Raw genomic sequence first — 57,192 nt, 5'->3', positions numbered from 1 at the left:
TCGCCATCCTGGCCCCACGATGCCAGGCCCGCACGCCACTTCTCCGCCTCACCTTCGGCCGCCTCCTCGACCGAGAGGTTCCGTCTCTCCGCATCGGCCTCGTCGACCCAGGGCCGGAAGTCCTTCGGCGAGAGGTCGGGAAAGGTGAGGAGGAGGTTCCCGAGGTCGCCCTTGGGGTCGATGGCGATCGCCGGAATGCCGTCGATCGCCGCCTCCTCCAACAACGAGAGGCAGAGGCCGGTCTTTCCGCTTCCCGTCATCCCGACGGCGACCGCATGCGTCGTGAGATCACGCGAGTCGTACAGGATGGGCGGACCGGCGGCTTCCGGGGCGGAAGGGTCGACCTCGCGTCCGAGATAGAAGACCCCCAGCTTTTCGAACTTCGAGGCATCGATCGGCACGGCGTCGGCGGACACGGGCGATCCTCCAGTTGATTCCACGGTGAGCGTCCGGCGGAATCCTGCGTTTGCAGGGCGCCCCGGGCAAGCGGAATGGATGCGGCCGGCCGTCGCGGATCGGGTCGTGTTTGAGGATGGGTTGAGGCCCGGGGCGTCTCTTCGTGACGGTGGATGGATCCTCAAAAACCGAAGAAATTGCGAAAGTCACACGGCCCCCGTATACTGGGATCCACCGACATTCGTATCCCCGAACCGAGCGACGAGGCGGCGATGGCACTGGAACTGAATGACGAGCGCAGGAAGGCCCTGTCCGTGGCGATCAACCAGATCGAACGGCAGCACGGGAAGGGCGCGATCATGCGCCTCGGATCGGACAGGGCCCGCGTGAAGACGGAGTCGATCTCCACGGGCGCCCTGTCGCTGGATCATGCGTCGGGCATCGGCGGGATTCCGCGTGGCCGGGTCACCGAGATCTTCGGGCCCGAGTCCTCGGGGAAGACCACACTCACCCTGCACGTCATCGCCAACGCACAGAAGGACGGAGGGGTGGCCGCCTTCGTGGACGCGGAGCACGCCCTGGATGTGGGGTACGCGGCGAAGCTCGGGGTGGATGTCGAGAACCTGCTCGTCTCGCAACCGGACACGGGAGAGCAGGCGCTCGAGATCGCCGAGGTCCTGGTCCGATCCGGTGCCCTGGACGTGGTCGTCGTGGATTCGGTGGCCGCACTCGTTCCGCGGGCCGAGATCGAGGGCGAGATGGGAGACTCCCACGTGGGGCTCCAGGCCCGGCTGATGTCGCAGGCGCTCAGGAAGCTCACCGGGGCGATCGGCCGCTCGAACACGGCCGTGATCTTCACCAACCAGATTCGGGAGAAGATCGGCGTGATGTTCGGCAATCCCGAGACGACATCGGGCGGGCGCGCTCTCAAGTTCTATGCTTCGATGCGTCTCGACATCCGGCGGATCGCGTCGATCAAGGACGGCGCCGAGCAGGTCGGAAACCGGACCCGGGTCAAGGTGGTCAAGAACAAGTGCGCTCCGCCGTTCCGGCAGGCCGAGTTCGACATCATGTTCAACGAGGGGATCAGTCGGAACGGCATCCTCGTGGATATCGGCGAGGAGCAGGGCATCGTGAAGCGCTCCGGGGCCTGGTACTCGTACGGTGAAGACGTGCGCCTGGGCCAGGGACGCGAGAACGCGAAGATCTTTCTTGCCGAGAACCCGGACATCGCGGAGGAACTGGAGACACGACTCCGGGTCGCGCTGGGAATGGTGGCTCCGGCGGACGCGGAGGCGGCCGGAGACGAGGAGCCGGCCGAGTCCGAGGTCGCTTCGGCGGACTGACCGACGGAATGACCGCTGGACCGGGGCAGGATCCGGGAGGGGCGTCCTCCCGAGACCCCGGCGGGCACGTGATCGAGGCCCTCGAGCCGGTGGGTGACCGGCTCGGGGGCTTTCGTATCTGCGTGCAGGGGGCCGAGCCCTTTCGCGTCCCGGAGGAGGTTCGCCGGCGCCGCGGGCTCGAGCCCGGCGGGCGCCTGACGCCGGCCCAGCTCGCAGCTCTCCGGGTCGAATCGGGGGACCGCCTGGCCCTGGACCGGGCCGTGCTCTACCTGTCCTACCGCCCTCGCACCTGTCGTGAGGTGAGGCGTCACCTGTCGAAGCACGATCTCTCCGAGCACGCCGGGGCGGCGATCGCGAGGTGCCGCGAGCTCGGGTATCTCGACGATGAGAGCTACGCACGGGCGTTCGTACGGGAGCGCCTGCGGCTCAAACCGCGAGGGAGCTTCCGGCTGGTATCCGAGCTCCTCGAGCGTGGGGTCGACCGGGACCTCGCGGAGCAAGCCGTGCGGCAGGTGCTGGAGGAGGATGAACGCACCGAGACCGCGATTCTGGAGGAGGTGGCGGCGGCTCGGGTCTCCCGGTTGCGGACGGTCGATCCACCGGTCGCGAGGAGGCGGCTCGCGGCCTTTCTGGGACGGCGGGGTTTTCGCGCCGGAGACATCCGCGAGGTGGTGCACCGGCTGTTGCCGGACGAGCCCGACCTCTGAAGGCGGACGGACCGTCCCGGCGCGGACCGGCGGCGCTCATCCAGGGGCGATTGTAACGCGGTCGGCCGTGCGGCATATTACCGAGATATTCTCGATTCCGAGTGGACCTCGGATCACGCTTGCACCGAACACACGACGACCGGTACGGCATGACGGCCAGCGACATTCGCTCCAGCTTCATTCAATACTTCCAGCGGCACGGACACCTTCACCTGCCCAGCAGCCCGCTGGTGCCGGACGATGATCCCACGCTCCTGTTCGCGAACGCGGGGATGGTTCAGTTCAAGCGCGTGTTCATCGGAGAGTCGGAACGCCCGGCGCCCCGGGCGGTCACCTCGCAGAAGTGCCTGCGGGTGAGCGGCAAGCACAACGATCTCGAGGAGGTCGGGCGAACGGCGAGGCATCACACGTTCTTCGAGATGCTGGGGAACTTCTCCTTCGGCGACTACTTCAAGCGGGATGCGATCGCGTTCGCTTGGGAGTTCGTGACCTCGGAGCTCGGTCTTGAGCCGTCGCGCCTGTGGGCGACCGTCCATCACACGGACGAAGAGGCGGCCGCGCTGTGGCCGAAGTTGACCGACATCCCGCCCGAGCGCGTCCTGCGCCTCGGAGACAAGGACAACTTCTGGCAGATGGGGGAGACCGGTCCGTGCGGCCCGTGCTCGGAGATCCACTACGACCTGCGGCCGTCCGGCGCCTCGCGGGATCTGAGCCCCGAGGCCTTCAACGCCCTCGGCGAAGCCGACGAATTCATGGAGATCTGGAACCTCGTCTTCATGCAGTTCGAACGGTCCGAGGAGGGGGACGTGCCGCTACCCGCCCCATCGATCGACACGGGGGCGGGACTGGAGCGGATCGCCGCCATCATGCAGGGGACGAGAACGAACTATCACACGGACCTCTTCCTCCCGATCATCGAGACGGCGGAGCAGATCGTCGGACGCCCGTATTCTCTCGATCCGGAGGATTGGGAGGCGGGCCTGCCCTTCCGTGTCCTGGCCGACCACGCCCGGGCGGTAGCGTTCATGCTGGCGGACGGCGTGTTTCCCTCCAACGAGGGGCGCGGATACGTCCTTCGGCGGATCCTTCGGAGGGCCGGCCGATACGCCTGGCTCCTCGGACGTCGCGAGCCGACGCTGGACCAGCTGGTGACCGTGGTGGCGGACCTGATGTCCGACGCCTATCCGGAGCTCGATCATCGCCGGGACCACCTGGTACGAACGACCCGGGCCGAGGAGGAGCGCTTCCTGGCCACCATCGACGCCGGCATGGGTCGCTTCGATGAGGTGGCGCCCCCGGGGGGCGCCGGAAGGATCGCCGGTGAGGAGGCATTCCGCCTGTACGACACGTACGGCTTCCCCCTCGACCTGACGGAGCTCATGGCGTCGGAGAGGGGCTACGATGTGGACGTGAAAGGCTTCGAGGAGGCTCTCGAGGAGCAGCGACGCCGGTCGCGCGAGGACCGGGCGGCGGGAGAGGACGAGGAGCTGAGCCAGGAACTGGTCGAGGCCGCCCGATCTCTGACGGTCGACGCCGGCCAGACGTTCACCGGGTACGAACGGCTCTCCGTCGAGAGTCGTGTTCTGGCTGCCGAGTCGGTCGGCACGGCCGTGGCGATGATCCTCGAGAACAACCCGTTCTATGCCGAAGCCGGCGGACAGGTCAGCGACCACGGGACGCTGAGCCGAAACGGCTGGGAAATGAAGGTCGAATCGGTCGTCAAGAACGACCGGGGCCAGACGGTGGTGATCGGGGAGGTGGGCCGAGGGGCCGATGAAGGGACGCCCGATGCCGTGACGGCGTCCGTGGACGCGCTGGCCCGCCGAGACACCGAGCGAAACCACACGGCCACCCACCTGCTCCACGCGGCTCTCCGGCAGACGCTCGGGGACCACGTTCAGCAGGCGGGTTCCCTGGTGGCCCCGGACCGGCTTCGTTTCGACTTCAGCCACACGGGCCCGGTGTCGGCCGACGAGCGCCGGGTGATCGAGGAGGCGGTCAACCGGGCGATCTGGGACAACACCCCGCTCGAGATCGGCGAAAGGGACTACCGGGAGGCGCTCGAAGAGGGGGCCATGGCCCTGTTCGGGGAGAAGTACGGGGACCGGGTGCGCGTGGTGAGCGTTCCGGGCGTCAGCCTCGAGCTGTGCGGAGGGTGCCACGTCCGCAGCACGGGCCAGATCGGTCTGTTCCTGATCACCTCCGAGACCGGCGTGGCGGCCGGCATACGACGCATCGAGGCCGTCACCGGACCGAAGGCGTACGCCAGGGTCCGTGACATCGAGGATCGGCTCGAGGGTCTGGCGACGCAGCTGAGGGTGCCGACGTCCGAACTGTCCCGGCGTGTAGACACGCTGCTGACCGAGAAGGCAGTCCTCGAGGAGCGGTTGGCCGCCCAGCACGGGCGAGACGCACAGGAGATCATCGACGGGGTGGTCGACGAGGCCGACGAACTTCCGGGCGGGGGTCGCCTCGCCAGCGGATCGGTCGGCCTTCCGGCTGGATCCGACGTCGCCGCGTTCGGTGATCTCCTGAGGGACCGCATCGAGTCGGGCGCCGCGATCGTTCACGTGACGACCGGGGAGGAAGACCGAGGCGCGTTCATCGCCGTGGTCACCGACGACTGGATCCGCAGGGGTCTCAAGGCCGGCGACCTGGTCGGGGTGGCCAGCCGGGCGACCGGGTCCGGGGGTGGAGGCCGTCCGCACCTCGCGCGGGGCGGGGTCGGGGACGGGGACCAGGTCGCGAAGGCGATCGCGGCCGCGGTGCGAACGGCGATGGAGATCGCGGCGCCGGCGGAGACCTCGTGATGGGCAACCCGACGGTGGATTGGCTGAGTCCGCGTCTCGCCACGGCCCCGTCTGAGCTGGCAGCGGACATTCTGGAGCTCCTCTCGTCGACGCCCGGCCTGGATCTCGAGGATCCGCCCCGCGCCCTCGCGGATGCGGCGCTGGCGGGACTCGGGCAGGTCGCGGATGGCCACGGCGAGCGCAGCGAAGCCCTCCGGCTGCTGGCGGCGGATGCGGCCCTCACCTACGCATTCGAAGCGGCGGCAGAGCGATCTCGATCGGAAGAGCTCGTGGCCTACGTCGGTCTCGAGGGAGAACTCGGTCGCCGTATCGCGGATCGCGCGCCGCCGATGCCGGGTCCCGGCTCCGGGGAGGATACTTGACCGTTCCACCCCTCGTCGATCTTCACTGTCACTTCGTTCCCGGCGTGGACGACGGGGCCCGAGATCTGGACGAGGCCGTCGACCAGCTCCGGGACTACGAGACGCAGGGAATCCTGACCGTGGTGACGACGCCGCACCTGGCGGCCAGCGCCGCGCGCGGGGCCTGGCGGGAGGAGATCGAGCAGGGCTTTTCCGAGCTCGTCGACGTCGCCGGACGAACGTGCCCGGCCATCGATCTCGGTCTCTCCTTCGAGTTCCGGCTGGACGACCCGGATGCCGATCTGTCGGACCGCGAGATCGGTCTCGGTCGCGGAGGGGGCCTGCTGGTGGAGTTTCCGATGCTCGCGATGCCGGCCTACCCGGACCGGATGCTCGAGATCGTACTCTCGGCTGACTGGAGACCCGTGCTGGCCCATCCCGAGAGGTACTCGGGAGTGGAACGATCGTACGGCTGGATCGCTCGCTGGCGGGAGATGGGCGCGCTGATGTGCCTGAACGCCGGGAGCCTGTGGGGAGAGCATGGCGGAGAGGCCCAGCGCGTGTCGCGGCGAATGCTCGCCGATGGCTCCGCCGACCTGATCGCTTCGGACAACCACGCCCGCCCGCACCGATCCGCTACCGTTCGGCAGGCGTGGGACTATCTCGTCGAGGCCGGCTGCGAGGAGCAGGCCGACCTCCTCGTGTCCACGAATCCCGCGGCCGTGTTGAACGGTGAGCCGCTGGTTCCGGTTCCGCCCTGCGAGCCACGATCAGGGTGGATGGACCGGCTGCGACGTTTCGTCTCAGGGGGTTGACGTGACCATCGAGCCGACCGAGTCCATACGCCGGCACCTGCGCGGGCTGGCCGAGGCCGCGACCGAGGCGTCCGAGACGCTTCCCGATCTCGCGGCCCGCTACGCGAACTGGGTGCGCGAGGCGCTGAGCGGCGGCGGCAAGCTGCTGTACGCCGGCAATGGAGGCAGCGCGGCCGCGGCCGAGCACATGGCGACGGAGTACGTGGTTCGCCTCCGGCGGAAGAGGCGCGCGCTTCCGGCGATGGCACTGACCGGAGGCGCACCCGGTCTGACCGCCGCCGCGAACGACTTCGGTTTCGATCAGGTCTTCGCCCGGCTGGTGGAAGCGCACGCGAGGCCTGGAGATCTGCTCGTCCTCCATTCCACCAGCGGCCGTTCGCCCAACCTGATCGAGGCGGCCCGGGCCGCCTCGCGAATTCCGATCCGCACGGTCGCGCTGCTGGACCGGGACGGAGGAGAGCTGGCCTCCCTGGTCGATTTGGCGATCCGGGTTCCGGCGGACGGGTCCGCCGCCGTCCAGGAGCTGCAGCTGTCGGTCGAGCACGCCGTGGCGGATCTGGTGGATGGCTGGTTCGCCGGGGAGGAGGTCGAGGGATGAGCCACCTGCTCGACCTGTCCGGACGCAGGGCCCTGGTGACCGGCGGCTCGAGAGGCATCGGTCGTGCCGTCGCCCTGATGCTCTCCGAGGCGGGTGCGCACGTCGGAATCGGATACCGGACCGACCGGGAGGCAGCCGAGCGAACGCTGCGAGATGCGGCCCTCGCCGCGGGCGGAGCGACGGACAGGGAGCTCTGGGCGCATGCGGCGGACCTCTCCTCGGAGAGCGGGGTGAACTCGCTGTTCGGCAGGGCGGACGAGGCATTCGGTGGGCCGCTGGACATCTTCGTGGGCAACGCCGGCATCTGGAACGAGGAGGCCCGTCCGGTCCGGGACCTCGAGCCGGACGAGTGGCGGGCGATGATGGATGCGAACCTGACCTCCGCGTATCTGACCACCCGGGCGGCGATCCGGCGCATGGGACCGGGCGGACGCATCGTGCTGGTCACCTCCACGGCGGCGCAGAGGGGAGAAGCTGGTCACTCGCACTACGCCGCGTCCAAGGGTGCCCTGCAGTCGTTCGTGAAGTCCATCGCGGTGGAGGCCGGGCCAGAAGGCATCACGGTCAATGCGGTGGCGCCCGGCTGGGTCGACACGGACATGAGCGCCGGCACCCTGCGCGGCGAGTACCGGAAGGAGGTCGTGTCCGGGATCCCGGTGGGCCGCATCGCGTCCGCGGCTGACGTCGCCGGCCCGGTGATCTTCCTGGCCAGCCCGCTGGCGAGGCACGTGACCGGCGAAATCCTCAACGTGAATGGCGGTGGGGTCCTGTGCGGATGATACCGTCCACCGTTTCATCGTGACGGGCCCGCCGGTCTTTCACCCCCCGGCCGCCTTTCTGCGGATCGCCGAACGCCTCGAGGAAGCCGGGTGCGAGGCGTGGGCCGTCGGCGGTGCGATCCGTGACGAGCTGGCGAGCCGGCCAGGTGGGGATTGGGACCTCGCGACCGATGCCCGACCGGAGGAGGTGCTTCACCGATTCGACAGGACCGTGCCGCTCGGGGTGGAGCATGGTACGGTGGGCGTGATCGGTCAGGATGGCGCCCTCTACGAGGTGACCACCTTCCGCCTCGATGTCGAGACCGATGGCCGGCATGCCGTGGTGGAATTCGCGGATCAGGTCGAAGATGATCTGGCTCGCCGCGACTTCACGATCAATGCGATCGCCTGGCGTCCCACCACGGGCGAGGTGAAGGATCCGTATGAGGGGGCGGCGGATCTCCGGGCGGGCGTCCTCCGTGCGGTCGGTGACCCGGCACTCCGTTTTGCCGAAGACTACCTGCGCGTCCTCCGGGGTCTCCGGTTCTCCGGGGAGTTCGACCTCACCATCGAGCCGGCGACCCTGGCGGCTCTTCGCAGGGCAACCGGCGGTCTCGACCGCCTGTCGGCGGAGAGAGTGCGCGAGGAGTGGCTCAAGGTTCTGTCCGGCGAGGTCCCCTCGCGCGCCCTCCGCCTGTACCGCGAGCACGGAGCGCTCGAAGCGTGGTATCCGGAGCTCCAGGCCGTTCCGGAGCCGGCCTGGGAGGAGGCGCTCCGGACGATCGACGAGCTCTCTACCCGCAGGCCGTTCCTTCGCGCGGTCGCTCTCCTTCTGCGCGCCAGCGACGGGGAGGCGCCGGGAGGGGCGGCCGCCGAAGCGGTTCTCCGCAGGCTCAAGTTTTCGAACGCGGAGATCCGGCGCGGCACGCACCTGGTGGCGCACCATACACCCTTCGTGGGCCCGATGGACTCATCCGCGACGCTCCGCGAATGGCTGCGGGAGGTGGGAATCGAGCACGTCCGTGACCTTTTCCGGCTGCACATCGCGGCGGCACGCGTCGGTGGATCCGAGGACGATCGCCGGGCCCTCGCCTTCACCTGGCGACGAATCCACGACGAAATCCTGCAGCACGCCGTCGTTTCGACCGAGCGGCTGGCCGTGGATGGAAACGACCTTCTCGGCCTCGGGCTTCCGAGAGGACCGCTGATCGGGCTGATGCTCGACGAGCTGCTCGCGCAGGTCATCGAGTCCCCGGACCGAAATGAGCGGTCGGTGCTCCTCGAGGCCGCCCGGGAGCTGATCGAGCTCGGCGGCCTCGATCGCCTCGAACGCGAGGGTGGCGCATGAGGGGGGAGCCGGATCTGTTCGGGCCGGACGCCGGTCGGCCGGAGAGGAGTCCTCTCGAGGCCGGAGCGGCCGCGCCCCTGGCCGCCCGCATGCGCCCTCGGACGATCGACGAGTTCCTGGGACAGCCGGACCTCCTCGGCGAGGGGGCGGCGCTCCGCGAGCTGATCGAGCGCGACCGGGTCCCGAGTCTGATTCTCTGGGGTCCGCCGGGGTGCGGTAAGACCACGCTCGCCGGGATCGTGGCGCGTCGCACGGGCGCCCGGTTCGAGCCGTTCTCGGCCGTGACCGAGGGCATCGCCCGTGTGCGCGAGCTGATCGAGCAGGCCGCCGAGCGTCGCCGGGCCTCCGGGCAGGACACCATCCTGTTCGTGGATGAGATCCACCGGTTCAACAAGTCGCAGCAGGACGCGTTTCTTCCTCACGTGGAGGCCGGGACGATCACGCTGATCGGAGCTACCACGGAGAACCCGAGCTTCGAGGTCGTGGGGCCCCTGCTCAGCAGGACGAGGGTCTTCGTGCTCCAGCCCCTCGATGCGGACACGATCTCGGAACTGTGTCGACGGGCTCTTGCCGATCGGGACCGGGGACTGGGACCGAGAGATCTGCGCATCGAGCCGGGTGCCCTCGACCACCTGGCCCTCGCCGCGGACGGAGACGCCCGCCGGGCCCTGAATGCGCTGGAGACCGCGGCGCATCTGGCCGGGGACGGCGGATCCATCGAGCTGCATCACGTGGAGTCGGCCCTGCAGCGCCGGTTCGCCCGGTATGACAAGTCGGGCGAGGAGCACTACAACCTCATCTCGGCGCTTCACAAGTCGGTGCGCGGATCGGACGCGGACGCGGCCCTGTACTGGCTGGCCCGCATGCTGGACGGAGGCGAGGATCCGATGTACATCGCCCGCCGCCTCGTTCGTATGGCCGTGGAGGACGTTGGACTGGCGGATCCCGACGCCCTCGGTATCGCGGTGGCCGCCCGGGACGCGTACCACTTTCTCGGAAGCCCCGAGGGAGAGCTGGCCCTCGCCGAGGTTTGTGCGTACCTGGCCGCCGCGCCGAAGTCGAATCGGATCTACACGGGCTTCGGCGCCGCCATGGCCGCAGCGCGAGAGACTCCCGCGGAGCCCGTTCCGAAGCACATTCGAAACGCTCCGACCGACCTCATGAAGGACCTGGGCTACGGGGCCGGCTACCGATACGATCCGGACTGGAGCGAAGGCGTCGCTCCTCAGACCTATCTGCCCGATCGACTGACGGAGCGGCGCTTCTACCTCCCCGGGGAATCGGGTCTGGAACGGCAGATCGGGTCCCGACTCGAACGAGCCCGCGAGCTCAGAGAGGCCGAGCGTGCGGGAAGGCGGCACGCGGGAGGGACCGACGACTGAGCTGATCGAGATCCAACGTCCAGTGGAAAAGGCCGTCCTCGTCGGGGCGCCCCTTCTGGACGAGCCGGAGGCGCTCGTGGATGAGCACCTCGAGGAGCTGGAGCGGCTCGCGGACACGGCCGGAGCCGAAGTCGTCGGCGTGCTCGTCCAGCGGCTCGAGTCCCCCCATCCGCGCCTCTACATCGGACGCGGCAAGGCGGAGCAGCTCCGGGCGCTGGCCGAGCGCTCCGGGGCGTCCCTGGTGATCTTCGACGAGGACCTGAGCCCGGCGCAGGGCTCGGCGCTGGAGAAGGCGCTGGGGTGCCGCGTGATGGACCGAACCGAGCTCATCCTCGACATCTTCGCCCTCCGCGCCCGGACCGCGGAAGCCCGACTTCAGGTTGAGCTGGCCCAGTTGCAGTACATGAGATCGCGCCTGAAGCGGATGTGGACCCATCTGTCGAGAATCCAGGGTGGGATCGGGATGCGGGGCCCCGGGGAGACGCAGCTGGAGACCGACCGTCGCCTGATGGACCGCCGCATCGCTCGCCTGCGGAAGGAGCTCAGCCACATCGCCCGGGCGCGGGATACGCGACGCCGTCGGCGACAGCATGAGTATCGCGTCGCCCTGGTAGGATATACCAACGCCGGGAAGTCATCGATCCTTCGCGCGATGTCCGGATCCGATCTCTTCGTGGAGGACCGGCTGTTCGCCACCCTCGACTCGGCCACGCGCTCCGTGGAGCTGGGCGCGGGCTATCGGGCTCTCGTCACCGACACGGTCGGGTTCATCCGGAAGCTCCCGCATCACCTGGTGGCCTCGTTTCGCGCCACGCTGGAGGAGGCGCGGGAGGCGGACCTCAGGGTGCACGTGGTGGACGGGTCGGCGTCCGGGTGGCACCACCAGGTCGAGGCCGTCCAGGAGGTGCTCGAGGACCTGGAAATCTCGGAGGACGCCACCCTGATGGCGTTCCACAAGGTGGATCAGCTCACGCACGCGGAGGAGGAGGCCCTGCGCGGCCGGGTCTCCGTCGAGTGGCCGGATTCGGTGTTCACGTCGGTGAGAGAGGCGGGGGGGCTCGAGCCTCTGAAGGCCGAGATCCTCAGACGGCTGCGGCACCAGCGACCGACCGTCGTGATCGAGATCCCGGTCACCAACGGGAAGACGCTCGCGGAGGCCTACGAGGAAGCCGAGATTCTGGAACGGACCGACGGCGAAACCGCCGTCACCCTGCGCGTCCGGGTGCCTGTCGACATCCTCGGCCGGTGGCGCGGCGCCCCGGATGTCCGGGTGACCGAAGTCGAACCGGTCTGATCACGGCCTCGACCGATCCACCGGTCGACAGTAACGTATCGGCCGGCCGGGCGAGTCATGGATCCAGTGGAGGAACGGCCATGCGCCTCTTTGTCAACATCGACCACGTGGCGACGATCCGTCAGGCCCGTCGAACGGACGAGCCTGATCCGGTGCGAGCCGCCGTGCTGGCGGAGCTCGGTGGCGCCGACGGCATCACCGTGCACCTGCGCGAGGACCGGAGGCACATTCAGGATCGTGATGTGGACCTGCTCATGCGCACGGCCCGGACCGCGGTCAATCTCGAGCTCGCCGTTTCGGAGGGCATCCTGAGCCAGGCACTGGAGTGGCGCCCTCACCAGGCGACGCTGGTTCCGGAGAAGCGGCAGGAGGTCACGACCGAAGGAGGGCTCGATCTCGCTTCCGGGACCGCCGGGATCCGGGATGCGGTCGAGCGGCTCCAGTCCGCCGGAGTCCGCACCTCGCTGTTCATCGATCCCGATCCGGACGCGGTGCGTCGAGGCGCGGACCTCGGCGCCACGGCGATCGAGCTCCACACGGGAGAGTACGCGAACGCCGGGCGCGGTCCCGGAGCGGCGCAGCAGCTCGAGCGGCTTCGGGCAGCCACCGAGCTCGGAATCGAGCTGGGCCTCGCGGTGCATGCGGGTCACGGCCTGACCTACGAGAACGTGATGCCCGTCGCGGCGATTCCGGGGTGCGAGGAGCTGAACATCGGGCACTCGATCGTCAGTCGGTCCCTCTTCACGGGGCTGGAGCGGGCGGTGCGCGAGATGAAGGAGTTGGTCCTGCGCGCGCGACGGACCGCGGACTGAAGCATGCGGGGACACCGCTGGAAGACGATCTTCGGGCTCGCCCTCACCGCGGTCCTCCTGTGGTGGGTGCTGCGCGATGTGTCGCTCGCCGAGGTGTGGCAGCGAACGCGGGAGGCGGACCCGTGGCTGCTCGCGGGGGCCGTGGCGGTCGCGACTTTCAGTTTCGTGTTGCGTGCGATTCGCTGGCGGGTGCTGCTCGAGCCCGTCCATCCCGAGTCCCGTTTCGACCCGAGGTTCGGGGCTACCTGTATCGGTTTTGCGGTCAATAACCTGCTTCCGGCCCGGCTCGGGGAGTTCGCGCGAGCGTACTCGCTGTCCCGTACGGAGAGCCTCAACATCGGAGCTTCCGTCGCCTCTCTGGTTGCGGAACGGATCTTCGACGGCCTGGTTCTCGCCTTCTTCCTCTTCGGCACCCTGTCCCTGCCGGGCTTCCCCCTGGGGGAGGGAGGGACGGCTTCGCTTCTGCGCCGGACCGCGAATGTCGGTGCGATCGCGTTCGGACTCGCGTTCGTATTCCTCTGGCTTTCCGCGCGCCACTCCGACCGGGTCGTCGGGTGGTTCCGGCGAGCGGCGGACCGACTTCTGCGTCCGTCGCTGAGCCTCCGCGTCACCAGAATCGTCGAAGGATTCCTCTCCGGCCTCGGAGCGCTGCGCAAAGCGAGCACCTTCGGCCGAGCCCTCGCGTGGTCCATCGTCGTGTGGCTGAACCTGGCCGCCTCCGTGTGGCTCGGGCTCCTGGCCTTCGACATCACGGCTCCGGGGTTCGCCGGCGCGGTATTCCTGCAGGCCGTCATCGCCTTCGCCGTGGCGGCACCCTCCAGTCCGGGCTTCTTCGGCGTCTTCGAAGCAGCGACCCGGCTCGGACTGGGCGTCTACGAGGTCCCGGTCACCGAGATGGTCAGCTTCGCCACCAGCTATCACATTCTCACCTTCCTGCCCGTGACTTTCCTCGGCCTCTGGTACATCCGGCGCTTCGGCCTGACGTGGTCCGAGATGGGTCACTCCGGAGAGATCGTCGAGGAGGCAGTGGGCGGAACGAGTAGGGAGGTCACATGAGCGAGGTCGGGGGGCGGCGCACAGGAGCGATGACGCTGCGGGCGCACGCGAAGCTGAACCTCTTTCTTCGCGTACTGGCCCGGGAGGACAGCGGATACCATTCGATCGAGACGCTCATGGTCCGTCTCGCCCTCGCGGACGAGGTAGGGCTCGAGATCTCGGCCACCCCGGGCGCACAGCTCTCGGTAACGGGCGACCCGGAGCTTCCCACCGACTCCGGGAATCTGTGCGTGCGCGCTGCTCAGGCGCTGATGGGGGCGGCGGGACGACGGGACGGCGTCCGAATGACGCTCGTGAAGGCGATTCCGGTGGGGGCGGGACTCGGGGGCGGAAGCGCCGACGCGGCCGCCGTGCTACGGGGTCTCCAGGAGCTTCTCGGGCGCCCCCTCAGTCGGGAGGCGCTCTGCCGGCTGGCGGGAGAGCTGGGGAGCGATGTTCCGTTCGGACTCTGCGAGGCGCCGGCCGCTCTTGCCTGGGAGCGAGGACGAAGGCTCCTTCCGCTACCGGCGCCGGGCCGATATCCGGTGGTCGTCGTGGTGCCATCCTATCCGATATCGGCCGGCGAGGCGTACGGCTGGCTCGCGGAGGACCGTGCCACCGGGCGGTCGCCGGCTCCGGGACCCGCCTGTCTGCCCGCTCCGGAGTCGCTGATGGAACTCGAGACGGTCGCCTCGATGGCGGTGAACGATCTCGAGGCTGCGGTGTTTCGAAGACACCCCGATCTGCAGGAGATCCGCGACACGCTGCGCGAAGGCGGCGCCCGCATCGCGCTTCTGTGCGGGAGCGGGTCCTGCGTCGCCGGCGTATTTGACTCGGTGACCGCGCGGGACCGCGCCGTCACCGGCTTCGAGCGGCGCCATGATGTATCGGTGATCGTCACTTCCACCCTGGATTGACCGGCGCCCGCCGGGTTGACGCTCCGACCGACCGCTTCGATACTCCGTACGGTTCCGCCCGTCGCCGGACCGGCGCGCCGCGTGATTCTGGCCCTTCGTCTAATGGCAAGACCCCGGCCTTTGGAGCCGGTAATCCAGGTTCGAATCCTGGAGGGCCAATCCCCGAAGATCAGTGATCCCCGGGTGCGCCCGCCTGCCCGAGGATGGCGCCTGGACCCCCGACCGGCGCCGAGATCGTGTCGCTGTCGCCGGCGTCCGACTGAACCTCGGGCAGGTGGAGCCTCCACCATTCCACGGCGTGGTCGCGAGTCCACGGGTCCCCGAGCGTACAATCCGACAGGCGACGGTACAGCTCGGCCGCATGGGCAGGACGCGCCCCGGGATCCTTCGCGAGGCAGTCGAGCAGGATTCCATCCAGCTCCTCGGAGACCGGGAGCTCGGACAGTTCCGAGGGGGGACGCGGCGCCTCCTGCACGTGCTTCATGAGCATGGCGACCGGCGTGGCGGCTTCGAACGGGGTACGACCGGTGAGGAGCCAGTACCCGACGCACCCGAGGGCATAGAGGTCGGTGCGGCCGTCGATCGGCCGGTCTCCGAGCGCCAGCTCCGGTGCCATGAACGCCGGCGTGCCGGTGGTCACGTTCGGAGACGTGAGATCGGCTCGGACGCCCTCCTCCGAGGAGGACATCTTGACCAGGCCGAAGTCCAGGACCTTCAGAAAGTCCACGGCCGCTCCGAGGCGGCAGGCCACGAGGTTGGACGGCTTGATGTCCCGGTGCACGAGGCCCCGATCATGCGCCTCGGCGAGCGACATGCACGCCTGTTTCAGGAGGTGCACCGCGCGCCCGGCCGGCAGCGGTCCGTATCGGCTCACCAGTTCCTGCAGGTCCAGCCCTTCGAGCAGCTCCATCACGTAGTACAGGTGTCCGTCGTCGCTGGCCCCGAAGTCGTAGAGCTCGATCGTGTGCGGCGAGCGGAGGTTGGCGGCTGCGTGGGCCTCGCGACGGAATCGCTCCAGGACGACGGCCGCCGAGTCCCCCGCCGCCCCCAGCGCCTCGCTCCGGACGAGCTTGATGGCGGCGGGACGGGCGAGGAGCCGGTGGGTGGCCCGGTACACGTCTCCCATCCCTCCCCGGCCGAGCAGCTCGCCGAGCTGGTACGCGCCGAGCTCGCGGGCCGCGGAGACCCGACGGCCGAGCCCCCGGATCACCTTCGCGGGCACGATCGCCAACAGGGCGCACACGTAGTTCGGGACGAAGGCCCACAGCAGCTGGTAGCCCCCGAGACCGTATTCCATCCCCCGCTGTACGCCAATCCCGTACCAGATCGGATCCATGCTGGCGGCGATGAGGGAGGCCAGCAGCACCTTGTCGACCCTGGCGGGAACGATCGCGGGATACAGGATCACGACGACGCAGATCCAGGAGACGCCGAAGCCGTTCTGGACCGGAATCCACCAGTTGGCGGCTCCGATGAGGGCGCACGTCGCCACCTCGAAGATGAGCCCGACATCGAGGAGCGTCTCGGGCCGGTGGTGCAGTCGGCCGGCGACGAAGACCATGCCGAGGGACAGGCCGAGTCCGATCGCCGAGATCGGGTTGCCGATCACGTTCCATTCTGCCACGTGAGACGGCAACGGCCCAAACAGGCGCCAGGCGACGTTGTTCATCAGCAGGACCCAGGCCCAGATTCCGGCGAAGACCAACGAGGCGATCCCCACGCGCCGGCACGTCTGCTCGAGGAGATCGGCCGGCATGTACGCCAGTCCACCGCCCGCCGGAGTGGGCAGGAAGGGCGTGGAGCGCAGCGGGGCGATGAGCCGCTCCTCGGGACCTGGCGTTCCCCCGCGACCCTCCGTCGCGCCTCTCATTCCCACACCTCCGCGAGCCAGGCGAGCGCCAGCTGGTGGGCGATGGTGATCGGCGGGGGAAGTCGGACCGCATCGTCCTCGTTCCAGCGGTGTACGGCCTCGGCGATCTGCTCTCGGGAGAACCAGCGCACCTCTTCGATCTCCTTCGGATCCGGTCTCGCGTCTCCGGAAAGCGCCTCGGCCAGGCACCCGATCATCAAGGAGGAAGGAAACGGCCACGGCTGAGAGGAGTGATACCGAACCTGACCGACCGGAAGCCCCGCTTCCTCCCGGGTCTCCCGACGGACCGCCTCCTCGATCGACTCGCCCGGCTCCACGTAGCCGGCGAGACACGAATACAGTCCGGGTGGGTATCGCCGGGCCCTCACGGCCCGCCCCAGCAGGCATCGCCCGTCGCGATGCACGAGCATGATCACCACGGGATCGACCCTCGGAAACTGGAGCGTGCCGCACTCCGAACCCGTGCATCGCCGCACGTGTCCGGCCTCGCCTGCGAGGGTGGGCCTACCACAGCGGGGGCAGTAGCCGTGCGACGCGTTCCAGCCCAGCAGCGACCGCCCCAGGGCGGCGATCGCCGCCTCCTGCGGCGACAGGAGCGGGGCGATCTCGCGTACGCCCAGGAATCGACTGCCGGGCAGACCGGCGACTCCCGTCGGGCCGTCCTCGAGATCGTCGGACACCCGGAGAGCGAAACGCGGTATCGGTCCATCGAGTCCCAGGAACACGACCTGCGACGGCGCCTTCCCGGTCATCTGCCGTACCTCTCCCTCCGTCAGCCAGACCAGGGAAGCGCTCACCTCTCGGGAGACCAGCGGGTCGAGGCGCCGGAACGCCAGATAGCGGGCCCTGCCCCCGAGCTTGAGCTCTCGCACTCGCACCTCGTCGGACCGCAGGTGCTCGGCGCGATCCAGCCCGCTCCCTGCGAAGGTGTGCACGAGCTCGAGCCCCGAGGTGACCTCCGTCCGCTCGAAACTCGGTGAATCCGCCGCTCCGCGTCGTTCGATCAAAGGCGTTTGTGGGTTCCGTCACAGAACGGCGTGCGGTCCGTATGCTTGCATTGGCAGAGAGCGACCCGACGGGCCTGCTCGATCTCCAGGGGCACCGGCTCGAAGCCGGTTCCTGCGTGGCTTCCGTCGCAGAACGGCTGATTCGCGGAACGACCGCACCGACACCACCAGTGGGTTCCCGGGTCCAGCTCCATGATCGCCGGCTTCTTCGCGGCGATTCGTGGTTCATCCATGGGCTTCTCCTGTCGTGAGCTCAGGGTCGAGAATAGGCGCTTCACGGGCCGGTCAACAAGAGGCATGGACACCCCGCCTCGGTTGACGCTACCCGGCGTCCGGTGTAAACTACGCGGCTGTTTTCGGGACGCGTGAACGCGACGGCGTAGGGAGAAAGCGGGCATGACGGAGCTCTCGGCCACCGGAACACCGATGATGGTGCTCACGGGCACGGCGAACCCGGCCCTGGCGGAACGGATCGCGGAGGAACTGGCCCAGCCGCTGTGTGCGGTCACCCTCAAGCGGTTTGCCGACGGAGAGATCTTCGTCCGCATCGACGAGAACGTGCGTGGACGGGACGTCTTCGTGATCCAGTCCACGAACCCGCCGGCAGAGAACATCATGGAGCTTCTGCTCCTGATCGACGCGGCGAAGCGTGCGTCGGCGGCTCGCGTCACGGCGGTCGTGCCGTACTTCGGGTACGCGCGGCAGGACCGTAAGGACCAGCCGCGGGTCTCGATCGCGGCGAAGCTGATGGCCAATCTGATCGTGGCGGCGGGAGCGGACCGCCTGATCACGATCGATTTTCACCAGCACCAGCTGCAGGGGTTCTTCGACATACCTGTCGATCACCTGTACGCGGCACCCGTGTTCATGTCCCACTACGAGGGGTTGAGCCGGGACGATCTGGTGGTCGTGGCGACGGACGTCGGCGCGGCGAAGATGGCACGCGGGTACGCGAAGCGGCTGGGAGCGGGCCTCGCCATCATGGACAAGAGACGCCCCGGACCCAACGAGGCCGAAGTCATGAACGTCGTCGGTGACGTGGATGGCATGCGCTGCATCATCTCCGACGACATGGTCGACACGGCCGGAACGATGGCCAGCGCGGCAGCCGCTCTCCGGGAGCGCGGCGCCCGCGAGGTCTACGCGATCGCGACCCACGCGCTGTTGTCGGGTCCGGCGGTCGAGCGGCTCAACGGGGCGGATCTGGTCGAGGTGGCGGTGACGGATACGATCGCGATCCCGGCCGAGAAGTCGTCGAGGCTGCGGAATCTGCAGACGGTGTCGGTGGCGCGGCTCCTGGCTCGCGCCATCGAGAGCACGCACTACAATCGTTCCGTGAGCAAGTTGTTCACGTAGATACAGAGAATCGACAAGGAAAGCCGGACCGGGCGGTACGGCGGCGAGGATCAGAGATGAGCGAGCAGGCGGTATTGCAGGTCGAGCAACGGAAGGAAACGGGCAAGGGAGCGGCCCGTCGCATCCGCAACTCGGGCAAGATCCCGGGCAACGTGTACGGTCACGGCGAGGAACCGACGGCCGTGCAGGCCGACGCCCTGCAGTTCAAGGCGTTGATCAGCCGGATCTCCACGGAGAACACGCTGGTCGACCTGAAGATCGATGGTCAGAAGCCACGTGCCGTTCTGATTCGCGAGATCCAGAGGCATCCGTACCGTTCCGACATCCTTCACGTCGACTTCTTCGAGATCACCGCTGGCGAGAAGATCCGTGTCGCGGTTCCGGTGAACCTCACCGGCACTCCTACCGGCGTGAAGAATGGCGGCATTCTCCAGGTGGTGCGGCACGAGATCGAAGTCGAGTGTCTGCCGCGCGACATTCCGCAGTCCTTCGAGGCCGACGTCTCGGAGATGGCCATCGGAGACTCGCTCCACATCGGCGCCCTGGAAACCGGCGACGTGACGCTGCTCGAAGATGAGTCCCTGACCGTGTGCACGGTCGTGGCGCCGAAGGTCGTGGCCGTGGAGGAAGAGGAGCCCGGACTCGAGATCGAGGGCCTGGAGCTGCTCGAGGAGGACGAGGAGCCGGAAGTCATCACGGCCCGCGGGGACGACGAGGACGAGGAGGCGTAGCAGCCCAAGCCGAGCCATCGGATGAAGCTGATACTCGCCCTCGGCAATCCCGGTGACCGTTACCGGGACACGAGACACAACGCGGGTTGGTGGCTGGCCGACCACTTCGCTTCGCGATGGTCGTTCGGTCCTTTCGAGAGGGCGGGGGCCTCGGCATCCGCCGGAGGACGCGTGCGGGGAGAGAGCGTCCGGCTTGTCAAACCGCTGACGTACATGAACCGGAGCGGCCGGGTGCTGGCTCGTTACCTGGCCGATCCGGATTTTCGATTCGAGGAAGACCTCCTCGTGCTGGTGGACGATGTAGCGCTGCCGCCGGGACGGTTTCGCCTCCGGGCGAAGGGATCGGCGGGTGGCCACAACGGCCTCGGATCGATCGAGGAGGCGCTGGGCAGTCGGGAGTACGCCCGACTCAGGATCGGGGTCGGCTCGCCGCGCGATTCGGATCTCGACCTGACCGATTGGGTGTTGGGTGAACCCACCCGTTCGGAAGAGGAAGCGATTCTGGAGCAGTTCGGGCGGATGGCCCTCGCCACCGAGTCGTGGCTGGAGGAGGGCATCGAGCTCGCCATGAACGCGTTCAACGAGAGTTGATCGGGGCGGGCACGGGACAACGGAAACGGAATACAGGAGAGGCTACTCGTGGAGCACTGGATGAGCTGGGCGCTGTGGTTCGGTATCGGAGGCCTCGCGTTCTCTTTGCTGCTCTATTTCTACGTCAGGGCGCAGTCCCCGGGCAGCGAGGGCATGCGCGAGCTGGCGGACGCGATTCACTCGGGTGCGATGGCGTTCCTGCGGCGCGAGTACTCGGTTCTGGTGCCGTTCGTGCTCCTCGTGGCGGCCATGCTTTACTGGCTGATCGGTCCGTCGTCGGCCGCCGCGTACGTCTTCGGGGCCGTCTGCTCGATCACGGCCGGATTCCTCGGGATGCAGGCCGCGACACGGGCCAACGTTCGCACGACCGAAGCGGCCCGCTCCAGCGGTCAGGCCAAGGCTCTGCGGGTGGCCTACAGCGGCGGCGCCGTGATGGGGCTGGCGGTCGGCAGCCTCGGTCTCGCCGGGCTCGGCGGGGTCCTGTTGATCTTCAGTCCGGAGGCGGTCGGATTCCGCCCGTTCGGTGAGATCGTGAGCGGCTTCGCCATGGGGGCTTCCTCGATCGCCCTGTTCGCCAGGATCGGTGGGGGAATCTACACCAAGGCAGCCGATGTCGGCGCCGATCTCGTGGGCAAGGTGGAAGCGGGAATTCCGGAGGACGATCCCCGCAACCCGGCCACGATCGCGGACAACGTGGGAGACAACGTGGGCGACGTCGCGGGCATGGGCGCGGACATCTTCGAGTCCTACGTCGGCTCGATCGTCGCCACGATCGTGCTCGGTGTCACCGTGACGACGATCGCACCGGACCGGCGGCTGGCCGCCATCGCACTGCCGTTCCTGTTCGCCATGATCGGGCTGGTCGCTTCGCTGATCGGCGTCTTCTCGATGCGGATTCTCGAGAAGATGAATCCCGCTGCGGCGCTGCGGAACACGACCTTCGTGGGGGCCGTGCTGTTCTGGATCGGGGCGTACTTCGTGACCGTCCGTCTCGACGTCTTCGGCGGTTCCGAGGTCGCTTTCTGGTCCTGGGGCAACGCGGCGGCCGGCCCCTTCTGGGCCATGCTCTTCGGCTCGCTGGCAGGCATCCTGATCGGCCTGGTCACCGAGTACTACACCGCCGCGAAGCCGGTGCGGTCGATTGCTGCGGCGTCCGAGACGGGGGCAGCCACGAACATCATCACGGGTCTGGCCGTGGGCATGGAGTCCGTGGCGCTGCCCCTGCTCCTCATCTGCGCGTCGATCTTCTTCGCCTTTCAGTTCGCCGGATTGTACGGCATCGGGATCGCCGCCGTGGGCATGCTGGCGACCGTCGGTGTGACGATGACGGTGGACGCCTACGGTCCGATCGCCGACAACGCGGGCGGAATCTCCGAGATGTCGGGTCTCGGACCCGACGTCCGCTCGATCACCGACCGGCTCGACGCGCTGGGCAACACGACGGCGGCGATCGGTAAGGGCTTCGCCATCGGTTCCGCGGCACTGACCGCGCTCGCCCTCTTCTCGGCGTACGCGAACGCGGTAGGACTCACGCAGACCGGGATCAACATCGTCGATCCGCTGGTCGTCATCGGACTCTTCATCGGCGGCATCACGCCGTTCTTCATCGCGTCGCTCACCATGACGGCCGTCGGCCGGGCCGCGGCGGGAATGGTGGCCGAGGTGAGACGGCAGTTTCGGGAGATCGCCGGGCTGATGGAGGGCACGGCGAAGCCGGACTCGGCGCGCTGCGTGGACATCTCCACCCGGGCAGCGCTGCGGGAAATGGTGATTCCCGGGCTGACGGCCATCACCGTGCCCATTCTGGTCGGCCGCTTCCTCGGCGTGGAAGCGCTGGGCGGCCTGCTGGCGGGAGCGACGCTCTCCGGCGTGCTGCTGGCCCTGTTCATGGCGAATGCCGGTGGTGCCTGGGACAACGCCAAGAAGTACATCGAGGGTGGAGCGCTCGGGGGCAAGGGATCCGATCCTCACAAGGCGGCGGTGGTCGGGGACACGGTGGGGGATCCGTTCAAGGACACCTCGGGTCCGTCGATGAACATCGTGATCAAGCTGATCAGCGTCGTGTCCCTCGTCCTCGCTCCCTGGTTTGCGCGAGTTCACGGGAGAGCCGTGGTGAACGCCGACACGCTGGAAGCGCTCAGAGGGGCGCTGGAGTGGCTGCCTTTCCTCGGGTGAGCCCGTCGGGGTGCGGGCCCGGGTTGTAGGCCGGGGCCCGCACGACTAGCTTGGCGCCGCCCGCGGACGAGGCAGGTCCGCGGCGCGCGAGAAGTAGTACAGATTCTCCTGCCGCGGGAACGTGCCCGTGGCCGACTCAGACCGAAGGAGCGAACGCATGCGGGACTACGAAGTCGTCTACATCTTCAAGTCCTCCCTGACCACCGACGAGATCGAGAAGCGCCTGGAAGGGTATCACTCGAAGATCCTCGGCTCGGAGGGGAGCGAGATCACGGCGGTCGAGCACTGGGGCAAACGCCAGCTCGCCTATCCCATCGATCGGAACGACAACGGCTATTACGTCGTGACGCAGTTCACGGCCTCTCCCTCCGTCCTGCCGGAATTCGAACGGGCTCTCAAGCTGGACGATGAACTCCTGAGGCACCTCGTGGTGCTGTCGGAGGGAGAGCTTCCCGTTCCCTTTGCCGTGGACGACGAGAAGGACCGCCCCGGCCGCAGGGACGACGACGATGACGACGACGACGATGACGACGACGATGACGACGATGACGATGACGACGACGATGACGACGAGGACGAGGACGACGACGAGGACGACGACGATGACGACGAGAAGGAGGACTGAGGCATGGCTTTCCGAAAGGTATGCAAGTTCTGCGAGCGCAATGTCGAGAGAATCGACTACAAGGATGCGGATACGCTCGGCCGTCTGATCACGGACCGCGGCAAGATTCTCCCGAGACGGGCGACGGGCACGTGCGCCCGGCACCAGCGGCAGCTGGGCACGGCGGTGAAGAGAGCCCGGTATCTGGCGCTGATTCCGTACATTCAGGGCTATCATTCCTGAGTGCATGCGGGATCGGTGAAACGGAACGGCGAGGCGTGAAGGAGAGAGGCTGGACGCTGGCCCGGGCGGCTCTGCTCGTGATGGCGGCGGCCATGCTGTCGCCGATCAGCCCGGTGTGGATGGTGTTCGTCCCGTTCGCTCTCCTGCTGCTGGCCTTCCGGACCGACGACTGGATGAGCGTGGCTCTGGCCGCGCTGATCCTCGGCATGGGTTTCGCCGGCACTCCGCCCGGCGGGATGGAGTGGTACGTGCCCCGGGCCTGGAGCCTCATCGTCGGCGGATCCTTCGTCGCCGTGAGCGTCGCGCGGGGAGGAGAGGGCTGGATGGATCGCTCCCTCGGAGCCATCGGTCTCGCCGTTGGGGGCATGCTGCTCATCGGCCTCGCGCGTCCCGGTGTCGTGCAGGGCGTCAACTGGTGGATGGTGGGGGAGATTCGGCAGGCCGCTCTGGTCGCCGGCAGTATCGTCCAGCAGTTGCAGGGAGGAGCCGATCCGGAGGTGCAGCGCCAGGTATCCGGGGCCGTACAGCGCTGGCTGGACTTTCAGGAGGAGGTGTATCCGGCCCTGCTCCTGCTGGCCACCGTCGCCTCTCTCGGCCTGGCGTGGTTCGGGTTCGAGAGGATCTCGGGTCGTGTCCGGAGCCCGGGCCCGGTTCGCGGGTTTCGCTTCAGCGACCACCTCATCTGGTTGCTGATCGGCGGGCTGTGCCTCCTGGTCTTCCCGCTCGGGCGTGCGGCCTTCCGAATCGGAGAGAACGCGGCACTCTTCATGGGTGCGCTGTACCTTCTCCGGGGAGTGGCCATACTGCTGTGGATCGGTGCCGCAGCCGTCACGTCCGTTTGGAGCGGGCTGCTGCTCGGTCTGGCCGCGGTGTTGCTGTATCCGCTCGTGCTCGGGACCGCCCTGGTCCTCGGGTTGAGCGACACGTGGATCGATCTCCGGGCGAGGCTGTCCCGAGCCCGGACGCGAGACGATATTTGAGTGGAGTCCGCGGCGTCCTGAACGTCGGCGGACGGTGGGATACGCAAGCAAGGGGTGCAGGACATGGTTCAGATCATACTCAGGCAGGCGATGGACAACCTCGGTGAGATCGGGGAAGTCGTGGACGTCAAGCCCGGTTACGCGAGGAACTTCCTGATTCCGCAGGGCATCGCCTACGAGGCGACCGAAGCGAATCGAAAGCGGTTCGAAGAAGAGCGCCGCCACATCCTCGAGCGGTCCGCGCGGGACCTCGATCGCGCGAGAGCCGCGGCGGAGCGGATCGAGGGCCAATCGGTTAGCTTCACGGTCCGGGCCGGCGAGGAGGGCAAGCTGTTCGGTTCGGTCACGGCGACCGACATCGCCCAGGCGCTGGAAGAGCAGGGCATCGAGGTGGATCGTCACCTGATTCGACTGGACGAGCCGATCAAGCAGCTCGGCGTGTACAAGGTCTCGGTGCGGCTCCACTCGGAAGTCAGGCCGGAGGTGACCGTTTGGGTCATCGCGGAGGGCGATACCGGGAGCTGATGGATTCGGACCGGGTGCGGGCCGCCTCGCGCGTCCCGCCCACGACACTGGGAGCCGGGGTTGAGCGATACCGCGAGGGTGGGCGCCGACGCTGATCGACCGGGAACGGATCCCCTGGAGGACGGTCCCGTCCGTCCTCGCGTTCGCATCGCCTATGTCGATGGACACCGCCTGCGGCGGGGCTTTCTGGCCGGCGCCGCCTACGTGGCCCGCCAGCGGGCGGAGCTGGATCGAATCAACGTATTCCCGGTTCCGGATGGGGACACGGGAACCAATCTGACTCTTACCCTGCGCTCCATCTCGGACGCTCTGCGCAGAGTGCGGAGCGAGTCGTTCTCCGAGGTCGCCGGGGTCGCGGCCGAGGCCGGCGTGCTCGCCGCGCGTGGTAACTCGGGCATGCTGTTCTCGCGGTATCTGCTCGGATTCTCCGACAGCGTGGCGCGTCGGCCTCGCGTAGGGCCTCACGACATCGCCGAGGCCCTGTCCGCAGCTGCCACCTCTCTGCACGACGTGCTCGAGAATCCCCGTGAGGGAACCATCATCACCGTGGCGCGGGACCTGGCCGCCGAAGCGAGGCGACGCGCGCACTCCCACTCGGACCTCTACCTCTGGCTGAAGGAGCTGCAGGAGGCCGCGCACCGATCGCTGCTGCGCACCCGGGAGCTCCTTCCTGCGTTGCGGGAGGCCGGTGTGGTGGACGCGGGTGCGAAAGGGTTCGTGTCCTTCTTCGAGGGCGTCGTCCGCTACATCGATGGCCAGGCTCCGGGCGATGTGATCGCGGAGGCACCGCTGGAGCGAACGCACGGGGGTGACCGTCCATCGCTGTACATGGCCCGGGAGGCCGGGGTCGGGGCCGACGAGGGGCGTTACTGCACCCAGATCGCGCTGCGGGGGGACCACGTTCCGGACACGACCCACATCCGCCGCCTGATTCAGGACCTGGGAACATCAACGATCGTTCTGCGCGCCGGTCCCGTAGCGAAGGTGCACATTCACTCCGATACGCCGGCGGTCGTGCGGGAGCGACTAGAGGAGCTCGGCGAGATCGTGTCGGAGGTGGTGGAGGACACACAGCTCGTCGGCGCCGGGCGCCACGTGGCCGTGGTCACCGACTCGGCGGCCGATCTTCCTCACGAGTGGGCGGAGCGGCATGGCGTCACGGTCGTTCCGCTGCAGGTCATCGTCGGGGACGATACGTATCGGGACGGAATCGACCTCGACAGCGATGCGCTGAGGGACATTCTGTTGACTCCCGGGGCCCCGGCTCCCAAGACCTCGCAACCCGCTCCGTCCGTGTTCGAAGAACGATTCCGGACCGCGTTGGGCCAGGGGGCAGAGCAGCTGTTGGGCGTGTTCGTCAGCGGTGGACTGTCCGGGACGTTCGCGTCGGGAGCCGCCGCCATGCGAGAGTTCGATGCGCCGTCGGTTGCCGTCGATTCGAGATCGGGCTCACTCGGAGTCGGACTGCTGGTGGCTCGAGCGGTGGAATTGCTGGATGACGGACACAGCCTCGAGGAAGTGGCGGCCGAGCTCGAGCAGGTGCGCGACCGGTCGAACATCTTCCTCACCGTCGACACGTTCGAGTTTCTGCTGCGGTCCGGCCGGGTCGGTCGGGCGAAGGCATGGCTGGGGGGTCTCCTCGATCTGAAGCCGATCCTCACGTTGGATCGCGAGGGACGGGTCATCCGCGCCGGCACGGCCCGGGGCTCCGATGCCCTGATGCAGCAGGTTCTCGATCAGGTGGAGACCGGGCTCGAGGGAGCCCGTCGATACCGACTGGGGGTGGCGCACTTCGCGGCGCCCGAAGTGGCGCAGGAGCTCGTGCGGGAATTGGAGGCCCGCTTCGACCCGGTCGAGCTCCTGAGTGGTCCGACCACGGCGTCTCTCGCCGTGCATACCGGTCCCGGGGCCTGGGCGGTCGCCTACCAGGTCGAGGAATGACCCGACCCGGGAGCCGCGACGGATCTCGGAGCCTGTAAGCCGTACGGACGCAAACAGAGGAGCGGAAGAGGAGCACGTGGCACAGATCGAAGCCGATGTGAAGATGGAAGAGAAGACCCCGGCCGAGGTCGTGGTGGCGGTCGAGGCGGCGCTCGAGCGGAACGCTCGGGATGCAGCGTTGCTCGACCTGCGGGGCCTGTCCGATGCCACGGACTGGTTCCTGATCGCCAGCGGCGATTCCGATACCCACACGCGGGCGATCGCCGAGAACGTGGTCGAGAGGCTGCGAGAGGCGGGCTACCGGCCGGCCGGGATCGAAGGGAAGTCCGCGGCCCACTGGATCCTTCTCGACTACATCACCCTCGTGGTGCACGTGTTCCTTCCCCGCGTGCGGGATTATTACGATCTCGAGCGACTGTGGGGAGACGCTCCTGCGCTCGCGCTGGAATAGGGCAGGACACCGGTCGGCGCGAGGCCTTCCGGCCGACTTCCAGCCAACGAACGTGCTCGGCGAGGCGTGTGTCGATCCCCTCGCGTTCGTGCCCGTCGTTCTTTCTTGCCACCCTCTTCGCCGCTCGTCATGTTGCCGTCGTAGACCGCAGGATGGCACTCCGCGAGGAAAGAGGCGCATTGAAACATGATCTCCGTGCGGCACGGATCGCCCGCGGGACGGCCGCCGCGCTGGCGGCTCTCGTGCTGGGGGCGTCCTGTGAGCCGTCATCCCCGACCCCCGAGGCCGACCGTCTCGAACCCGCGCTCCGCGGGGCGGCACTGGTCGTGGGCTCGACCGTGGACCAGTGGAGCCTGCTCGCGGTTCCATCCGCGGGAGGGGCCGCCGAAGCCCGCGACCTGACCGATCTCGATCGCGTGGTCTGGACGGGCGACTCGGAGCTCCCGCCCAGCGTGGAGGCCCACGCACTCGCCGGTGGCCGAGTCCTCCTGCGTTCCGCAGACGGAACGCTGCACACCTACGATCCGCCGACGGACGCCCTCGTGCGGGTCGGAGAGGTCGAACCGGAGGCGACGTGGGTCGGCAGCCCGTCGGTGGGGCTGTACATGTCGCCGAGCGGCTCTCTCGTCGAGGTTTCCCGGGACGGCGTGTGGCGCTACGGTCTGGACCGGAGCCTGAGCTGGGCAGCACCGGCCGAAGGTGGCGTGCTCGTGGTAGTCGACGGCGAGGCCGAGCGTCGGGAGGTATGGCTCTTGAGACGCGACGAAGCCGAGCCGGTCGAGACGGGATCGGCGGCCGTTCAGCCGCCGGGGCTCGTGATGGCCTGGGGCCGAAGGGCGGCGTTTCGGTCGGCGCAGGGCCGCGGGCTGGTCTTTCTGACCACACAGCCGATCGGTGTGGCCGGAGACGTCGATCTGTCCGGCCAGATCCTCGCGCTGGCGGCCTCTCCTTCGTCTCACGAAGTGTACGCGGCGCTCGACGTCCCACCGCGTTTGCTGGCCGTCAACCGTTTCAACCTCGAGAGCCGTGTGCTGGCGGACCTCCCGGCCCCGGCGGAGTCGATCCGGCCCACCCTGTTCGGAGAGGGCGTGCTCGTGCGGCAGCAGGGAGTGGCCGTGTGGATCCCGGTGAGCGGGGGCTCCCCGGTTCGGGCCGTCACGGAATGGCGGACCGACCTTCCTCTCGGTCTTCCGGGGTCTCGGGTCGTGACGGTGGAAGGCGGAGAGGTGCGCGTCGTCGACCTCGAATCGGGAGGCTCGACGGACGTCCAGGGTGCCGACGCAAGTCGATGGTGGATACCGATTCACTGGAATCCGGCCGCGGCGGTCACGACCGACCGACTCGGCGAAGAGGTGATCCGTCCGGCGACACCTCCGGGAGCGCCGGCAGCCGTGGATTCCATGGCCCTGGCCGAGCGAATGGAGGTCGCCCCGGGGCTGAGGGATGAGACGGCCGCGCCGGCAGAGGCGGGACCGCCACCCGGGTTCTACGCGATCGTCGGGTCGGCCCGGCAGGCCGCCGGGATCCGCGATCTTGTCCAATCGCTCGAAGAGGCCGGGTTTTCGACGGAGGTCCAGGACGTGCCCGATGAGGCGGGGCGCACCTGGTACCGGGGTCTGGTCGGTCCCTATCGGTCACGTTCGGAGGCGGAGGCAGCAGCCCGACAGCTTCTGCGGGAGCGCAGGCTCGAGGCATGGGTCACCGAGATCGCTGCTGCCGGACGCTCGCGGGAGGAGACGAACTGATCGAGTGACTCATGCGCGGGAGAGGGGGGAGAGCCCCCCGAGGCCAGCCTGGTTGCCCGAAGCGGCCCGAAGGGTACTGGTCGTGGGCAGGTCTTCTTCCGATGACGTGGACATCGCGGCGGCACTCGAGGTGGCGGAGATCGTCGGCCGAGCCCGGCCTCGCACGATCTTCGTGAACACGGTGGCGGGTGCGGCCGGCCCGGATCGGGGCCTCGGTGCCGAGGGCCGACCCGGGCTGCATGACGTGACGCTGGGGAAACGCCGGGTGGCCGACGTCGCGTTCAAGCCGGCTCTTCGCTCGTTCATCGCCGTACCCGCGGGTGAAGCCGTTCCCGGCATCGTCGAGCTGTCCGGGCTGCCCTTCTTCCGCCACCTGGTGGAGGCGGCTGGCCGCGGCGGCACCCTCCTTCTGTACCTGACGGAAACCGATCTGGGCCACCTGTGCCGGGCCCCGGCCCACCTCGGCGCCCTCTCGGTCGACGGTCTCGTCGTGCTGGGCGGTGCAACCGTTCCTCGTCACATGCCGGGGGGGCTGCGGGTCCTCGCACGGATCGAGTCGGAGGGATCGGCCGGAACGACCGCCTTACCGTCGACCGGTCGGCCCGAGGTCCGTGAACCCTCCGCCACGAAGCAGGGTGGCTTCTACCGTCCGAGCGCTACGCCACCGATCGTGGCAGTAGAGAAGGACCGACGCAGGTCCCGCCGACCGTGGGAGATATGGCTCGACCGCCTGAGGCAGCGCGTGCCGGCCAGCGGGCTGGGGGGCGTGGCCGTGGTCTGGCTGGTGGCGGTGCTGGCCGTCTGGCTCGTGTGGCAGGGCCTTTCCGGATGGCCGGCGTTCGAGGAGGAGATCGTTCCCATCGTCGAAACCGACGCTCCCGAGCGGGTGGCCGGGGAGACCGGAGCTGCGGGCGTCCCGGAAGCGGGGCACGCGGCGCAGGCCGATTCGAACGCGGCGGAGACCCGGGAAATCACCGAGCCGGAGGAGGTTACCCCGGCGCCGCCGGCGCCGTCCGGGACGGAACTTCCATATTCGGTGCTCGTCGCCAGCCTCTATCCGTACGAGGAGGCAGAGAGAAAGCGTTCCGAGCTGGAGGAGAGCGGCAACCTGGCCTTCGTGGCTCCTACGCCCGTGGGCGATCGACTCTACTACCGGGTGTTCGCGGGCGCGCTCGAGGACCGGCTGCAGGCCCGCGACCTCATGCGACGGCTGGTCGAGAGCCGGGAGAAGGAGAGAGAGCGCGACTGGGACATGAGGCCGGCGCGCCTCGCGTTCGCTCTGGGTGAATTCGTGGACCCGGACCAAGCCGAATCCGAGCGCCGACGCTTGCACGATGCGGGGGTGCCGGCTTATGTGCTTCCCACAGGAGACAGCACCGGGGCAATCTACCGACTCTATTCAGGCGCGTACGAGTCCGAGGAGGCCGCAGGGCCCGCGGACAGCCTGCTTTCCGCCGCCGGAGTGAACGCCACGCTCGTGACCCGGAGGGGCGAGCCGCAGTGAAGAACCAGCAGTGAAGATCCAGTCGCTCAGCCTGCACGGCTTCAAATCCTTCGCCGACCGGACCGAGATCGCGGTGCATGAAGGGGTCACGGCGATCGTCGGGCCGAACGGGTGCGGGAAGTCGAACATCTCGGACGCGTTGCGCTGGGTCCTCGGCGAGCAACGTCCGACGGCGATCCGCGGAAGCCGGATGGAGGAGGCGATCTTTCAGGGCACCGCGCAACGCAAGCCCATTCACCGAGCAGAAGTGTCGCTGACACTCGCCAACGAGGACGGGATCCTCGCCGTGCCGCAGAAGGAGGTCGTGATCGGTCGGACGGTGTTGCGGGGAGGCGAGTCGGATTACCAGCTCAATGGGGCGAGCTGCAGGCTCAAGGACATTCACGACCTGTGCCGCGACACGGGTCTGGGCGCGAACGCCTATTCGATCATCGAAGCACGGATGATCGACGCCATCCTGTCGGACCGGGCAGAAGAGCGTCGGTCGCTGTTCGAGGAGGCCGCGGAAGTCGGCCGGTACAAGGACCGCAGGAGGACGGCGCTGCGCAGGCTCGATCAGGCGGAGCATGATCTGGATCGACTCGAGGACGTCCTCGGGGAGGTCCGGAGCAAGGTTCGCTCTCTCGGTCGGCAGCGCGGTCGGGCCCGACGATATGAAGATCTGCGTGAGCGACGGCTTCAGCTCGAGGTCGCGGTGGCCGACGAGAGGCTTCGGTCGATGGAGTCCCGTCTGAAGGAGGCGGAGGCCGAGCTGGAAGCTCTGAGGCGGCGACAGCCGGAACTGCAAGCCGGTCTGCGACAGCGGGAGACGGAGGCCGAGAACCTCCGCCTGCAGCTGATCGAGAGCGAGCGGGGACGCTCCGAGGTGGCAGCCACGCTGGAGAACACGCGAGCGCGGGCGGAGGAGCTGGAGCGCGGGCGCCTTCTGGCGGCGGAGCGGGTCTCCGCTTCGGAGGCGAGAGGCCGGGCGATCCGCGAGGAGCGGAGTCAGATCGAGGCCCGTCGATCCGACCTGGCGGCCGCCGCCGAGGCCCTGAGGGCCGAGGTCGAGGAAGACGAGGCGGACCTGAATGCCCGCCGCGATCAGGTGGGTGAGCTCGAGGCGTCGGTCGAACGTCTCCGCGCCGAGCGAAGAGCGGTCGAGGAGCGGGAGCGGGAGGCCCTCGGCGCCCTCGCCGGGGTGATCCGGGAGCTGGGTGCCCTGGATGCGGAAGCGGAGGCGGTCCGGGAGCGCTCACGGGAGTGGGAACGTGAGCTCGAACGGCGCGCGGAGGAGCGGTCGGCTCTCGCGCAGACCATTGCGGTCGCCGAGGCGAGGCTGTCGGAGCTCGAGGAGAGCGCCCAAAGCCGGGTCGCGATCGTTCGGTCGCTCGAAGCTCGCATCGCCGATTCCAGGAGCGAGTATCAGGAGCTCCGCGAGAAGCTGAGGCGAGAGCGCGACAGACTCGGTGCCCTGGAGAGCGAGGTGGCATCCCTCGGAGCCGTCGCTGCCGGGCTGGCCACCACCCTGGCGGAAGGTACGGATCTTCCTCCCGTCGTGGCCGACCTGATTCGCGAGCTCGGGCCGGGGGAGGGGATCCTCGGTGTGCTCGCCGACGCGATCGAGGCGCCCCGTGACGTCAGGTCGGCCGTGGAGTCCCACCTGGGAGCGCTGCTCGGCGCCGTGCTCGTCAGAGACTGGAAGGCAGTGCGGCTCGTGCGGCAGTGGTTGGGTGACCGCGATGGCGGAGAGGGCGTCGTCCTGTTGCCCGTCGATCCCGGACCGCGCAAACAGCCCCGGGATCGCCCCAGCGGATTGGCCGGGAAGGTCCGGCTGGACGGAGAGGGCCGTGCGTGGGCTCACTCCCTCCTGGCGGACGTGGAGCTCGCCGCGGGCGACGAGCTGTCTCCGCGGGAGACCGCATGGGTCTCTCCCGACGGCGCGGGCCAGGACGATCGCGGCATCGTCCGCCTCGGCCGTCCGGCGGCCGGGGAAGGCGTTCTGCGGCGAAGAGGGGAGCTGTCCGAGCTGGAGGCCCGGCTGGAGACCGCCCGCCGTGAGCTCGACGAGGCCCGGGAGGCGGCGTCCCGGACGGACGCAGAGGCCGAGACCGCAGGGCAGGACCTGGCCCGACTGGAGCGCGAGCTCGAGGACGCGGACGCGGAGCGGCGGTCGGTGGAATCCGAGCGGGACCGGGAGTCGGATCGTCTCGAGCGATCGCGGCACGGGCTCGGAGAGGTGGAACGACGGATGGAGGAGCTTCGGACGATGCAGGACTCGCTCGAGGGGAGCGAGTCCGACGACAGCCGCCGGACCGCCCTGGAAGAGAGGCGAGACGAGGCCGAAGGCATCCTGGCCGCGGAGCGGGCCGGTCAGCTCTCGGCGACCGCGGACTGGGAGCGCGAGAACGCCGCGCTCCAGGAGAGCCGCCTCGAGCTCACGCGCCGCGAGACGCTTCTTCAGTCACGCAAGGAGCGCCAGGAACGCCTCAGTGAGACGATCGCCGAGCTCGATCGGAGGGTGGACGCTCTGGAAGCCGAACGGGAAGAGCTGGATGAGACGGTGCTCCGGAGCCGTGCGTCGATCGCGGCCGCCGAGGAGGAGCTGGTCGGCTTGCTGGAACGGAGGACGGAGCTGGCCGAGCGGGTGCGCGAGGCTCAGGAGGGTCTGGATGAGCGCCGCGCGGAGCTGGAGTCGCGGGAATCGGCGTTGCGTGTGGAGAGGCAGGCCGAGCGCGAGATCGCCGAGCAGCGGCATGCGCTCGAACTGGAAGTCTCGCAGCTCAGGGGCTCACGCGCCAACGTACGGGAACGGCTCGAGGCGGAATGGGAGACCACGTTCGAGGAGCTGAAGGGCCGCGTGGAGGTGCCCGAGGACGGGACCCCGGAGGATTGGGCCGGGGAACTGGAGTCGATCCGCACACAGCTCGGCGGAATCGGCCCGGTCAATCTGCTCGCGGCCCAGGAATACGACGAGGAGAGAGAACGGCTCGATTTCCTCGAGTCTCAGAAGGCGGACCTGGAGAAGGCCCGCGCCGACCTGCATGATTCCATCCGTCGGATCAACGAGTCGGCGTCGGCGGCGTTCAGCCGCGTGTTCGAGGAAGTCCGTGAGAACTTCCATCGGATCTTCCTGACCCTGTTCGAGGGAGGCGAGGCGGACGTCTGGCTGGAGGATCCGGACGATCCGCTGGATTCCCCGATCGAGATCTCGGCGAGTCCGAGGGGCAAGAAGACCCAGCGCATTCATCTTCTCTCCGGCGGAGAACGGGCTCTGACGGCACTGGCTCTGCTGTTCGCGATCTACCTGGCCAAGCCGAGCCCGTTCTGCGTGATGGACGAGGTGGACGCGCCGCTCGACGAGACGAACATCGGCCGGTTCACCGCCATGCTGCAGCGGTTCAAGTCCGACACGCAGTTCATCGTGATCACCCACAACGCGCGCACCATCGAGGCGGCCGACTGGATCTATGGCGTCACGATGCAGGAGCCGGGGGTGAGCAAGATCGTGAGTCTCGAGCTGCAGGATCTCCCGCGCGGTCAGGTCGCGTGACCAGGGGGATGCGAACGTGCGGCTGACGGTCGCGGGTTGCGGCACAGTGGTGCCGGAGGCCGACCGCGCCTGCTCCGCGTACTGGCTGGAACACGGTGATGCGCGGCTTCTCCTGGATTGCGGTTTCGGAGCCGTGCAGGCCCTGGCCCGGGTCGGCGTTCCGTGGAGCCGCGTTTCGCACCTCATCCTGACCCACTTCCATGCCGACCACGTCGGCGCCCTGCCCGGCCTGTTCTTCGCCCTCCGCCACGGGGTGCATCCTGCCCGGTCCGCTGCGGACCCACTCGAGGTCTGGGGTCCGACCGGCACTCGCGACCTGTTCCGCAGCCTGGCGTCGGCCCTTGGGGACTACCTTCTGGACCCGGGATTCCCCGTCTCCATCCGCGAAATGACTCCCGGTGCCGAGGTGAGCGCCGGCGAGGTCACGGTCACCTGCCGGGACGTGCCTCACACACCCGAGAGCGTGGCGATCCGGCTCACGGCGCGGCCCGAAGGGCGCACGCTGGTCTACACCGGCGACACGGGGCCCGACGAGGGTTTGGCCGCATTCTGCCGCGAGGCGGATGTGCTGCTCAGCGAGTGTTCGCTTCCCGACGATCGGGTGGGTGACAACCATCTGTCCCCTGCCCGGGTCGCCCGCCTGGCCCGCCGCGCCGGGGTCAACCGGCTCGTGGTGACGCACGTCTATCCTCAGTTCAGGCTCTCCGCCGACGTGGCGGCGCTGATCGCGGCAGCCGGCTACGACGGCGCCATCGAGCTGGCCCGGGAGGGCCTGCAGCTCGACGTCTGACGGCCGCCCGGGACGTCCTGCCGTTCGCCCAGCGTCCCGCTCCCGCGCGGATCGCCCGTTCTCCGTTGAGAATCGAATGATCCGTATCCGCACGGTATCCCCATGCGCCGGCACCTGTACGGCCGGCCGTGGAGGGGCACGGAAAGAGGCAACCTGCATCGATCGCGGAGGCGGGGCCGATCCATGAACGACAACGCATCGCTTGGGAAGAGGGGTGAGGAACTGGCGGCGAGGCTGCTGCTTCGGGACGGCTACCGCATCCTCGCTCGCAACTGGCGTTCCGGGCGGTATGAGCTCGATCTCGTGGGCATTCGCGACGGAGAGGTGGTCTTCGTCGAGGTGAAGACGCGACGGCCGGGGCCGCAACCGGAGGAAGAGTGCGTGCGCCCGGTCCAGCGTCGCCACATTGGCCGGGCCGCTGCGGCCTGGATGCGGGCGAACCCGGGGACGGGCCGGACCTTCCGCTTCGACGTCGTCGTCATCTCTTGGCCTGTTCGTGCCCGCCCTCGGATCCGCTACATCCCCGATGCATTCGATGCCGCCGGGCGCTGATCCGCCGGCCCAGGCCCCGGCCGAATCATGATTGACCCGGGCGGGACCGGCCGATAGCTTCGCCACGCCCCAGGCCCGTGGGGCCGGAGCGCGTGAATCCCGTCAGGACCGTGAAGGTAGCAGCGGTAAGCGTGTGAAGGTCGCCACGGTTCGCCTGGGGTTTGTAGCTTTCCGAGGTACACGCCGGGCCGCTGCGACTTCCCCGCTTTCGAGCCCGCCTGCGCATCGGTAGCTTGGCCGACATGTATCGAACCGCGCTGGCCCGGAAGCACCGTCCCCGTCGCTTTGCCGACCTCGTCGGCCAGGATCACGTGGCGTCGACCCTGTCCACCGCCGTGGAATCGGAGCGGGTCGCACACGCGTACCTGTTCTGCGGACCGCGCGGAATCGGTAAGACCACGGCCGCCCGGGTCCTGGCGATGGCCCTCAACTGTCCGGACCGGGAGGGTGGGGAGCCGTGCGGTACGTGCGAATCCTGCGAGAGCATCTGGTCCGGCCGGACCTCCCTCGACGTGGTGGAGATCGACGCGGCGAGCAACCGCGGCGTCGACGATGCGAGGGACCTGAGGGAGCGCGCCATGTATGCGCCCTCGGACGAGAGCCGCTACAAAGTCTACATCATCGACGAAGCACACATGCTTACCCGGGAGGCATGGAACGCCCTCCTCAAGATCCTCGAGGAGCCGCCGCCCCGGGTCATCTTCGTCTTCGCGACCACTGAGCCGCAGAAGATCCGGCAGAGTGCTTCCCCCGTCCTTTCGCGGGTGCAGCGGTTCGACTTCCGGCGCGTATCGGTGACCGACCTGATGGAGCGCCTGAACCGGGTGCTCGAAGTCGAGGCAGTGACGGCAGGGCCGGAGGCCCTGCTGCCGATCGCACGCCGGGCCGAGGGCGGCGTCCGTGACGCCCTCTCCCTCCTCGACCAGGTCCTCTCGTTCAGCGGCGACACGGTGTCTCCCGACGACGTACGCCGAATGCTCGGGCTGGTCGAAGAAGAGCGGTACCTCGAGCTGCTGGAGATGATATCCGCCGGAGACCGGGCCGCCGTGTTTCCGTTCGTTCAGGCCCTGCTGGACGAGGGGTACGACCTGGCCGAATTCGTCCAGGGGCTCGGAGACACGCTCCGGGCGGTGCTCGCCCTCCGCCTGGATCCCGAGTCGGATCCGGCCGAGCTCAGTTCCGACTTTCGCCGGGCGCTGGCCGAGATCGGTGGCAGCTTCACGCCGGAGGATCTGTTGCGTCTCCTGGTGACCACGGCCGATTTCGAGTCCGCCGGCCGGTTTCGGCGCAGCGCGCAGCCCCGAATCCAGGTCGAGGTGCTCCTCCTGCGGCTCGTCAGCCTCGAGAGCCGGGTCGGTCTGGATGAGCTCCTAGCGCTCCTCGGATCTCCCGAAGAAGCGTCGAGTCCCGGGACGCCGCGGAAGGCCGGGCGTTCGAGGAAGAGCCCGCCGCCCGCGAGTCGGGCGAGCGAGAACCCTCCGCCCGATGGGTCCGCGGCCCCCGTGGTGAAGCCTGCCTCCCCGGCAGCAGAGTCTTCCTCCTCGGAGGAGCCAGTGCAGACCGAGGAAGCACCGGAAGAGGGGGCTGAGCCGTCGAGGTCGCCGACCCCGATGGACGTGCGGTCGGCCTGGTCGGAGGCGCTCGAGGCCGCTCGCGGTTCCGCGCCGGGGGGACGGTGGATCGGGCTTCGTGGCGCTACCGTCACCGGGTACTCGGACGGCGAGCTGGCTCTCGCGCTTCCCCCCGGCCTCGCCGGGGATCTGCGCGAGTACCTCGCCGACGTGCGCCGTTCGGCGCCGCTCCGCGCGGAGCTCGGGTCGCGACTCGGCATCGATCCGGCATCGCTCGGGTTTCGGATCGGTGACGGCGGGTCGAGCGGGCGGATCACGGCGGAGTCCGCGAGGGACCTGAAGCTGAAGAGGCTCGTGGAGACGGACCCCAGACTCCGCGAGGCGGTAGAAACACTGGATCTGAAACTCACCGAGGAGTGAGCCCCTTGGAAAACTTGAATCAACTGCAGCAATTAATGCAGCTCGGGCAGCAGATGCAGTCCCGCCTGGCGGAAGTTCAGGAGCGGCTGGAGCAGGAGACCTTCACGGCGGCCGCGGGCGGCGGGCTGGTCGAGGTGACGGCGGACGGAAAGGGCTCCGTTCGCGCGCTGCGGATCGATCCCTCGGCCGTGGACCCGGATGACCTGGAAATGCTGGAAGATCTGATCCTGGCGGCGATTGCCCAGGCGCAGGAGAAGGCGCGCAAGCAACTCGAGGCCGAGATGCGGCAGGCGACGGGCGGAATGCCTCTTCCCAACCTCGGCTCGCTGCTGGGCGGTTGAGTGTCGGCTATCGAGTCACTCATCGGCGAGTTCGGGCGACTCCCCGGGATCGGCAGGAAGACGGCCCAGCGCCTGACCTATCATCTGCTCAAGGCTCGACCTGAGGAAGCGCGGCGGCTTTCCGCTGCGATCGACCGGGTGCTGGCGGAGGTGAAGGCGTGTGGCGAGTGCGGGAACCTGAGCAGCGAAGCGCCTTGCGAGTTCTGCCGCAATTCGAGACGGGACGCCGCACAGATCTGCGTCGTGGAGGAGGCTTCCGACATCGCTGCGATCGAAGCGTCCGGACGCTACCGGGGGCGCTACCACGTCCTCGGGGGGCACCTGTCCCCCCTGGACGGAGTAGGACCGGACCAGTTGAACATCGCGCGGCTCATGGAGCGCTTGCGAGACGGTGTGAGCGAATTGATCATCGCCACCAATCCGAGCGTGGAGGGGGAAGCGACGGCAGCCTACCTGCACCGTTCCGCGCTGGGCGTCGCGGGGGTCCGGGTGACCCGTCTGGCACGGGGTCTGCCGGTAGGTGGTGACTTGGAATACGCGGACGGGGTGACTATTGCGGAGGCGTTCAGCGGACGCCGGGAGATGTGAATGTCGGATAAGGTGATCGTGGTTCGGGAGGAGTCCGCCACCTGGAAGGCCATGAAGTTCGTCGCCATCGGTCTGCTCGGCCTGGCGGCGATCGGGGGAGCCGGCGTTCTGCTGGCCCGTGATCAGATGGCGCGCCATCAGAGCGAGCTGTTCAGCCCGCATCCGTTGCGACGCCTGGCTGCCCTCGGCTATCTGCGAGCCCATCCCGATGTGGACAATGTGCTCCTGCTGAGGGACTACCTGGCTTGGGAAGAGCGGACGATGCTGCGGAAGCGGGCAGCCGCGGTCCTATCGGGAATGGAGGAGTATCTGGCGGCGGAGGAGAGCGTCGAGAGGGCCTGAACCCATGCCGACCACGGATCCGGTCACCGGCGAGGTGGGGTGCAAGGTCGTCTACTACGGGCCGGCCGCCAGCGGGAAGACGACCAACCTCAAGTACGTGTACGGACGGCTCGATCCCGCCGCCCGGGGCACACTCATCACGCCCACGGACGGCCCCGAGAGGACCCTGTTCTTCGACATGCTCCCTGTCGACATGGGCGTCGTTCGAGGCGTACAGACGAGGTTCCGAATCTACACGGTGCCCGGGCAGAAGCCGCAGCACGAGAGCCGCCGGCTGGTTCTGAGAGGTGTCGACGGTCTCGTGTTCGTGGCCGACAGCCACCCTCAGAGACTGGCCGCCAACCGCGAATCTCTCCTGGACCTGGAGCAGAATCTCGCCGAGTGGGGGCGCGACCTGTCCGATATCCCCATGGTCATCCAGTTCAACAAGCGCGACCTCGACGGGGCGACGCCGGTCGACGAGCTCGAGGCGGCGCTGAACCCTGCGGGCCGGAAGACCTTCGAAGCGGTGGCCATCCAGGGAACCGGCGTGCTGGAGTCTCTCACGGAGCTGTCCCGCATGGTCATCGAGGTCGTGGCCCGTGCCTGAGCGTACCTCCAACGATCTGAACCTCCCCAACGCGATCACGACGTTGAGGGTTCTGCTCGCCCCCGTCGTGACCGTGCTCCTGTTCGAATCGAGCGCCACGGTCCGACTCATTGCCTTCGGCGTGTTCCTCGTGGCTGCCCTCTCGGACCTCGTGGACGGCGCCCTCGCTCGCCGACGCGAAGAGATCACCGACTTCGGAAAGCTGGTCGATCCGCTGGCCGACAAGCTCCTGCTGGTCGCCACCCTGATTCCGTTCTTTCTTCTCACCCTGAGGGAGCCGGAGCTCGGGGGACTGCCGCTGTTCGGGGGTATTTCCCTGTGGGTCCTGATCGTGTTCTTCGGCAGGGAACTCCTGATCACCTGGCTTCGCACGGCGGCAGCCCGCCGTGGGATCATCGTGCCTGCGTCGACACTGGGGAAGAGGAAAGCCCTCGCCCAGAGCATCTTCATCGGTTCGATGATCCTGTGGCTGGCGTACCGAACGGCGGCGGTCGAACAGGGGTGGAGCGGCGGCCTCAACCGCTTCTGGAGAGGCCTCCACGGATGGTTCACGACGGTGAGCCTGATCGTGGCCCTGAGTCTGACCGTCATCTCTCTCGTCGTATACGTGGCCAACTTCCGCCGCGTGCTTCGCCGGAAGTCCGATTGACGGAGGGGAGTCGATCGGGAGGCCACGGTCCTGACTCGCAGGCTGTGGAAGCGACGGCCGTCGTCGAGCGGTTGCGCGGCTTGGGCGCCAGGGTGGCCGTCGCCGAGAGTTGCACGGGTGGCGGGCTGGGCCGGGACCTCACCGCGGTCCCGGGCGCTTCCGCGGTCTTCTGGGGCGGCGTCATCGCCTACGACAACGCCGCCAAGGTCGGCGTCCTCTCGGTTCCGCCCGATCTCATCCTTTCCCACGGCGCCGTGTCCGAAGAAGTCGGTCGGGCGATGGCCCGCGGCGTCCTGCAACTCTCTGGCGTCACCTGGAGCGTGGGGATCACCGGTGTCGCCGGCCCGGAAGGCGGCACGAGCGACAAGCCCGTCGGCACGGTCTGCATAGCCGTCGAGGGGCCGACTCCGCTGGCGCGGACCTTCCACTTTGCCGGGAACCGCGAGGAGGTGCGGCGCCAGGCGGTATGCGAGGCCCTCACGCTGCTCGAGACGGCGCTCACCGCGTCATGATCCGGGAGCACACCGGCTCGATCGACCGGGAGAAGGACGTCGCGTTGTTCTACCGGAGCCGGATGAGCGGAGACCCATCGTCAGGTCGCCTCCTTGCCGTTCACGGGCTCGGCGAGCACTCGGGGCGGCTCGAACCGCTGGCGACCTGTGTGGCGGCGACCGGGTGGGACTACCATGCTTTCGACCTCCGGGGACACGGCCGTTCCGGAGGGAAGCGCGGTCACGCTCCTTCCTTCGAGCGGCTCCTGGCGGACCTGGATCGGTTCCGACGTGTCGCGAGCGACGGGCGACCGGGACCGACCGTTCTGCTCGGACACTCGCTCGGGGCCCTGCTGGTTGGCCGGTACGTTCAGGAGTACGCCTTTCCCGACCTGTCAGGGGTGGTGCTGGCGGCGCCCTTCGTCCAGCTGGCGCTCCAGCCGCCGGCGTGGAAGTCGCGCCTCGGGGCGCTGGCGGATCGGGTCATTCCACGGCTCACTCTGGACAACGAGATCGACGTGGACATGTTGTTCCGAGACGAAGCCGAGGCACGGGAGTGGAAGCGGGACCCGCTGGTTCACCAGCGGATCAGCGCCCGGCTGTGGGGCGAGATGCGGCGGAACGCGGAGCTTCTGGTACGTCGGGCGCCTCAGGTTCGCACGCCCGTACTGGTCCAGCTCGCGGGCGAGGATCACGTCGTTCGAACCGAGGCCGGCCGAGCCCTGGCCACCCGGCTCGGCGGGCCGGTCGAGATCCGTGAGTACGGAGGGGCGTTCCACGACCTGTTCCACGATCCGTCGTCCGAACAGGCGCTTGCCGATCTGTCGGCGTGGCTGCGAGCCGTGACCGGTGCCGGAGGCGCGCAAAGCCGTGGAGATGTATAGTGTCGCCCTGCGGACCCGAACGCGGCATGGAACCATAGGAGGCGGACTTGAAGGGTCATAGAGGAGAGTCGAAGGAGGCGATGGGAGAGGACGTCGTCGCCGAGAATCCGGAGAATGGCGAGGTCGACGCGGGAGACGCGGGAGACGGTGAGACCGCGTCCGGGCCGGCCCCCGGTGCGCCGGCGGTGGAGCAGCCGGGCGAAGACGACGGGATCGACGTGGAGCGCGGGGAGACTCTGGATGACCCCGCCCAGAGACTGGCGGAAGAGCTGGAAGCCGTGAACGAGCGCCATCTGCGCCTGGCGGCCGAGTTCGAGAACTTCCGGAAGCGGACACAGCGGGAGCGCGCCGAGCTGTCCACGTTCGCACAGGCGGAGCTGGCGCGGCGTCTCCTTCCGACCCTCGACGACCTGGCCCGCGTCTCCCAGACTCCTCCCGAGACGACCACCGTCGAGGCTCTGGATGCCGGTCTGGACCTGATCCTCAAGAATCTCCGCAAGGAACTGGAGGAAGCCGGTCTGGCACGAATCGAGGCCCTCGGCGAGCGCTTCGATCCGGAGCTTCATCAGGCGTTGATGACAGCCGCAACCGATGAGCCCGAGCTCGACGACACCGTATCGCGCGTGTTCGTCGACGGCTACGTGTTCCGGGACCGTCTCGTCCGGCCGGCCCAGGTCGAGGTCCTCAGCTTCTCTCCTGAGGGCGACGGGTGATGGCGACGAGGACCAAGGACTACTACCGGGTGCTCGGCGTCGCCGAGAACGCCTCGGATGGCGAGATCAAGAAGGCGTACCGTTCGCTCGCGAAGAAGTACCATCCCGACGCGAATCCGGACAAACCGGAGGCTGGAGAGAAGTTCAAGGACATCTCGGAGGCCTATACCGTGCTCTCCGATGCCGACAGCCGACGGAAGTACGACCAGCTGAGGAAGTACGGAGGGCTCGGAGGGTTCCGGCGCGGGACCGGCCCTTCCCGGGGCGCGGGAACGGAGCCGGGTCGGAGCTTCCACTTCGAGGACCTGGGGGGGATCGGAGATATCTTCAGCACGATCTTCGACTTCGGCAAACGGTCGACGTCGGAGCGAGCGAAGGGCCCGGTGCGCGGGCACGATGTGGAGTACCTGGTCGAAGTCCCGTTCCGAACGTCCGTGCGCGGAGGGAAGGTGACGATCAACGTGCCCCTGTCGGAGGAGTGTGCCACCTGCGACGGCAGCGGCGCGGCTCCCGGCGCGGGGTCCGATCCGTGCGAGGAGTGCCAGGGAAGGGGAACGGTCACCTTCGGCCAGGGGACGTTCTCGGTACCGCGCCCGTGTCCGGCCTGCATGGGCAGGGGAGAGATCCCGCGGGAGATCTGCAGCGCGTGCGGCGGTCGCGGAGAGATTTCGACGCGCCGGCGCATCAGCGTCACCGTGCCGGCAGGGGTGTCGGATGGCTCGCGGCTCCGCATTCCGGGGCAGGGCGAGAGAGGTCCGGGTGGCGGCCGCCCCGGCGATCTGATCGTGAAGTTCAAGGTGCACGAGGATCCGTTCTTCACGCGGGACGGGCTCGACCTCGTCTGCGAAGTGCCGCTGAACGTCGCGCAGGCTCTGCTGGGATCTCGAGTCCGCGTTCGCACCGTCGACAACAAGAAGATCGTGCTCAAGATCCCGCCGGGCACTCAGACCGGGACGACCTTCCGGATCAAGGGACAGGGAGTGGAGAAGGGGGAACACCGTGGCGACCAGTTGATCCGGGTCGTCGTGGATGTGCCCGCAGATCTCACCGAGCAGGGGAGGGAGGCGGCGGAGCGGCTCGCGGAGGCGGAAGGCCTGCGCCACTGAGCTCTGGTCGGGCGGTAACCGGTGCTGCGGGTGAAGAGCGGTCGCGACCGCCTTACCGCCTCCCGGATCCGGAGATCACGCCTCCTCCGAGCACGAGGTCATCCCTGTACAGCACGGCGCTCTGCCCCGGCGTGATCGCATCCTGTGCGACCGGCAGCTCGAGCTCGAATGCACCCGGTCCCGCGCGCAACACGTTGGCCTCCACGATCGGCGCACCATGGCGGATGCGGACGCCCACGGCTTCTCCAGCCTCGGGGCGGTCGGCCAGCCAGTTCGCGGCCTCGGCGGAGAGTTTCGAGGCGGCGAGCCGCGACCTCGGACCGATGACGACCGCCCGAGCCTCCGGACGGATCTCCAGCACGAACATCGGCTCTTCGAAGCCTCCGGGAAGTCCCTTGCGCTGGCCGACGGTGAACCGGGCGTAGCCCGGATGCTCACCCGCCTCCCGCCCGTCCTCGAACACGATCGGGCCCGGCGAGAGAGCCGGGTGCTCGTTCCCCAGGTGTTCGCGGAGCACACCCGCATAGTCATCGTCCGGCACGAAACAGATCTCGAACGACTCGGGCTTGTCGGCCGTCAAGAGACCCAGCTCCCGGGCCACCTCTCGCACCTCCGGCTTCTCGAGGTCGCCGATCGGAAGAAGCAAGCGATCCAGCACGGCCCTCGGGATGCCCCACAGGAAGTACGTCTGGTCCTTGCGATCGTCTTCGGCCCTGCAGAGAGAGGCACCTTCGGAACGCCTCGCGATCCGGGCGTAGTGACCCGTAGCCACGTGTGTGCAGCCGAGCTCATCGGCCCGGCGGACGAGGTCCCGGAACTTCGTGAAGCTGTTGCATCGTACGCAGGGGATGGGCGTTCGTCCCGCCGCGTATTCCTGCACGAAGTCGCGGATCACGTCGTCGGTGAACTGCTTCTCCAGGTCGAATACGCGGTGCGGGATTCCGAGCGAAGCCGCCACGGAACGGGCGTCGGAAATGCCTTCGAGCCCGCAGCACTTCTGCGCCGGTCCCGCCGTGTCGGAATAGCAGAACGTCTTCATCGTCGCTCCGACGACCCGAAAGCCTCGGCGCGCGAGGATGGCGGCGGCCACGCTGGAGTCCACGCCACCGGACATCGCCACCAGCACCGAGGGGGAGCTCATGGCTTCCAGGCTCTCAGCCGGTCGGTCACTTCCGCCACGGCGGTGGCGGCCTCATCGACCTCGCTCTCGGTGGTAGAGGGGCCGAAGCTGAACCGGAGAACCGCGTAGTCGCCGTCCGTTCGGATACCCATGGCCGCGAGCACGTGGGAGCCCGTCACCGCTCCACTGGCACATGCGGATCCAGCGGAGAGTGCGATTCCTGCCAGGTCCAGCGAGGTGAGGAGCGCCCCCTGGTCACAACCCGGCACGCCCACGCTCAGCAGGTGGGGGAGTCGGTCCGGGGCGTTCTCCGCGTGAATCCGAAGGTCCCGCACGGACTCACGTAGCCGCTCCTCGAGCCGGTCCCGCATCGCTCTCCAGCGGTCCGCCGCCCCCGGTCGCTCCGACTCGGCGAGCCGGACCGCGGCCGCGAACCCGGCCGCCCCGACAGGGTTCTGCGTGCCCGGCCACAGAGACCTCTCCTGCGAACCGCCATACGCGAGCGGCTCGAGATCGATTCCGGTCCGGCAGATGAGCGCCCCGATGCCGACCGGTCCGCCCAGCTTGTGCGCGGTCACCGTGAGAAGGTCGGCCGGAACGATGTCGACGGAAACCGGGAGCTTGCCGAACGCCTGGACCGCGTCGGTATGAAAGGTCGCTCCATGCCGGTGCGCGATCTCGCACAGGTCGGCTACCGGCTGGACCGTACCGACTTCGCTGTTCGCCCACATCACCGACACGAGCGTCGGAAGATCGGGTCCGGAGGTCCCGGCCAGTCGGTCTGCCAGCGTGTCCGGGTCCAGCCGGCCGCTGTCATCGACCGGCAACGTCTCGACCGCGCACCCCTCGCGGGCGGCCTGTCGTGCGGCCTCCAGCACGGCCCTGTGTTCCACCGCCGATACGAGGATTCGGACCGCCCCACGCCGGGCCCGGGCGAACCCGAGCACGGCGAGGTTGTCCGACTGCGTGCCGCCTCCGGTGAAGATCAGCGCGGATCGGGTCGCGCCGAGAGACGCGGCGATGTCCCGCCTCGCGTCCTCGAGCGTGGCCGTGGCCCGACCGCCGGCCGAATGAACGGAGGCGGGATTGTAGTCGGCTCTGCCCACCACTTCGGCCATCGCGGCCCAGGCTTCCGGACGAAGAGGACAGGTGGCGGCGTGATCCAGATAGATCATGGACTTCGGCGTCTCAGATCGAGCTCACGCCGAGCGACGTGACATCGTCGATCTCCACCGTCTCTTCGGTGAAGAAGGGCTCCCCGAAGGCCCTCCGGATCAGGCTCCCGTAGTGCCTCGACTGCGTCTCGACCAGCTCGTAGAAGGGCTGTCCGGTCGGAAACGCCTCCCCGGCCCGGATCGCATCGTCGAACTGCGAGCGGTAGGCTCGAATGGCCTCCATCTTCCGGGCGAACTGGTGCGTGATGTCGACGACGAACGTCGGCTTGGGGGCGTCTTCCCGGAATGCGAGGGCGTACAGGATCTTGCGGGGTCGGTGGGGCGGTCCGGCACCGAACCGGGCCAGGCCCGACAGAAAGCAGGCATCCCGGCATACCTCCGCGGCCACGCGATGGTCCGGGTGCCGGCCGCGGAGGAACGGGAGGATCACGACGCGAGGCTGAAGTTCCCTCAGGATCACCACGAGCCGCTCGCGCGTCTCGCGGTCGTTCGAGATCCCGGCATCCGGGAGTCCGGCATTGAGGCGAAGGTCGACACCCAGCGCCGCGCGAGCCGCCTCGGCCTCCGCCGCCCGCAGCTCGGGCGTTCCCTTCGTTCCCGTCTCGCCCCGGGTCAGGTCGAGGATGGCCGTCCGGTGTCCCCGGTCCACCGCCCGGGCGAGGGTGCCGCCACAGAGCAACTCGGCGTCGTCCGGGTGCGGCCCGACGGCCAGCACGTCGACCGGTGGGGTCTTCATTTCCTTCCTTTCGCTCGAGCTCGCGGACGACCGGGACCTTCCGCTTCACTCATAGCGAAGCGCTTCGACCGGGTCCAGCCCGGCCCCCCGCGCCGCCGGATAGAGGCCGAAGCCGATGCCGGTGAGAATCGAGGCGAGGAGGGCGACCGCGATCGACCACAGCGGCACCGAGGCCGGAACCGGCGTCAGCGAGGATACGGCCCACACCACGAGTCCGCCGAGGGCCATGCCGATCGCTCCGCCGAGCAGCGTGAGCGTGGCGGCCTCGACCAGAAACTGCCACAGGAGATCACGCCTTCGCGCTCCGAGCGACTTGCGAAGGCCGATCTCGCGCGTCCGCTCCGTCACGGAGATCATCATGATCCCGATGACACCGATGCCGCCGACGAGGAGCCCCACGCCCGACAGAGCCACCATGACGGCGAAGAAGACACCGGTGAGGCGGTTCCAGAAGTCCAGCACCTGGTCCTGCGTAATGAGGTGGAAGTTGTCTTCCTGAGAGGGATCCAGGCCCCGCAGCTGCCGCATCCGGCTCCGGACGGCTTCGAGGGCGACGTCGAGCTCCACTCCCTCGTGCGGCTTCACGACGAAGTACACCATGCGGTCCCAGACGCGCACGTACTTCATCACGGAGGCGAAGGGTGCGAACACGTAGTGGGTCTTCAGGCCGGCGAACAGGTTGTCCGGCGGCCGGTAGACGCCGACCGCCTCGAAAGGGGTCTCCCGCCGCCCCGGGCGGCCGATGTTGAAGCGCTTGCCCAGCGGGTCGAGCCCGTCGAACAGGTCGGCCGCGACGGCGGAGTCGATGACCGCGACCGCGCGGCGACGGTTCTCCTCCGTCGCCGTGAAGAAGCGCCCATCCACGAGGTCCCCGCCGTCCATGTCCATGTAGTCCGCGTCGACCCCGTACAGCGAGATCCGGACGTCGGCATCCCGGTTTCGAGCGTGGTATCCCCAGTCCGATACGTCCACTCCGGGCGCCACCTGGCGAATCGGTGCGAGGCGCGCGAGCTCCCGGGCCCACTCGATCTGGAGCGGGGGATTCCGCATGAACTCGTTCTCCTCTTCTTCGAGTCCCGTGGAAATCCCGCCTCCACCGACCGGCGCGTGAAACACGTAGAAGGTGGTGGGACCGGCCGAGGCGATCACGTCCCGGAAGCTGGAGTTGAGCCCCTGGACCATCGCCGCCATGACGAGCACGACCAGAACGCCGATGGTCACGCCGAGGATGGTGAGTCCGCTCCGAACCTTGTTCGCCCGGAGGGAATCGAACGCCACGACCAGGCCCTCCCGAAGGGTGGCCCAGAAGCCCATGCCGCCCCCGCGCCTACTCATAACGCAGAGCCACGATCGGATCCTGCTTCGCTGCGCGCCACGCCGGGTAGATCCCCGAGCCGATCCCGACGATCAACCCGAGGACGAGAGACACCACGATGGCCCACATCGGGATCGAGGCGGGCAGCGGCGAGAGGGCGTCCACGGCCTTTCCGAGGCCGATGCCGAAGCCGATGCCCACCGCCGCTCCGGCCACCGAGAGGGTGGAAGACTCGGCCAGGAACTGGAACAGGATGTCGCGCCGCCGCGCTCCGAGCGCCTTTCGGACGCCGATCTCCCGGATCCGCCCCGCCACGGAGAGCAGCATGATGTTCATGATCACGATCCCGCCGACCACGAGCGAGATCGAGACCAGACCGGGAAGGGCCGCGAACAGGATGCGGTTGATGGTCTCCCAGGCGCCGAGGAGGTCACTGGACGTCTGCAGCCAGAAGTTGTTCTCCTGGCCGGGGCGGAGCTTCCGGTCCCGCCGGAGCGCCGCCTCGACGGCAAGCATGGCCGATTCCATCTCCTCGATCGAGTGCGACTTGACGGTGATCTCGTTGATGCGGTTCCTCTGCCACGCCATCGTCTGCCGGAAGGTCGAGATCGGCACGAGCACCGAGGCGTCCCGGATCACTCCGAGAAGCCCACCCTGGCGCTCCCAGACCCCCACGACCTCGAGCCTCGTGGAGCCAAGGCGGATCCGCTTTCCGATCGGGTCGACCTCGGGGAACAACCGCTCGGCGATGTCGGCTCCGAGGACGGCCACCTTGAGCGACTTCCTCTCGTCCAGTGGCGAGAGGCTGCGTCCTCGCTCCACCTCCCAGCCCTGGAGCGCCTCGTAGCCGGACGAACCCCCGATCACCCGAATGTTCCGCCGGGTGTTCTCCTCGTACGAAACCTGGTTGAACCCCCGGTCCACGCTGTACGCGAACCGCCAGGCATCGGGTACCGCGCGACGGACCACCTCGACGTCGTGCATGGTGAGGTAGGGGTTGCGAGCCTGCCGCCTCCGCTGCTCGCGGCTGTCCGCGCCGGTCTGCACCTGGTTCCGCCGCACGACCGAAAAGGTGTTCACGCCGAAGATCGCACCTGCGAAGTCATCCTGGACGTATCGGTTCACGCCCTCGACCACCGTGATCACGGCGATGAGGAAGGTGATGCCGATGATCACGCCGATCAGCGTGAACACCGACTTCATCTTGTGGGCCCAGATCTGCTGCAGGGCGATCCGGATGCCTTCCAGGATTCTCAAGCTCGTTCCTCCCCTGCGAGTCAGGCCGGCTGCGGGCGGGTGGCGCGAGGCGCGTCGTGCGACTCGATCTGACCATCCCGGAGCGTGATCACTCGCTGGGCGTGCGCCGTGATGTGCGGCTCGTGCGTGACCATGATGATGGTCTGCCCGGCCGCGTGGAGTCCGTCGAACACCCCCATGATCTCCTCGGAGGTGACGGAGTCCAAGTTGCCGGTCGGCTCGTCGGCCAGGATGATCGAAGGCCCGTTGACGAGAGCCCGCGCGATGGCCACGCGCTGTCTCTGCCCTCCGGACAGCTCGTTCGGCTTGTGATCCATCCGGTCGGCCAGGTCGACCTGCTCGAGCGCGGCCTTCGCCCGTTCGATGCGCTTTCGGGCGGACACACCGGCGTAAATCAGGGGAAGCTCCACGTTGTGCAGAGCACTGGCGCGCGGGAGAAGGTTGAAGGTCTGGAACACGAAGCCGATCTCCCGATTCCGGATCCGGGCCAGCTCATCATCGTCCAGGTCCTGCACGGGCTGGCCGTTGAGCACGTACTCCCCGGAGGTGGGTGTGTCCAGGCAGCCGATCAGGTTCATGAGGGTGGACTTGCCGGATCCGGACGGGCCCATGATCGCGATGTACTCGTTGCGCCGGATGTTGACGCTCACACCGCGCAAGGCGCGCACCGTCTGGGTTCCCATCACGTAGTGCTTCTTGAGATCGTGCGTCCGGATCACGATGTCATCAGTCGCGGTCATCTATCGATCCTCGCTGTCTTCGGTCCCGCCGGGACCGGTCTGGGTCTCGTGCCTCTCGACCTGCACGATCGCACCGTCTTCCAGCTCGCGGATGGCCTGGTAGGTGCCCGAGACCACCGTCTCGCCCTCTTCAAGACCCGACAGGACCTCGAAGTAGTTGTCTCCCGCGATGCCGACTTCCACCGGACGGAATCGCACGCGATCGCCGTCCAGCACATATACGCCCTCGATCGGTTCCCCGTCGGAGTCCTGCCCGGTCACGGAATCCCCGGCGCCGGCGTCTTCCTCCTCGACCTGTTCGCTCTCCGTGGGTATCCGCTCGAATTCGCTGGGGTCCATGAGGGTCAGGGCGATGATCGGGATCGCGAGCACATCGGGACGCACCGCCGTGACCACGTCGGCGGTCGCCGACAGATCGGTTCGCAGATCCACGCCCGGATTCTCGAGCGTGATGCGTACCTCGAAGTCGATGGCCTGCTCCGAGCTGGATTGCATCTGGCTCCGGGGCCGGATCGAGCTGTTGCCGATCTTGGTCACCGTGCCGTAGAACTCCCGTCCGCGGAACGCGTCGATCGAGACGATCGCCGAGTCCCCGATCGCGATCTCGGGCACATCCGTCTCGTCGACCTCGACGACGGCCTCCATCACCGACAGATCCGCGATCGTGAGCAGGAGGCTGCCCGGGTTGTTCATCGTCCCCACCACGGCGGTCTCGCCGCGCTCGACGTTGAGGCGCGTGACCCGGCCGCTCATCGGGGCTTCGATCACCGTCTTCGAGAGGTTGTCTCGAGCTTCGCGAAGGCTCGCTTCCGCCATGTCGACGGCGTGACGCGCCGATTCCCACAGGGCGCGCTGCACGTCCGCCTGTGTCCTCGCCTGCTCGAATTCGGTGTCCGTGATCATCCCCTCGGCCGCTTCATTCAACTGCCGGATGCGGTCCCAGTCCCGCTGCGCCTGCTCCGAGTTCCCGCGGGCCTGCGCCTCCCGGGCTCTCGCTTCCGCCAGCGCGGCCTCGGCGCGGTCGACGGCGGCCTCGAAGCGGGCCGGGTCGATCACGAGAAGCAGCTGGCCCTCTTCGACGTCGTCGCCCTCTTCGACGGTGAGCTCGACGATGCGTCCCGACACGTCGGCGCTGATGTCGACCGAGGTCTTGGGCTCCACGTGGCCCGTCGCCGTCACACGGGCCACCAGGTCCTTTCGAGTCACATCTTCGACCCGGACCGAAACGGCATCATTCCCCCCCCGGCCGAGCGACGCGATGACGATCGCCAGCACGACCACAGCGCCGACTCCGATCGCGATCTTACGCTTTCGAGACATATGTCTATCCTTGACAACTGATTGCAGACTCCGCCCCAACCCGCTCGCCGTACGCGGAAAAGGGGCCGTCGGTTTCACCGCCGGCCCGCTGATGGGAACACTCGAAACTGCGGGTCTGTTGATCCCGGTGCGTTCAGTCCATCGAGGTACGGATCGCGGCCCACCTCCGGTCCGGGTTGGCGACCCGGGTGATCCGACCCTCCGCCGTCGAGATCCAGAGGAGGGTCGTTTCCTCCCCGAGTCGGAGCTCGAAGCGGGTCGCCGCGACCCGGGCGTCGCCTACGGTCACGGTGTCGCGCGACAGGCCGGCGACCCGCATCGGAAGCATTCGGCCTTCCGACGGCACCAGGACCTCGACGTCCAGGGTTCTCGGCTCTGCCGCGGCCCGCAGCCGCGCGGCCAGGTCGTAGTAGAGATGGGCGATCTCTCTCTCCAGCACGAGAAGCCTCTCCGCCGCCTGGAACTCGGTGACCCGCTCTCCCTCCGGCGAGGCCACGGTGACCCTCAGGCGACTGCCCGTCCGGTTCACCACCACGTGGAGCGGCGGTCCCTCGCGGGTATGCAGCTCGTAGCGCAGCAGTCTGCCGCGTCCATCGAAACGGGCGCCCACTTCGAGCGACTGGAGGGCGTCGGGCCCTCCCTCCCGGGTGATCCGTCCGACGGCGATCACGTCCTCACCCCGGCGCCGCACCGCGAACGTCTCGGTTCCCGCGAACGACCCGGCGACGAAGTGCTCGAAAGTGCCTCCGTCCAGCTGCTGGTATTCCTGCGCTCCCCCGGGCGTGACGCTCACCGGAACGAGCAGGGCGCCGAGCCAGGCCACCCTCCACCGCCTCCCGGCTCGCCTACGCATCGAGGCGCCTCGAGATGTAATCCACCAGGTACTCGTAGATCCTCCGGCCGTTCTCCCGGGTGGCCAGCGTGGGCTGGCCCACGACTCCCGGAGATCCGGGAAGCGGAACCGGCTCGTCTCGGACCGCCGAACGCCCGTTGCCCACGTCGTCGTCGGCGATCCGGTCCTCCCGGACCCGATCGGGAGCGAGGTAAAGCAGGATCGCCGTGTCCATCTCGCCCGCATGCTCCGGAAGACTCCGGCCCTCGAGGAATGCGCTCAGATCGATCGCGTGAATGTCCACCGCCCGCACCCGCACGACGTCCGCCACGACCGAGGCCATGGCCTGGATGTGGGGGCCGTACCCGTGCGAGGTCATCAGCACGATCTCCTCGAGTCCCTGCCGTTCCCAGGAGTTCACGAGTTCGTTCAGGACCCGGTGCAGCGTCTTCCTCTCGAGGGCCGCGGTTCCCGCGTAGGATTGCTCCATGTCCGAGCTCACGCCGTACGGGAGGGTCGGGGCGACCAGGATACCCGTTCGCTGCGAGACGGCGTCGGCCAGGCGGTTCACCACGAGCGTGTCCGCCCCGAGCGGGAGATGCGGGCCGTGCTGAAGACAGGTGCCGACCGGGAGCAGAAGGCGTGGATCCCGCCGGAACCAGTCGGCGGCCTCCTGCCACGTGAGGCGATCCAGGCGTGCGTCAGTGGTCGGTTCCATATCGGCAATGTAAGCTAGACGGCCGGTGGGGGAACGGGGTCCCTGAGACGTACGAGGTCGGAATGGAATCGGTTTGGCACGGCAAGGTGGTTCTCCTGACGGGCGCCTCCCGGGGCATCGGCAGGGAGATGGCGATTCGGCTCGCGGAGGACGGGGCCCGCGTGGTCCTGATGGCGCGCGGCCGGACGGAGCTCGAGGAGGTCGCGGCCCGGTGCGAAGCCTCGCGCGGCGAAACGCTCGTGGTGCCCGGCGATGTCGGCGTGGAGGCGGACTGCCAGCGGGCCGTGCGGAGAGCCGTGTCGGTCTTCGGAGGCCTGGACGCGCTCATCGCCAACGCCGGTCTGTCGATGCTGTCGACGTTCGAGGAACTGTCCGGTGTGGAGCCTCTCGAACGGGTGATGCGGGTCAACTACCTGGGAACCGTCTACTGCGCTCACCATGCGCTCCCGCACTTGATCTCGGCGCGCGGGCGCATCGTCGGTGTGGCCAGCCTCACCGCCCTGAACGGCGTCCCGACCCGCACGGGATATGCGGCCTCCAAACACGCCATGCGGGGATTCCTCGATTCCCTCCGGATCGAACTCCGTCGCCACGGGATCAGCGTGACCGTCGCCTATCCGGGGTTCGTCGACACCGGGATCCGTGAACGAGCGGTCGGGGAGGGCTCCGGACGCGCGGCGGGCCGGGCGATGACCGCAGGGGAGTGCGCGCAGCGGATCCTGTCTGCCTCGGCGCGCCGGCGCCGCGAGGAGGTGATGACGGTGAAGGGGCGAGCCGGCCGGTGGCTCAAGCTCGTGGCACCCGCGTTGGTGGACCGGATCGCCGCCTCGGCGGTCGGCTTCCCCTACCCGGACGAGGGCTCGGAGCGCGCTTCCGCGAGGTAGCCCGCGGCCACCCCGCCCACGACGAGTGCCAGCCCGACCCAGCCGGCGGCGGTGAGCCCCTGGCTGAACAGTAGGAGGGCCAGCAGGGCCGCGACGCACGGCTCGATGGTGGCGGCGACGGCCGCCGGGGCCGCCTCGATCCGCTTCAGCGCTGCGAAGAAGAGGAAGTTGGCGCCGAGCACGGCTCCGAGCGCCAGCAGGGCGACATAGGCCCAGGCGCTTCCCGTCGACGGGAGTGCAGGGGACTGACCGATGGCGGGAAGAAACGCGGCGAGGATCGCGGTGCCCCCCGCCAGCTCCAGGAAGAGGACCCGGCTGGAGCCGTAGCGGGGAACGGCCCAGCGTGCGATGAGCGTCGTGCCGGCATAGGCCACGGCGGCGCCGACGCCCCCGAAGAGGCCGATGGCCAGATCGGTCTGGCGGCTCGCAAAGCCGATGCCGGCCCCCTCGCCCCCTCGCACGGTCAAAGTCACGCCCACGAGAACGACGAGGGCGAGAGCCACCCGCACGGTCGTGAGCTTCTCGCCGAGCAGCCAGTGTGCCAGAACGGCCACGATCAGCGGCGCCGTATACAGAAGGGTAGCTGCTCCGGCCACGCCGACGCCCGCGATCGCGTACTGGTATCCCACTTCGAACAGAGCGACGAGCGCGCCCCCGCCGAGACCGACCAGCAGCAGGCCTCGACGATCGATTCGCAGAAGCTCACGCCGGGCCAGCCCCACCACGAGTAGCCCTGCGGTGGCCAGGGCGATGCGCCAGAACCCGATTCCCGTGAGCGCGGCCCCCTGCGCGTACAGCGCGGTGCTCAGCGGTCCCGTCGTGCCCCACAGCGTGCCCGCGCCGACGGCTGCCGAGTAGCCCAGAATCGTGGCGGTCCGGGGCGCCATGCCTCGGGCACCCACGACCTTCCCTTCCATGGCTTCTCCGTTCGAGTTCGAATTCATGGCACCCGCCCGACCCTCGAGCGCGCGGCGAAGATAGGTGTCCCCCCGGTCCCTCCGACAGCCGATTGCCGTCCGGCGACCTTGGTGAGACGTTGGATGCCCGTACGGCGTGGACGGCGATCCGCCCGCCCGGGTGCGAGCCGCCGCGTACCTCGAAGTCGCAGGAGAACGACATGACCGAGCCTCGATTCGCTTCGCTGGACTGGACGCCGGTGTCCGATGCCGAGTCGAGACGAAGGGCCCGCGCTTTCGTCGAAACCGCGTCCCGCCGGCGTTCCGTCCGGCACTTTTCCGACCGACCGGTGGCGACCGAGGTCATCGCCGACTGCATCCGTGCCGCAGGTACGGCCCCGAGCGGTGCGCACCGCCAGCCGTGGCGTTTCGTGGCCGTTTCCGATCCGGGCACCAAGGCCCGGATCCGGCGTGCCGCCGAGCTGGAGGAGGCCGAGTTCTACGAGCACCGGGCCCCGGATGACTGGCTGGAGGCCCTCGAACCGCTCGGAACGGACGCCGAGAAGCCGTTTCTCGAGGTCGCGCCGTGGCTCATCGTAATCTTCGCCGAGAGCTACGGAGTGAACGAGAACGGAGAGCGGGTGAAGAACTACTACGTTCAGGAATCGGTCGGGATCGCCACGGGCATCCTGATCTCGGCGCTTCACTCGGCCGGGCTCGGCACTCTCACGCACACCCCGAGCCCGATGAGGTTCCTCAACGAGATCCTCGACCGCCCGGAGCGTGAGCGACCGTACCTGATCCTCGTCGTGGGTCATCCGGCAGAGGACGCCCGCGTGCCGCGCCTGGAGCGAAAGCGGCTCGATCAGATCGCAGACTTCGTCTGAGGTCATCAGGCCGGACAGGCCAGGCCGCGGCCTCGCCCCTCCCGGGCTCCTTGAAGACCGGTTGATCCACCGGGCCTATCCTCACGCATGGTCCAGACGTGTCATACCGCCGCTCTGCGCGGCCTCGAGGCGATCCCGGTTCGGGTCGAGGTGGCGACGCGACGGGGTACTCCGATGATCGGAATCGTCGGCCTCGCCCCCTCGGCCGCGCGCGACTGCCGGGAACGGTTCCGCACCGCCGCTGCCCAGCTGGGTCTTCGCGTGCCGGGTTTGAGGATCACCGTGAACCTGGCACCGGCCGACGTGCGCAAGGACGGAGCGTCCTTCGACCTGCCCGTCGCGGTGGCCGTGCTCGCCGGCGCCGGACACGTTCCCGGAACCCGACTCCGGCGGTGGGGCTTCGTCGGAGAGCTGGGGCTCGACGGGACCCTCAGACCGATACGCGGCGCGCTGCCGATCGCGCTTCGCTTCAGCCGTCTGGACGGCATCGACGGACTGATCGTTCCGGAGGCCAACCTCGAGGAGACCCGACCGGCTCGGGATCTGAAGGTCTTCGGAGCCGGCAGCCTCGCCGAGGTCGTGCGCTTCCTGTGCGGTGAAATGGAGCTGACGGGCCCGCGGGGTGACCGCGGGGCGGAGAGCACGGCTCCGAGGAGAATCGAGCACGACTTCGCCGACGTGTGCGGCCAGGCACCGGCCAAGCGCGCGATGGAGATCGCTGCCGCCGGAGGTCATCATATCCTCCTCCGGGGGTCTCCGGGGGTCGGGAAGTCGCTGCTCGCCCGAGCGCTGGCGACCATCCTGCCGCCGCTCGACCGGTCCGAGGCTCTCGAGGCCACGGCGGTTCACAGCGTGGCCGGACAGCTCCCCTCCGGGAGCGGACTGCTCCGCACGCGACCGTTCCGAGCGCCTCACCACACGGTCACCGTGGCGGGGCTGGTCGGAGGAGGCGTTCCCGCACGTCCGGGAGAAGTTTCACTCGCCCACCGGGGGGTTCTGTTTCTCGACGAACTCGTCGAGTTTCGTCGTTCCGCCCTCGACGCGCTGCGCCAGCCCCTGGAAGAGGGGATCGTGCGGATCACTCGCGGGGGAGAAAGGGTCACCTATCCGGCTCGACTCCTCCTCGTCGGCGCCATGAATCCCTGTCCCTGCGGCCGCCTTCTGGCCAGCGACCGTTCGTGCGAATGTGATCCGGAGCGGGTGCGTCGCCACGCCGGCCGGGTCGGCGGCCCGCTGCTCGACCGCATCGACCTGCACGTGGATGTGCCCGATGTGGAATGGAGTACGCTCCGACGGGGCCCGGGGCCTCCCGAGAGCCGCCGCATGCGTGACCGGGTCGTGGCGGCGCGTGCCCGGTCGATCCGGCGCGGTGGCCCGGGCTTCGTCAACGCGTCCCTGACACCGAGGGCGCTCGGCGAACATTGCCGGCTCGAGGCGGCGGCGGACGCGGTGCTTCGTCGGGGCGCAGAGCGCTTCCGTCTCAGCGCACGGGCCTGTCACCGTGTACTGCGTGTGTCCCGGACCATCTCCGATCTGGCGGGTGCGGCACGGGTCGAGGTCGCGCACGTGACCGAAGCGCTGCAGTACCGGTCCCGGGCACCGTAGCCGACCGCCGATCCGGCGCGGGTCGTCCGCGGTCCGCTCTCCGCGGTTCCTCAGGGGAAGTCGGGGACCTCGGGTGCGGGGAGACCGGGGGCCAGCCCGGGTGCCGCATCGCCGCGGCCCACGGCGAGGAAGTTCCGGAGCAGGGCATGTCCGTGTTCCGTCAGGACCGCCTCGGGATGAAACTGGACGCCCCACATGGGCAGCGAGCGGTGCCGTATGCCCATCAACACCGGGTCCCCGGAACTCCAGGCGCACGGAAGGAGGTCGGCCGGCAGCGAGGACGGATCGAGCGCCAGCGAGTGATACCGCGTGACCCGCATCGGCGTGGGCAGGCCCCCGAACACACCCGAGCCATCGTGTGCGATCGTCGACACCTTTCCGTGCACCGGCTCCACCCGGATCACCCGGGCGCCGAAGGCCGCACCGATGCACTGGTGACCCAGGCATACGCCGAGCAGGGGCACGTCCGATCCACAGGCGCGAACGAGATCGACGGCCATGCCGGCTTCGTCCGGCGAACAGGGGCCGGGGGAGATGACGACGTGCGTCGGCTTGAGTTGCAGGAGCTCGAGGGGTTTCATGGCGTCGTTGCGCACCACCTCGACTCCCTCACCGAGCATCCGGAGATAGCGGGCCAGGTTGTGGCCGAACGAGTCGTAGTTGTCGAGGAGCACGATCACGAGCCCACCTCGCTCACCGCACCGAGCAGGCCGCGCGCCTTGTCCAACGTCTCCCGGTACTCGGCGGTCGGGTCCGAGTCCGCGACCACGCCTCCACCGGCGTGAAAGGTGATGCGATCACCGTCCACGACGAGAATCCGGATCGACACGCTCGTATCCATGTCGCCCCCGAATCCG

57 protein-coding genes, 1 tRNA gene and 1 other RNA gene (1 of these 59 only partly in view) are annotated in these 57,192 nt (G+C 68.5%); 43 read left to right on the top strand and 16 right to left on the bottom strand.

Annotated features, from left to right (window positions below; all coding sequences use genetic code 11):
- Positions 1-416, bottom strand: partial view of an ATP-binding protein gene (locus AC36XV_RS08045; RefSeq protein WP_492203166.1) — the beginning only. 2,050 nt of this gene lie to the left of the window's left edge; 416 of the gene's 2,466 nt are visible here — the first part of the coding sequence; it begins with the start codon at positions 414-416; its stop codon lies off the left edge, out of view.
- Between the two features lie 252 nt (positions 417-668).
- Between AC36XV_RS08045 and recA the strand changes: the two genes are divergently transcribed.
- From recA to AC36XV_RS07975, 14 genes are all read left to right on the top strand, one after another.
- On the top strand, positions 669-1,742 hold the full coding sequence (gene recA, locus AC36XV_RS08040; RefSeq protein ID WP_492203165.1) for a recombinase RecA: 1,074 nt from the start codon (positions 669-671) through the stop codon (positions 1,740-1,742).
- 8 nt (positions 1,743-1,750) lie between these two features.
- Complete coding sequence (locus tag AC36XV_RS08035; RefSeq protein WP_492203164.1) at positions 1,751-2,449, top strand: regulatory protein RecX; 699 nt, start codon at positions 1,751-1,753, stop codon at positions 2,447-2,449.
- Between the two features lie 119 nt (positions 2,450-2,568).
- The gene (gene alaS, locus AC36XV_RS08030; protein ID WP_492203163.1) at positions 2,569-5,259 is read left to right on the top strand and encodes an alanine--tRNA ligase; all 2,691 of its coding nucleotides are present in this window, start codon (positions 2,569-2,571) and stop codon (positions 5,257-5,259) included.
- Positions 5,259-5,621 (top strand): hypothetical protein, encoded by a 363-nt coding sequence (locus AC36XV_RS08025; RefSeq protein WP_492203162.1) that lies wholly within the window; start codon positions 5,259-5,261, stop codon positions 5,619-5,621. The genes alaS and AC36XV_RS08025 overlap by 1 nt, the downstream gene beginning before the upstream one ends.
- A complete protein-coding gene (locus AC36XV_RS08020) occupies positions 5,618-6,415 on the top strand; it encodes a tyrosine-protein phosphatase (protein WP_492203161.1) in 798 nt (265 codons plus the stop codon). The genes AC36XV_RS08025 and AC36XV_RS08020 overlap by 4 nt, the downstream gene beginning before the upstream one ends.
- 1 nt (position 6,416) lies before the next feature.
- Complete coding sequence (locus tag AC36XV_RS08015; protein WP_492203160.1) at positions 6,417-7,013, top strand: D-sedoheptulose-7-phosphate isomerase; 597 nt, start codon at positions 6,417-6,419, stop codon at positions 7,011-7,013.
- Positions 7,010-7,792 carry an SDR family NAD(P)-dependent oxidoreductase gene (locus AC36XV_RS08010; protein WP_492203159.1) on the top strand — a complete coding sequence of 261 codons (783 nt, stop codon included), beginning with the start codon at positions 7,010-7,012 and terminating at the stop codon, positions 7,790-7,792. The genes AC36XV_RS08015 and AC36XV_RS08010 overlap by 4 nt, the downstream gene beginning before the upstream one ends.
- Positions 7,767-9,119, top strand: coding sequence for a CCA tRNA nucleotidyltransferase (locus AC36XV_RS08005; protein WP_492203158.1), 1,353 nt, complete (start codon positions 7,767-7,769; stop codon positions 9,117-9,119). The genes AC36XV_RS08010 and AC36XV_RS08005 overlap by 26 nt, the downstream gene beginning before the upstream one ends.
- The gene (locus AC36XV_RS08000; RefSeq protein ID WP_492203157.1) at positions 9,116-10,501 is read left to right on the top strand and encodes a replication-associated recombination protein A; all 1,386 of its coding nucleotides are present in this window, start codon (positions 9,116-9,118) and stop codon (positions 10,499-10,501) included. Before AC36XV_RS08005 ends, AC36XV_RS08000 begins: the two co-directional genes overlap by 4 nt.
- A 22-nt stretch (positions 10,502-10,523) precedes the next feature.
- Entirely contained in the window at positions 10,524-11,795 is a 1,272-nt protein-coding gene (gene hflX / locus AC36XV_RS07995; protein WP_492203156.1) for a GTPase HflX, read from the top strand.
- Between the two features lie 80 nt (positions 11,796-11,875).
- Entirely contained in the window at positions 11,876-12,607 is a 732-nt protein-coding gene (locus AC36XV_RS07990) for a pyridoxine 5'-phosphate synthase (protein WP_492203155.1), read from the top strand.
- A gap of 3 nt (positions 12,608-12,610) precedes the next feature.
- A complete protein-coding gene (locus tag AC36XV_RS07985; protein ID WP_492203154.1) occupies positions 12,611-13,663 on the top strand; it encodes a lysylphosphatidylglycerol synthase transmembrane domain-containing protein in 1,053 nt (350 codons plus the stop codon).
- The gene (gene ispE / locus AC36XV_RS07980; protein WP_492203153.1) at positions 13,660-14,559 is read left to right on the top strand and encodes a 4-(cytidine 5'-diphospho)-2-C-methyl-D-erythritol kinase; all 900 of its coding nucleotides are present in this window, start codon (positions 13,660-13,662) and stop codon (positions 14,557-14,559) included. The genes AC36XV_RS07985 and ispE overlap by 4 nt, the downstream gene beginning before the upstream one ends.
- Before the next feature lie 88 nt (positions 14,560-14,647).
- Positions 14,648-14,718: transfer RNA gene (locus tag AC36XV_RS07975), tRNA-Gln, on the top strand.
- Between the two features lie 10 nt (positions 14,719-14,728).
- On the opposite strand, the gene AC36XV_RS07970 is transcribed toward AC36XV_RS07975, so the two are convergent.
- The 3 genes from AC36XV_RS07970 to AC36XV_RS07960 are packed head-to-tail and all read right to left on the bottom strand — an operon-like array spanning position 14,729 to position 17,669.
- Complete coding sequence (locus AC36XV_RS07970; RefSeq protein ID WP_492203152.1) at positions 14,729-16,429, bottom strand: serine/threonine-protein kinase; 1,701 nt, start codon at positions 16,427-16,429, stop codon at positions 14,729-14,731.
- Positions 16,426-17,436 (bottom strand): NAD(+) diphosphatase, encoded by a 1,011-nt coding sequence (gene nudC, locus AC36XV_RS07965; protein WP_492203151.1) that lies wholly within the window; start codon positions 17,434-17,436, stop codon positions 16,426-16,428. The genes AC36XV_RS07970 and nudC overlap by 4 nt, the downstream gene beginning before the upstream one ends.
- Positions 17,433-17,669, bottom strand: coding sequence for a CDGSH iron-sulfur domain-containing protein (locus AC36XV_RS07960; protein WP_492203150.1), 237 nt, complete (start codon positions 17,667-17,669; stop codon positions 17,433-17,435). The genes nudC and AC36XV_RS07960 overlap by 4 nt, the downstream gene beginning before the upstream one ends.
- A gap of 163 nt (positions 17,670-17,832) precedes the next feature.
- On the opposite strand from AC36XV_RS07960, the gene AC36XV_RS07955 reads away from it, so the two are divergent.
- From AC36XV_RS07955 to dnaJ, 26 genes are all read left to right on the top strand, one after another.
- On the top strand, positions 17,833-18,792 hold the full coding sequence (locus tag AC36XV_RS07955; protein WP_492203149.1) for a ribose-phosphate diphosphokinase: 960 nt from the start codon (positions 17,833-17,835) through the stop codon (positions 18,790-18,792).
- Between the two features lie 56 nt (positions 18,793-18,848).
- Positions 18,849-19,523, top strand: a complete 675-nt coding sequence (locus AC36XV_RS07950) for a 50S ribosomal protein L25/general stress protein Ctc (protein ID WP_492203148.1) — start codon at positions 18,849-18,851, stop codon at positions 19,521-19,523.
- Positions 19,524-19,544: 21 nt separating this feature from the next.
- The gene (gene pth / locus AC36XV_RS07945; RefSeq protein ID WP_492203147.1) at positions 19,545-20,114 is read left to right on the top strand and encodes an aminoacyl-tRNA hydrolase; all 570 of its coding nucleotides are present in this window, start codon (positions 19,545-19,547) and stop codon (positions 20,112-20,114) included.
- A gap of 60 nt (positions 20,115-20,174) precedes the next feature.
- Entirely contained in the window at positions 20,175-22,289 is a 2,115-nt protein-coding gene (locus tag AC36XV_RS07940; protein ID WP_492203146.1) for a sodium-translocating pyrophosphatase, read from the top strand.
- A 157-nt stretch (positions 22,290-22,446) separates the two neighbouring features.
- Positions 22,447-22,914 carry a 30S ribosomal protein S6 gene (rpsF, locus tag AC36XV_RS07935; RefSeq protein ID WP_492203145.1) on the top strand — a complete coding sequence of 156 codons (468 nt, stop codon included), beginning with the start codon at positions 22,447-22,449 and terminating at the stop codon, positions 22,912-22,914.
- A 3-nt stretch (positions 22,915-22,917) separates the two neighbouring features.
- The gene (gene rpsR, locus AC36XV_RS07930) at positions 22,918-23,136 is read left to right on the top strand and encodes a 30S ribosomal protein S18 (protein WP_492203144.1); all 219 of its coding nucleotides are present in this window, start codon (positions 22,918-22,920) and stop codon (positions 23,134-23,136) included.
- A 35-nt stretch (positions 23,137-23,171) separates the two neighbouring features.
- A complete protein-coding gene (locus AC36XV_RS07925) occupies positions 23,172-24,116 on the top strand; it encodes a DUF2232 domain-containing protein (protein WP_492203143.1) in 945 nt (314 codons plus the stop codon).
- 63 nt (positions 24,117-24,179) lie between these two features.
- Positions 24,180-24,641, top strand: coding sequence for a 50S ribosomal protein L9 (gene rplI, locus AC36XV_RS07920; RefSeq protein ID WP_492203142.1), 462 nt, complete (start codon positions 24,180-24,182; stop codon positions 24,639-24,641).
- A 60-nt stretch (positions 24,642-24,701) separates the two neighbouring features.
- Positions 24,702-26,582: a DegV family protein gene (locus AC36XV_RS07915; RefSeq protein ID WP_492203141.1), complete on the top strand. Its 1,881-nt coding sequence runs from the start codon at positions 24,702-24,704 to the stop codon at positions 26,580-26,582.
- A gap of 76 nt (positions 26,583-26,658) precedes the next feature.
- A complete protein-coding gene (gene rsfS, locus AC36XV_RS07910) occupies positions 26,659-27,033 on the top strand; it encodes a ribosome silencing factor (RefSeq protein ID WP_492203140.1) in 375 nt (124 codons plus the stop codon).
- A 179-nt stretch (positions 27,034-27,212) separates the two neighbouring features.
- Positions 27,213-28,778, top strand: coding sequence for an SPOR domain-containing protein (locus AC36XV_RS07905; RefSeq protein ID WP_492203139.1), 1,566 nt, complete (start codon positions 27,213-27,215; stop codon positions 28,776-28,778).
- A gap of 82 nt (positions 28,779-28,860) precedes the next feature.
- Positions 28,861-30,282, top strand: coding sequence for an SPOR domain-containing protein (locus AC36XV_RS07900; protein WP_492203138.1), 1,422 nt, complete (start codon positions 28,861-28,863; stop codon positions 30,280-30,282).
- A 10-nt stretch (positions 30,283-30,292) separates the two neighbouring features.
- Entirely contained in the window at positions 30,293-33,814 is a 3,522-nt protein-coding gene (gene smc / locus AC36XV_RS07895) for a chromosome segregation protein SMC (RefSeq protein WP_492203137.1), read from the top strand.
- A 16-nt stretch (positions 33,815-33,830) separates the two neighbouring features.
- Positions 33,831-34,604, top strand: a complete 774-nt coding sequence (locus tag AC36XV_RS07890) for an MBL fold metallo-hydrolase (protein ID WP_492203136.1) — start codon at positions 33,831-33,833, stop codon at positions 34,602-34,604.
- Positions 34,605-34,787: 183 nt separating this feature from the next.
- A complete protein-coding gene (locus AC36XV_RS07885) occupies positions 34,788-35,156 on the top strand; it encodes a YraN family protein (protein WP_492203135.1) in 369 nt (122 codons plus the stop codon).
- A 67-nt stretch (positions 35,157-35,223) separates the two neighbouring features.
- Positions 35,224-35,319, top strand: an RNA gene (gene ffs, locus AC36XV_RS07880) — signal recognition particle sRNA small type.
- 79 nt (positions 35,320-35,398) lie between these two features.
- Entirely contained in the window at positions 35,399-37,147 is a 1,749-nt protein-coding gene (gene dnaX, locus AC36XV_RS07875; RefSeq protein ID WP_492203134.1) for a DNA polymerase III subunit gamma/tau, read from the top strand.
- A gap of 5 nt (positions 37,148-37,152) precedes the next feature.
- Positions 37,153-37,488 carry a YbaB/EbfC family nucleoid-associated protein gene (locus tag AC36XV_RS07870; protein ID WP_492203133.1) on the top strand — a complete coding sequence of 112 codons (336 nt, stop codon included), beginning with the start codon at positions 37,153-37,155 and terminating at the stop codon, positions 37,486-37,488.
- The gene (recR, locus tag AC36XV_RS07865) at positions 37,489-38,076 is read left to right on the top strand and encodes a recombination mediator RecR (protein WP_492203132.1); all 588 of its coding nucleotides are present in this window, start codon (positions 37,489-37,491) and stop codon (positions 38,074-38,076) included. It abuts the gene before it with no gap.
- Positions 38,077-38,418 carry a hypothetical protein gene (locus AC36XV_RS07860; RefSeq protein WP_492203131.1) on the top strand — a complete coding sequence of 114 codons (342 nt, stop codon included), beginning with the start codon at positions 38,077-38,079 and terminating at the stop codon, positions 38,416-38,418.
- 4 nt (positions 38,419-38,422) lie between these two features.
- Positions 38,423-39,007: a GTP-binding protein gene (locus AC36XV_RS07855; RefSeq protein WP_492203130.1), complete on the top strand. Its 585-nt coding sequence runs from the start codon at positions 38,423-38,425 to the stop codon at positions 39,005-39,007.
- Positions 39,000-39,656 (top strand): CDP-alcohol phosphatidyltransferase family protein, encoded by a 657-nt coding sequence (locus tag AC36XV_RS07850; protein WP_492203129.1) that lies wholly within the window; start codon positions 39,000-39,002, stop codon positions 39,654-39,656. The genes AC36XV_RS07855 and AC36XV_RS07850 overlap by 8 nt, the downstream gene beginning before the upstream one ends.
- The gene (locus tag AC36XV_RS07845) at positions 39,653-40,168 is read left to right on the top strand and encodes a CinA family protein (RefSeq protein ID WP_492203128.1); all 516 of its coding nucleotides are present in this window, start codon (positions 39,653-39,655) and stop codon (positions 40,166-40,168) included. Before AC36XV_RS07850 ends, AC36XV_RS07845 begins: the two co-directional genes overlap by 4 nt.
- On the top strand, positions 40,165-41,031 hold the full coding sequence (locus AC36XV_RS07840) for an alpha/beta hydrolase (protein ID WP_492203127.1): 867 nt from the start codon (positions 40,165-40,167) through the stop codon (positions 41,029-41,031). The genes AC36XV_RS07845 and AC36XV_RS07840 overlap by 4 nt, the downstream gene beginning before the upstream one ends.
- 47 nt (positions 41,032-41,078) lie before the next feature.
- A complete protein-coding gene (locus AC36XV_RS07835; protein ID WP_492203126.1) occupies positions 41,079-41,744 on the top strand; it encodes a nucleotide exchange factor GrpE in 666 nt (221 codons plus the stop codon).
- Positions 41,744-42,850 (top strand): molecular chaperone DnaJ, encoded by a 1,107-nt coding sequence (gene dnaJ / locus AC36XV_RS07830; protein ID WP_492203125.1) that lies wholly within the window; start codon positions 41,744-41,746, stop codon positions 42,848-42,850. Before AC36XV_RS07835 ends, dnaJ begins: the two co-directional genes overlap by 1 nt.
- Before the next feature lie 52 nt (positions 42,851-42,902).
- Here dnaJ and mnmA read toward each other — a convergent pair whose 3' ends face one another.
- From mnmA to AC36XV_RS07785, 9 genes are all read right to left on the bottom strand, one after another.
- The gene (mnmA, locus tag AC36XV_RS07825) at positions 42,903-43,991 is read right to left on the bottom strand and encodes a tRNA 2-thiouridine(34) synthase MnmA (RefSeq protein ID WP_492203124.1); all 1,089 of its coding nucleotides are present in this window, start codon (positions 43,989-43,991) and stop codon (positions 42,903-42,905) included.
- A complete protein-coding gene (locus tag AC36XV_RS07820; protein WP_492203123.1) occupies positions 43,988-45,145 on the bottom strand; it encodes a cysteine desulfurase family protein in 1,158 nt (385 codons plus the stop codon). The genes mnmA and AC36XV_RS07820 overlap by 4 nt, the downstream gene beginning before the upstream one ends.
- Positions 45,146-45,158: 13 nt before the next feature.
- The gene (gene bshB1 / locus AC36XV_RS07815) at positions 45,159-45,881 is read right to left on the bottom strand and encodes a bacillithiol biosynthesis deacetylase BshB1 (RefSeq protein WP_492203122.1); all 723 of its coding nucleotides are present in this window, start codon (positions 45,879-45,881) and stop codon (positions 45,159-45,161) included.
- A gap of 45 nt (positions 45,882-45,926) precedes the next feature.
- Positions 45,927-47,216, bottom strand: coding sequence for an ABC transporter permease (locus AC36XV_RS07810; RefSeq protein WP_492203121.1), 1,290 nt, complete (start codon positions 47,214-47,216; stop codon positions 45,927-45,929).
- Positions 47,209-48,453, bottom strand: coding sequence for an ABC transporter permease (locus AC36XV_RS07805; protein ID WP_492203120.1), 1,245 nt, complete (start codon positions 48,451-48,453; stop codon positions 47,209-47,211). The genes AC36XV_RS07810 and AC36XV_RS07805 overlap by 8 nt, the downstream gene beginning before the upstream one ends.
- A gap of 20 nt (positions 48,454-48,473) precedes the next feature.
- On the bottom strand, positions 48,474-49,193 hold the full coding sequence (locus AC36XV_RS07800; protein ID WP_492203119.1) for an ABC transporter ATP-binding protein: 720 nt from the start codon (positions 49,191-49,193) through the stop codon (positions 48,474-48,476).
- The gene (locus AC36XV_RS07795) at positions 49,194-50,513 is read right to left on the bottom strand and encodes an efflux RND transporter periplasmic adaptor subunit (protein ID WP_492203118.1); all 1,320 of its coding nucleotides are present in this window, start codon (positions 50,511-50,513) and stop codon (positions 49,194-49,196) included.
- Between the two features lie 133 nt (positions 50,514-50,646).
- Positions 50,647-51,366 (bottom strand): hypothetical protein, encoded by a 720-nt coding sequence (locus AC36XV_RS07790; protein ID WP_492203117.1) that lies wholly within the window; start codon positions 51,364-51,366, stop codon positions 50,647-50,649.
- Complete coding sequence (locus tag AC36XV_RS07785; RefSeq protein WP_492203116.1) at positions 51,359-52,063, bottom strand: creatininase family protein; 705 nt, start codon at positions 52,061-52,063, stop codon at positions 51,359-51,361. The genes AC36XV_RS07790 and AC36XV_RS07785 overlap by 8 nt, the downstream gene beginning before the upstream one ends.
- A gap of 62 nt (positions 52,064-52,125) precedes the next feature.
- Here AC36XV_RS07785 and AC36XV_RS07780 point away from each other — a divergent pair, with 62 nt between their 5' ends.
- On the top strand, positions 52,126-52,947 hold the full coding sequence (locus AC36XV_RS07780) for an SDR family oxidoreductase (RefSeq protein WP_492203115.1): 822 nt from the start codon (positions 52,126-52,128) through the stop codon (positions 52,945-52,947).
- On the opposite strand, the gene AC36XV_RS07775 is transcribed toward AC36XV_RS07780, so the two are convergent.
- Entirely contained in the window at positions 52,908-53,891 is a 984-nt protein-coding gene (locus AC36XV_RS07775) for a DMT family transporter (protein ID WP_492203114.1), read from the bottom strand. The genes AC36XV_RS07780 and AC36XV_RS07775 overlap by 40 nt on opposite strands.
- A 173-nt stretch (positions 53,892-54,064) precedes the next feature.
- Between AC36XV_RS07775 and AC36XV_RS07770 the strand changes: the two genes are divergently transcribed.
- Positions 54,065-54,730: a nitroreductase family protein gene (locus tag AC36XV_RS07770; protein WP_492203113.1), complete on the top strand. Its 666-nt coding sequence runs from the start codon at positions 54,065-54,067 to the stop codon at positions 54,728-54,730.
- Positions 54,731-54,817: 87 nt separating this feature from the next.
- Entirely contained in the window at positions 54,818-56,335 is a 1,518-nt protein-coding gene (locus tag AC36XV_RS07765) for a YifB family Mg chelatase-like AAA ATPase (RefSeq protein WP_492203112.1), read from the top strand.
- 50 nt (positions 56,336-56,385) lie between these two features.
- Here AC36XV_RS07765 and AC36XV_RS07760 read toward each other — a convergent pair whose 3' ends face one another.
- Together AC36XV_RS07760 and AC36XV_RS07755 are read right to left on the bottom strand one after the other, a co-directional pair.
- Positions 56,386-57,015, bottom strand: a complete 630-nt coding sequence (locus AC36XV_RS07760; protein WP_492203111.1) for an anthranilate synthase component II — start codon at positions 57,013-57,015, stop codon at positions 56,386-56,388.
- Positions 57,012-57,192 (bottom strand): chorismate-binding protein (locus AC36XV_RS07755; protein ID WP_492203110.1); only part of this gene is annotated, 181 nt, incomplete at its 5' end. The genes AC36XV_RS07760 and AC36XV_RS07755, both read right to left, overlap by 4 nt.

It is taken from the genome of Candidatus Benthicola sp., from assembly GCF_058719085.1.
The sequence above is the reverse complement of the archived record's forward strand: the minus strand, read 5'-3'. Positions and strand labels throughout refer to the sequence as shown.

Coding starts and splice junctions, on each gene's coding strand:
- recA (WP_492203165.1), top strand. CDS start 669: ATGGCACTGGAACTGAATGACGAGCGCAGGAAGGCCCTGTCCGTGGCG.
- AC36XV_RS08035 (WP_492203164.1), top strand. CDS start 1,751: ATGACCGCTGGACCGGGGCAGGATCCGGGAGGGGCGTCCTCCCGAGAC.
- AC36XV_RS08025 (WP_492203162.1), top strand. CDS start 5,259: ATGGGCAACCCGACGGTGGATTGGCTGAGTCCGCGTCTCGCCACGGCC.
- AC36XV_RS08010 (WP_492203159.1), top strand. CDS start 7,010: ATGAGCCACCTGCTCGACCTGTCCGGACGCAGGGCCCTGGTGACCGGC.
- AC36XV_RS08005 (WP_492203158.1), top strand. CDS start 7,767: ATGGCGGTGGGGTCCTGTGCGGATGATACCGTCCACCGTTTCATCGTG.
- AC36XV_RS08000 (WP_492203157.1), top strand. CDS start 9,116: ATGAGGGGGGAGCCGGATCTGTTCGGGCCGGACGCCGGTCGGCCGGAG.
- AC36XV_RS07990 (WP_492203155.1), top strand. CDS start 11,876: ATGCGCCTCTTTGTCAACATCGACCACGTGGCGACGATCCGTCAGGCC.
- AC36XV_RS07985 (WP_492203154.1), top strand. CDS start 12,611: ATGCGGGGACACCGCTGGAAGACGATCTTCGGGCTCGCCCTCACCGCG.
- ispE (WP_492203153.1), top strand. CDS start 13,660: ATGAGCGAGGTCGGGGGGCGGCGCACAGGAGCGATGACGCTGCGGGCG.
- AC36XV_RS07970 (WP_492203152.1), bottom strand. CDS start 16,429: ATGAGAGGCGCGACGGAGGGTCGCGGGGGAACGCCAGGTCCCGAGGAG.
- AC36XV_RS07960 (WP_492203150.1), bottom strand. CDS start 17,669: ATGGATGAACCACGAATCGCCGCGAAGAAGCCGGCGATCATGGAGCTG.
- AC36XV_RS07955 (WP_492203149.1), top strand. CDS start 17,833: ATGACGGAGCTCTCGGCCACCGGAACACCGATGATGGTGCTCACGGGC.
- AC36XV_RS07950 (WP_492203148.1), top strand. CDS start 18,849: ATGAGCGAGCAGGCGGTATTGCAGGTCGAGCAACGGAAGGAAACGGGC.
- pth (WP_492203147.1), top strand. CDS start 19,545: ATGAAGCTGATACTCGCCCTCGGCAATCCCGGTGACCGTTACCGGGAC.
- AC36XV_RS07940 (WP_492203146.1), top strand. CDS start 20,175: ATGAGCTGGGCGCTGTGGTTCGGTATCGGAGGCCTCGCGTTCTCTTTG.
- rpsF (WP_492203145.1), top strand. CDS start 22,447: ATGCGGGACTACGAAGTCGTCTACATCTTCAAGTCCTCCCTGACCACC.
- rpsR (WP_492203144.1), top strand. CDS start 22,918: ATGGCTTTCCGAAAGGTATGCAAGTTCTGCGAGCGCAATGTCGAGAGA.
- rplI (WP_492203142.1), top strand. CDS start 24,180: ATGGTTCAGATCATACTCAGGCAGGCGATGGACAACCTCGGTGAGATC.
- AC36XV_RS07885 (WP_492203135.1), top strand. CDS start 34,788: ATGAACGACAACGCATCGCTTGGGAAGAGGGGTGAGGAACTGGCGGCG.
- dnaX (WP_492203134.1), top strand. CDS start 35,399: ATGTATCGAACCGCGCTGGCCCGGAAGCACCGTCCCCGTCGCTTTGCC.
- AC36XV_RS07860 (WP_492203131.1), top strand. CDS start 38,077: ATGTCGGATAAGGTGATCGTGGTTCGGGAGGAGTCCGCCACCTGGAAG.
- AC36XV_RS07855 (WP_492203130.1), top strand. CDS start 38,423: ATGCCGACCACGGATCCGGTCACCGGCGAGGTGGGGTGCAAGGTCGTC.
- AC36XV_RS07840 (WP_492203127.1), top strand. CDS start 40,165: ATGATCCGGGAGCACACCGGCTCGATCGACCGGGAGAAGGACGTCGCG.
- dnaJ (WP_492203125.1), top strand. CDS start 41,744: ATGGCGACGAGGACCAAGGACTACTACCGGGTGCTCGGCGTCGCCGAG.
- mnmA (WP_492203124.1), bottom strand. CDS start 43,991: ATGAGCTCCCCCTCGGTGCTGGTGGCGATGTCCGGTGGCGTGGACTCC.
- AC36XV_RS07820 (WP_492203123.1), bottom strand. CDS start 45,145: ATGATCTATCTGGATCACGCCGCCACCTGTCCTCTTCGTCCGGAAGCC.
- bshB1 (WP_492203122.1), bottom strand. CDS start 45,881: ATGAAGACCCCACCGGTCGACGTGCTGGCCGTCGGGCCGCACCCGGAC.
- AC36XV_RS07810 (WP_492203121.1), bottom strand. CDS start 47,216: ATGAGTAGGCGCGGGGGCGGCATGGGCTTCTGGGCCACCCTTCGGGAG.
- AC36XV_RS07800 (WP_492203119.1), bottom strand. CDS start 49,193: ATGACCGCGACTGATGACATCGTGATCCGGACGCACGATCTCAAGAAG.
- AC36XV_RS07795 (WP_492203118.1), bottom strand. CDS start 50,513: ATGTCTCGAAAGCGTAAGATCGCGATCGGAGTCGGCGCTGTGGTCGTG.
- AC36XV_RS07790 (WP_492203117.1), bottom strand. CDS start 51,366: ATGCGTAGGCGAGCCGGGAGGCGGTGGAGGGTGGCCTGGCTCGGCGCC.
- AC36XV_RS07785 (WP_492203116.1), bottom strand. CDS start 52,063: ATGGAACCGACCACTGACGCACGCCTGGATCGCCTCACGTGGCAGGAG.
- AC36XV_RS07780 (WP_492203115.1), top strand. CDS start 52,126: ATGGAATCGGTTTGGCACGGCAAGGTGGTTCTCCTGACGGGCGCCTCC.
- AC36XV_RS07775 (WP_492203114.1), bottom strand. CDS start 53,891: ATGAATTCGAACTCGAACGGAGAAGCCATGGAAGGGAAGGTCGTGGGT.
- AC36XV_RS07770 (WP_492203113.1), top strand. CDS start 54,065: ATGACCGAGCCTCGATTCGCTTCGCTGGACTGGACGCCGGTGTCCGAT.
- AC36XV_RS07765 (WP_492203112.1), top strand. CDS start 54,818: ATGGTCCAGACGTGTCATACCGCCGCTCTGCGCGGCCTCGAGGCGATC.